The organism is Acinetobacter tianfuensis (assembly GCF_003611465.1).
Lineage (GTDB): Bacteria > Pseudomonadota > Gammaproteobacteria > Pseudomonadales > Moraxellaceae > Acinetobacter > Acinetobacter tianfuensis.
The window spans coordinates 57,672-102,063 of the sequence record NZ_RAXV01000007.1 but is presented as its reverse complement, the minus strand read 5'-3'; the positions used below and the strand labels follow the sequence as shown (position 1 = coordinate 102,063).

Below are 44,392 nucleotides of genomic sequence, written 5' to 3'. Positions count from 1 at the left end.
ATATAAAAAAACCGCCCGAAAGGGCGGTTTTTTTAGGTCGCGTATAACGCAGCTCAAATTAACGAGCGATGTCACGCTGAGTTTCGCCAGTGTAAAGCTGACGAGGACGACCGATTTTGTAAGGTGCGCTGTGCATTTCTAACCAGTGGCTGATCCAGCCAACTGTACGAGCAAGAGCGAAGATTACAGTAAACATTTCTGTTGGGATACCAATCGCTTTAAGGATGATACCTGAGTAGAAGTCTACGTTAGGGTATAGGTTGCGTTTGATGAAGTATTCGTCAGAAAGCGCAATACGTTCAAGTTCCATAGCAAGAGCAAGCTGAGGATCGTTGATGTTAAGTGCAGTTAACACTTCGTCACAAGTTTCTTTCATTACTTTAGCGCGTGGATCGAAGTTTTTGTAAACTCGGTGACCGAAGCCCATAAGTTTAACTTCTTTAGTTTTCACTTTTTCCATGAAGCCAGCAACGTTTTCTACAGAGCCAATTTCATCAAGCATTGTAAGAACAGCTTCGTTCGCGCCGCCGTGAGCAGGACCCCATAGGGCAGCGATACCAGCAGCGATACATGCATACGGGTTAGCGCCAGTAGAACCAGCTAAACGTACTGTAGACGTAGAAGCATTTTGTTCGTGGTCAGCATGAAGCGTGAAGATACGGTCCATTGCTTTCGCAAGAATAGGATCAACTTTGTAGTCACGGTCTGCTGGAGTAGCAAACATCATGTACAAGAAGTTTTCTGCATAGCTTAAGTCGTTACGCGGGTAAACGAACGGTTGGCCTACAGTGTATTTGTAAGTCCAAGCAGCTAGAGTAGGAACTTTAGCAATTAAGCGGATTGCAGTGATTTCACGGTGGTCAATGTTTTCAACATCGAAGCCGTTGTGATAGAACGCAGAAAGCGCGCCAACAACACCGCACATGATCGCCATTGGGTGAGCATCACGGCGGAAACCGTTGAAGAAACGGCTAACTTGGTCGTGAACCATAGTGTGGTTGCGAACTTTAGCGTCAAACTCTTCTTTTTGTTCAGCGTTTGGAAGTTCGCCGTTCAATAGAAGGTAGCAAGTTTCTAAGTAGTCTGCTTTAGTAGCAAGCTGGTCGATTGGGTAACCGCGGTGTAAAAGAACACCTTTACCGCCATCGATGAATGTGATTTTAGATTCACATGCAGCTGTAGACACAAAACCAGGATCAAAAGTAAAGTGACCTGCGGCCAATACATCTTTAACGTCGATTACATCTGGGCCTAATGTGCCGCTATAAATTGGTAATTCAATTTCTTTGCCATCAAGCTGTAATACTGCTTTCTTGCCAGTTGCTTCAGACATTCAATCGATCTCCTGTCCTGGTGAATGTTTATCTGACTCTTAATGCTAATATTTTAATGCGAGAATCAGACGTATCAAAAATTTGCTATAAGATTAGTTGGTACTGAAATTTTGTCAATTATACTTATGGATAAAAGTGACGCCCGCACAGAGGTTTAGTCAAAGCTTTAACACATTTAAAAAATGAATAAATCACAGTAACGACGCAGTATAATAAGTCATATTTAGGGGGAGGTGCAGATTAAAATGCGTCTGCTGCTTTAATAGTAGTCAATTTATAATTGCTAAAAGCTCTGACTGATTTTGATTATTCGTTGCACATAATTCGCTAAACCATTATAAATTTCACTACTTACAGGTTTGTGAAGCGTGAAAATGATGTTTTATTATTCATAAATAAAAGCGCTTAATCGCAGATGTAAAAAAGTTTGTTTGATCAAAAAATAACTGCTTAAAACGCAAAAAAAGATTAAAAAATAATCAAATTTAAAGGTTTTGAGCTGCATTTTTCCTATTATTTGGTATTTTTAGCCATAAAATAGAGAGTTATGCACAGACTAAGTTCTTATTAAGAAACGTGATATTTCTTTGGTATTTTTTAAATTAAATATTCATTATTTATTAATTAAATAATAGTCTTGGCGCAATTATGCAAAATCGCTAAAATATAGAAAACAATTAACAAAGTTTTTTTGGCCTTTAGTCTAAGGGTTTTTAGTGCATTGAATGCTTTGCTATTTTAAGTATTTAAATACATTTAATATTTGAAAACCAATAACATAGTGCCTTAAGGTGAAGTCGGGGCTGTTTTTTTGCGCAATAAACAGATGTTAATGATTCTTATTTAATGATTTTTTTAACTATTTCCTAAATGCCTCTGTTTGTATTTTGATAGTTCACGTTTTATAATTCAGTGTCGTTAAAAGTTTAGGTCTTATCATGTCTAACTTTTAGATAAAATAAGGCTTGAAAATGCCAGCTTTCCTTCGAATTAATTCCAACAAACTCCGGATGGAGTTTTTAACTACAGGATGCCCGCTGTGAAAAGCAACAGACCTGTCAATTTGTCCATGGGTCAAGTTTTAGATGTAAACTTAAAATCCCCTGTGGCTATTGCATCAATTCTACACCGTCTTTCAGGTGTCATCGTATTCTTACTTGTACCGGTACTTCTATGGATTCTAGACAAATCATTGTCTTCTCCAGAAGGTTTTGCTCAAGTTCAAGCTGTTTTTGACAGCTTTATTGTGCGTTTCATCGTATGGGTATTTGTAGCCGGCTTAATTTTCCACCTTATCGCGGGTATTAAGCACTTACTTGCAGACGTCGGCATTGCTGAAGAGCTGCAAAGCGGTCGTGTCGCAGCTACTATTTCATTGATCTTGTCTGCAATCGGTATCATTGCGGCATTTGTTTGGATTGTTATCTAATGAAAAGTGCTACTGGTTTAACGGGTTCAGGTTCTCGCGATTGGTTTATCCAGCGTGTAAGTGCTGTAGTTCTAGCTGTTTATACCTTTGTGGTATTGGGTTGGATTCTGTGTAATGGCGGATTCAGCTTTGAACAGTGGTACGGCTTTATGATGACTACGCCAATGAAGATTTTATCTTTATTGTCTGTCTTATCTCTTGTTGCGCATGCATGGATCGGCATGTGGCAAGTATTCACTGACTATGTGACTACTCGTCAAATGGGTCCTTCAGCATCAGGTTTACGCCTTGTACTGACTTCAGCAGTGATTATTGCTGTATTTGCATACGCAATCTGGGCGATCCAGATTTTTTGGGCGAATTGATAGGAAACAATCATGGGCGCTATAACCCCTAAAGAAGATTACACAAATATTCCGCACGAAACTTTCGATGCAGTCATCGTTGGCGGCGGCGGTTCTGGTATGCGCGCATCTTACCAGCTTGCTCAAGCAGGCTTAAAAGTTGCGGTTCTGACTAAAGTATTCCCAACACGTTCTCATACTGTAGCAGCACAGGGCGGTATCGGTGCATCTCTTGGCAACATGCAAGAAGATAACTGGCACTACCACTTCTACGATACAGTTAAAGGTTCTGACTGGTTAGGCGACCAAGACGCGATCGAATTCATGACGCGTGAAGCGCCTCAAGTTGTATATGAACTTGAACACCTGGGCATGCCGTTTGACCGTAACGCAGACGGCACAATTTACCAGCGTCCATTCGGCGGCCATTCTGCGAACTACGGCGAAAAAGCTGTACCTCGCGCATGTGCTGCAGCTGACCGTACAGGTCACGCGCTTCTTCACACGCTTTACCAAAGCAACGTGAAAATGGGTACTCAGTTCTTCGTTGAATGGATTGCATTAGACTTAATCCGTAACGAAGCTGGCGACGTTCTTGGTGTAACAGCAATTGACCAAGAAACAGGTAAAATCGCAGTATTCCAAGCGAAAGCGACATTGTTTGCTACAGGCGGCGCAGGCCGTGTGTACCGCGCTTCTACAAACGCATATATCAATACTGGTGACGGTCTTGGTATGGCTGCCCGTGCAGGTATTCCATTGCAAGACATGGAATTCTGGCAATTCCACCCTACGGGTGTTGCGGGTGCTGGCGTACTTCTTACTGAAGGCTGCCGCGGAGAGGGTGCAATCCTTCGTAACGATGCAGGCGAACCATTTATGGAGCGCTATGCACCGACTCTTAAAGACTTGGCGCCGCGTGACTTCGTATCACGTTCTATGGACCAGGAAATTAAAGAAGGCCGTGGCTGTGGTCCTAAGAAAGACTACATCTTGCTTGATATGACGCACTTGGGTGCTGAAACGATCATGAAGCGTCTTCCATCTGTATTTGAGATCGGTAAGAAATTCGCGAACGTTGACATCACTAAAGAGCCGATTCCTGTAGTGCCTACAATCCATTACCAAATGGGCGGTATTCCTACAAACATTCACGGTCAGGTGGTTGTTCCTGAATCTCGCGAAACTGAAGCGCTTGTTGCGCACTACAACAAAGATACTGATGTTTATTCTACAAATGCGGAAGGCCGTAATTTCACTAAACCAGTGAAAGGTTTCTATGCAATTGGCGAATGTTCATGTGTATCTGTACATGGCGCAAACCGTCTAGGTACAAACTCGCTTCTTGACTTGGTTGTATTTGGTAAAGCTGCCGGTGAACACATCATCGACTACGTGACTAAACACCACGGTGATGAATACCAGCCGCTTCCTACAACGGTACTTGAGCAAACTATTGCGCGTATTCGTCAGCTTGACGATTCGACTTCAGGTGAAAATGCTCAAGAAGTTGCTGATGCGATTCGTGACATCGTTCAAGATCATGCTGGTGTATTCCGTACATCTGCGCTTCTTGAAGAAGGTGTGAAGCAGATTCTTGCGATCGAACCGCGTGTACGCAATATCCACTTGAAAGACAAATCTAAAGTATTCAATACAGCGCGTATTGAAGCTCTAGAAGTTGAAAACTTGTACGAAGTAGCGAAAGCAACACTGATTTCTGCTGCTGCGCGTAAAGAATGCCGCGGTGCGCATACTGTGGTTGATTTCGAAGAATCTCCAGATCATGCGGAATACCCATACGGCCGTCGTGATGATGAGTGGATGAAGCACACATTATGGTTCTCTTCAGACAACCATCTTGAGTACAAGCCAGTGCGTTACAAACCATTATCGGTTGACGCAATTCCACCTAAACCGCGTACATTCTAATTGGGAGAATAAAGATGAGTAGAGGTATCCGTACATTTCATATCTACCGCTATGATCCTGATAAGGATAAAGCGCCGTACATGCAAACTTTCAAGCTTGAGCTGACTGAAAAGCACCGTATGCTGCTTGATGCGCTTCTTGCATTGAAAGTTCAAGATGAAACGTTAACATTCCGCCGTTCATGCCGTGAAGGTATTTGCGGTTCTGACGGTGTGAACATTAATGGTAAAAACGGTTTAGCGTGCCTATGGAACCTAAACGATTTGCCAAATGAAATCACAATCCGTCCGCTTCCAGGTCTTCCAGTTGTGAAAGACTTGGTTGTTGATATGAATCAGTTCTACGATCAGTACAACAAAATTCACCCGTTCTTGATCAATAACCAGCCTGCGCCTCCTAAAGAGCGTCTGCAGTCTCCAGAAGATCGTGAACACTTGGATGGTTTGTACGAATGTATTCTTTGTGCATGCTGTTCAACTTCATGTCCATCATTCTGGTGGAACCCAGACAAGTTCTTGGGTCCATCTGCATTGCTGAATGCTTACCGCTTCATCATCGACTCTCGTGATACAGCAACTCAAGAGCGTTTGGACCGTCTTGACGACCCATTCTCTTTGTTCCGCTGTAAAGGCATCATGAACTGTGTGTCTGTATGTCCTAAAGGTTTGAACCCTACTAAAGCAATCGGTCACATCCGTAACATGCTTTTAGATATGGCGGGCTAATGCGGCATTGACGCAAGTCTAAAAAACGCACCGCAAGGTGCGTTTTTTTATATTTTAAAAAGCTTAACTGTTTGCTTTATTGCGGTTTTGTTGTGTTTTTATAACGAAAGAAAGTGTATTTCTAATAACAGAAATCGTTTTTAAATATAGCGAAGTCAATGGGATAGGCTGCTGTCTGGCAAGTTTTGAAGTGAGGGCGGGCTATGGGTGGGTTATTGTGCTGGTTAATATTTGATGGTTTGGCCTATTAAGCCTGTAAAATTGAGCGGAAAATGTTATCATATAGCGGTTAAGGAGAGCCTCGGTAGAAATGTCGTGCTCTCTTTTGTTTTATGGAAAATTGATTGGCTATACTTTGGTCTAAATTGAAAGATTTTTGAAGATAAAGCACCATATCTTAGCTGGAAAATATTAAACTGTATTTCGCCAATTTATGGATGGTATGTGTCAAAAAAATCAATTCAAAATCTGGTTGCGTGATAGCATTTGACACACAGCTATATTTGAAAAACGGCGGCTATGGGTACATTTTTTCAACAATTTATGTGCTTGAAGCAGGATATAAATGTAAAAACATCCGCCTGTAAAGTCGGTTTAGAAAAGATAATCAGTGCGAATTATTTTTTCTAAGACGATTTGCAAAAAATTGCCTAGCTTTTGCTGGGTATTAACAATGAGTAATGATGCCGCTGAGGGGTGTTATTGTTCGTTAATCGCATTGGGTAATCCTGATGCAGTGATAACGCCTCATGGCTTAAGCCTAATGGGGACTAATGCTGTTTATCATATGGCATTTTTAATCATGGGTTCGCTTAAAAAGCATCCTGAAATGTTTTTGCAATAGGAAATGGGTCCACAAATGCAAGAAGTTGCTGACGCGCTGCGTCTTGACACTGAACTTTCCGCTGACAGTGCAGCGTATATTGAAGAGCTTTATGAGCAGTATTTGGTTGCTCCAGACTCAGTAGAAGCTGACTGGCGCGAATACTTCGATAAATTCCCTAAAGGTGATCAGCCGCACAGTAATGTACGTGAGCAATTCCTATTATTAGGCCGCAATTCAAGCCGTGTTCAGCCTGTTGTTCAAAGTGCAGTAAGTTCTGAGCATGAGCGTCGACAAATTGGTGTATTGCAGTTAATCGCTGCTTACCGCAACCGCGGTCACCAAAAAGCAAAACTCGATCCGCTTGGTTTAGCTAAACGTGAAATCGTGCCTGATTTAGATTTGGCAACGCATGGTTTGACTCAATCAGATCTAGATACGCCATTCAACACAGGCAACTTAGCAATCGGTAAAGATGAAGCTACGCTGGGTGAAATGGTTCAGGCAATGGAAGCAACATACTGTTCTTCTATTGGCGCAGAGTACATGCACATCGTGGACACAAAAGAAAAACGCTGGATTCAACAGCGCTTAGAAGGTGCACGCGGTCAATTCGGCTATAACGCAGAACAAAAGAAACACGTTCTTGAGCGCTTAACAGCAGCTGAAGGCTTAGAAAAATACCTAGGCAACAAATTCGTTGGCGCGAAACGTTTTGGTGTTGAGGGCGGCGAATCATTTATCCCTATGGTAAATGAATTGATCCAGCGCGCTGGTTCAGTTGGCTGTAAAGAAGTTGTTATCGGTATGCCTCACCGCGGCCGTTTAAACCTTCTTGTAAACATCATGGGTAAAAACCCAGCTGACCTATTTGGTGAGTTCGAAGGTAAATCTCTTCATAAGAAAGGTTCTGGTGACGTTAAGTACCACCAAGGCTTCTCTTCAAACGTAATGACTCCAGGCGGCGAAGTTCACTTGGCATTGGCGTTTAACCCATCACACTTGGAAATTGTTGGTCCTGTAGTTGAAGGTTCTGTACGCGCACGTCAAGTACGCCGTAAAGACATCGGCGGTGACGATGTATTGCCAGTAATCGTTCACGGTGACGCAGCATTTGCGGGTCAAGGTGTAAACCAAGAAACCTTCCAAATGTCGCAAACTCGCGGTTATACAGTGGGCGGTACAGTTCACATCGTGGTAAACAACCAAGTTGGTTTCACAACTTCAGATCCGCGTGATGCGCGTTCTACAGAATACTGTACTGACATCGCGAAAATGATCCAAGCGCCTATCTTCCATGTGAATGGCGATGATCCTGAATCTGTATTGTTTGTTGCTCAATTGGCGCATGATTTCCGTCATACATTCCGTAAAGATGTTGTGATTGACATGTTCTGCTACCGCCGCCGCGGCCATAACGAAGCGGACGAGCCGGCAGCAACTCAGCCAATGATGTATCAAGTCATCAACAAAAAAGCGACGACTCGTACTTTGTATGCAGACAAGCTGGTTCAAGAAGGTGTTCTTGACCGCGCTGCTGCTGATCAAATGGTTGAGCAGTACCGTTCTGATTTAGAAGCAGGCAAGCACGTTGCAAATGCGCTGGTGCTTGAGCCAAATACAAAAATGTTTGTAGATTGGGCGCCTTACCTAGGTCATGAGTATACAGACGAATGGGATACAACTTTCCCAATCGAGCGTTTGAAAGAACTTGGCAAGAAAATGCGCGAGCTTCCTGAAGGCTTCGTAATGCAGCGTCAGGTTTCGAAAGTCATCGACGACCGTCTGAAAATGCAAACTGGCGAAATGCCTTTGAACTGGGGTGCTGCCGAAACTCTAGCGTATGCATCACTTTTAGATGACGGTTTCCTTGTGCGCTTAACAGGTGAAGACGTTGGCCGCGGTACATTCTCACACCGCCATGCAAAACTTCATAACCAAGTGGACGGTTCAACTTACATTCCATTATGTAACTTGAAAGAGAACCAGCCGCGTACAGCAATCTATGACTCATTATTGTCAGAGATGGCGGTTCTTGCGTTTGAATACGGCTATGCAACGACTCTTCCAAAAAGCTTAGTGCTTTGGGAAGCTCAGTTCGGTGACTTCGCTAACTGTGCACAGGTTGTTATTGACCAGTTCATCGCTTCAGGCGAAACGAAGTGGGAGCGCGTATGCGGTCTGACTATGCTTCTTCCGCACGGCTTTGAAGGTCAAGGTCCAGAGCATTCATCTGCGCGTTTAGAACGTTTCTTACAGTTATGTGCTGAAGACAACATGCAGGTAATGACACCGACTACTCCAGCGCAGATTTATCATGCTTTACGCCGTCAGGCTCTTCGCCCGATCCGTAAGCCAATGATCATCATGTCGCCGAAGTCATTGCTTCGTCACAAGCTTGCTACATCTAACCTAGATGAGCTTGCAAACGGCACATTCCAAACTGTGATTGACGAAATCGACAGCATCAACAAGTCAGACGTTACCCGTATCGTGCTTTGCGGCGGTAAGGTTTACTACGACTTGCTTGAAAAACGCCGTGAAAAAGAATTGAACAACACTGCAATCGTTCGTATTGAACAATTGTATCCGTACCCAGAAGCTCGTCTTGCTGAAGTTCTTGCTCAATATCCAAATGCAACGGAAATTGTATGGACACAAGAAGAACCGAAGAACCAAGGCGCTTGGCTGTTCATCGCTCCGCGTTTATATGACGACATCATGAAGTCAGGTAAACAGGTACGTATTAGCTACGCAGGCCGTGAAGCATCTGCTGCACCGGCATGCGGTTCACCATATTTGCATGCAAAACAACAAGCTCAGCTCATTAATGACGCTCTAGCGATCGTAGCTGAATAATCAGGAGATTCTAAGTAATGGCAACCGAAATTAAAGCACCGGTATTCCCAGAGTCAGTTGCGGACGGTACGATCGCTGCTTGGCACAAACAACCAGGTGAAGCTGTATCACGTGACGAAGTGATCTGTGATATTGAGACTGACAAAGTTGTTCTAGAAGTTGTTGCTCCTGCAGACGGTACGATTTCTGAAATCATTAAAAACGAAGGCGATACAGTGCTTTCTTCAGAAGTAATTGCTGAATTTGTTGAAGGCGCAGCAGCTGCTGCGCCTGCAGCTCAGCCTGAAGCCGCTGCTCCAGCTGCGGCAGCTCCTGTAGTTGAGCGTGCTCCTGTTGCTGACCAAGCGCCAGCTGTTCGTAAAGCTTTGTCGGAAACTGGCATTGCTGCTGCTGACGTTGCAGGCACAGGCCGCGGCGGCCGCATCACTAAAGAAGATGTTGCAAATCATCAAGCGAAACCAGCAGCTCCTGCTGCTGCGCCATTAAGCGTTGCTGTAGGCGAGCGTATTGAAAAACGCGTTCCGATGACTCGTCTTCGTAAACGTGTTGCTGAACGTCTGCTTGCTGCAACTCAAGAAACAGCAATGTTGACCACGTTTAACGAAGTGAACATGAAACCAATCATGGAAATGCGCGCTCAATACAAAGACGCATTTGAAAAACGTCATGGCGCGCGTCTAGGCTTCATGTCATTCTTCGTTAAAGCTGCAACTGAAGCGCTTAAACGTTACCCAGCTGTAAATGCTTCAATTGACGGCAACGACATCGTTTACCACGGTTACTATGACATCGGTGTTGCTGTATCTTCTGACCGCGGTTTAGTGGTTCCAGTGCTTCGTGATACTGACCGCATGAACTATGCTGAAGTAGAAAACGGCATCCGTGCATATGCTGGCAAAGCGCGTGACGGTAAGCTTGGCATCGAAGATATGACTGGCGGTACGTTCACCATTACTAATGGCGGTACTTTCGGTTCATTGCTTTCTACGCCTATTTTAAACACGCCGCAAACTGCGATTCTTGGCATGCACAAAATCCAAGAGCGTCCTATGGCTGTGAATGGTCAAGTAGAAATTCTTCCAATGATGTACTTGGCGCTTTCTTATGACCACCGTCTAATCGATGGTAAAGAAGCGGTTGGTTTCCTTGTAACAATTAAAGAATTGTTAGAAGAGCCAGCTAAGCTGATCCTTGATCTTTAATTCTAAAGAATAAATCCATGGGCTTAGAGCGATCCTCTAGGCCCATTTTTGGAGAGAATAATGTCTCAACAATTTGATTTAGTTGTAATTGGCGGCGGTCCAGGTGGTTATGAAGCTGCGATCCGCGCTGCGCAATTAGGCTTTAAAGTTGCGTGTATCGAAAAACGCATCCATAAAGGCAAGCCGTCTCTAGGCGGTACTTGCTTGAACGTGGGCTGTATCCCGTCTAAAGCGCTTTTAGATTCTTCACACCGTTATGAAGATACTGTTCATCACCTAGATGACCACGGTATTACAACAGGTGAAGTGAAATTTGATCTTGCAAAACTTCTTGACCGTAAAGACAAAATCGTAAACCAATTGACGATGGGTATCGATGGCCTTCTTAAAGGTAACGGTATCGAATGGTTAAAAGGTACGGGTAAATTACTTGCTGGTAAAAAAGTTGAGTTTGTATCTCACGAAGGCGAAACTCAAGTTTTAGAACCTAAATACGTAATTCTTGCGACTGGTTCTGTTCCTGTAAATATTCCAGTAGCTCCTGTAGATCAAGACATCATCGTTGACTCTACTGGCGCATTAGAATTCCAAGAAGTACCTAAGCGTTTAGGCGTAATCGGTGCGGGCGTAATTGGTCTTGAGCTTGGTTCTGTATGGCGTCGTCTTGGTGCTGAAGTTGTTGTATTTGAAGCAATGGATGCATTCTTGCCAATGGCTGATAAAGCTTTGGCAAAAGACTACCAAAAACTATTGACTAAACAAGGTCTTGATATCCGTGTTGGCGCTAAAGTTGCCGGTACTGAAGTTAACGGCCGTGAAGTTACAGTTAAGTACACTCAAGGCGGCGAAGACAAAACTCAAACTTTCGATAAATTGATCGTTTGTGTAGGCCGTCGCGCTTATGCTGAAGGCTTATTGGCTGAAGATTGCGGTATCAAACTGACTGAACGCGGTTTAGTTGAAGTAAACGATTGGTGTGCAACTTCTGTTGAAGGCGTATACGCAATTGGTGACTTGGTGCGCGGTCCAATGCTTGCGCATAAAGCAATGGAAGAAGGCGTAATGGCTGTTGAACGTATTCACGGTCATGCAGCACAAGTAAACTACGACACCATTATTTCTGTAATTTACACACACCCAGAAGCGGCGTGGGTAGGTTTAACAGAAGAGCAAGCGAAAGAAAAAGGCCACGAAGTTAAGACTGGTCAATTTGGTTTTGCTGCGAACGGCCGTGCAATGGCTGCTGGTGAAAATGCTGGTTTCGTGAAGTTTGTAGCAGATGCTAAAACGGATCGTTTGCTTGGTATGCACGTGATTGGGCCTGCTGCGTCTGACATCGTACACCAAGGCATGATCGCGCTTGAGTTTGTATCTTCTGTTGAAGATCTTCAGTTAATGACTTTCGGTCACCCGACATTCTCTGAAGTTGTCCATGAAGCTGCGCTTGCAGTCGATGGACGTGCGATTCACGCGATTCAGCGTAAACGTAAATAAGATGAAGAAAAGAGCGGCCTAGGCCGCTCTTTTTGCATTTGGTGGTTGTTTTTATATGAACAATCATCTAAAAATAAAGATAAGAAATATTTTAAATTTTTAAAAAGGTTAAAGCTGCTTTGACGGATGTCTGGGCTTTAATGGGTCATAACAAAGCGAAAAATGAGTAAAAGGTTGTTCAATGAATCTACACGAATATCAAGCTAAAGCGTTATTAAAAAAATATGGTATGCCCGTCCAAGAAGGCGTATTTGTAACCACTGCTGAAGAAGCTGTAAAAGCTTTTGAGCAATTGGGCGGCAAGTTTGCAGTTTTAAAAGCCCAAGTGCATGCTGGCGGCCGCGGTAAGGCAGGCGGCGTGAAAGTAGTGAAGTCGGCTCAAGAAGCGACAGATTATGTCAACCAGATGGTCGGTTCACGCTTAGTCACTTATCAGACAGATGCATTAGGTCAGCCAGTCAGCGGTATTTTGGTTTCTGAAGATGTTTATCCTGTAGAGCGTGAGCTTTATTTGGGTGCTGTTGTAGACCGTTCAAGCCGCCGTGTGACGTTTATGGCATCGACTGAAGGCGGTGTTGAAATTGAAAAAGTCGCGGAAGAAACACCAGAAAAGATTATTAAAGTCGAAGTTGATCCTTTAGTGGGTTTATTGCCGTTCCAAGCGCGTGAAGTGGCCTTTGCGCTGAATTTGAAAGATAAGCAAGTTAGCCAGTTTGTCAAAATCATGTCAGCTGCTTATCAAGCATTCATTGAAAATGATTTTGCCTTATTTGAAATTAACCCGCTTTCTGTACGTGAAAATGGCGAGATTTTATGTGTGGATGCAAAAATTGGCATTGACTCAAATGCGCTATACCGTTTACCCGAAATTGCCGCGCTGCGTGATAAGTCGCAGGAAAATGAGCGTGAGCTGAAAGCGTCTGAGTTTGATCTGAACTATGTGGCCTTAGAAGGCAACATTGGCTGTATGGTCAATGGCGCAGGGCTTGCCATGGCAACCATGGACATCATTAAGCTATATGGCGGTCAGCCGGCAAACTTCCTTGATGTTGGAGGCGGCGCGACCAAAGAGCGCGTGATCGAAGCCTTTAAAATTATTTTGGCAGATACGTCTGTACAAGGTGTATTAATTAACATTTTTGGCGGAATTGTACGTTGTGACATGATTGCAGAAGCAATTATTGCAGCGGTTCAAGAAGTAAATGTCACTGTGCCTGTGGTTGTTCGTTTAGAAGGGAACAATGCAGAATTAGGTGCAAAATTACTTGATGAATCCGGTTTGAAATTGATTTCTGCAAGCGGACTAGCGGATGCTGCAGAAAAAATCGTTGCTGCGGTAAAAGGCTAAGGGAGCAGAAATCATGAGCGTATTAGTAAATAAAGACACAAAAGTATTGGTGCAAGGTTTTACCGGTAAAAACGGTACATTTCACTCTGAACAGTCAATCGCTTACGGCACAAAAGTTGTTGGCGGCGTAACACCGGGCAAAGGCGGCACACAGCACTTAAACCTGCCAGTCTTTAATACGATGAAAGAAGCGGTTCGTGAAACTGGTGCAACGGCAACCTCGATTTATGTACCTGCGCCGTTTGTATTAGATTCGATTATTGAATCTATTGATTCAGGTATTGAGCTGATTGTTGTGATTACAGAAGGCGTACCAACGCTGGATATGTTAAAAGCCAAGCGTTATTTGGAAACCTACGGCAATAATGCGCGTTTGATTGGACCTAACTGTCCGGGGATTATTACCCCAGGTGAATGTAAGATCGGCATTATGCCAGGTTATATTCACCAAGCAGGCAAGATTGGTATTATTTCGCGTTCAGGTACATTGACCTATGAAGCCGTCGCACAAACGACCAAGCTTGGTTTAGGGCAGTCAACCTGTATCGGTATTGGCGGTGACCCAATTCCGGGTATGAACCAAATTGACTGCTTAAAGCTGTTCCAGGAAGACCCGCAAACTGAAGCGATCATCATGATTGGTGAAATTGGCGGCACTGCAGAGGAAGAAGCGGCTGAATATATTCAGTCTCATGTGACCAAACCTGTGGTGGGTTATATTGCAGGTGTAACAGCGCCAAAAGGCAAGCGTATGGGGCATGCTGGCGCGATTATTTCTGGCGGTAAAGGCACTGCAGAAGAAAAATTTGCGGCTTTTGAAAAAGCTGGCATGGCATATACGCGCAGTCCGGCAGAGCTGGGTTCTACTATGTATGCTGTGCTTAAGGATAAAGGGCTGGTTTAAGTTAAGCCTGCTTGGCAGATCTCAGCTTTATATCAAGTTATAAATATTTTAAAAGCCTGATGCATGTCATTAGGCTTTTTGTGGTTTTTGTCTGTACGGCCGCAGCAGTTTAAAGCTGAACGTGTTGATGCTGAATCTGGAATGAATGTATTTCACAGATGATGGACTATGTTTTGATATGCGGATGGATTAAAAAATATTCAGCTGCGTATTCTTAGATTTCTCTTGCATATAAAAGGCTGCAGTGTGAGTTGATTCATCACGGCGATATGCTCACTTTCAGGTTTTAGCGGCTTTAAGGTCAGGACTGCACAGCTTTAAATACGAATCTAAATTTAAATAAAAAGCCGCAGAATGGGCTGCAGCTTTTTATTTAAAAATGCGGTTTACAGGAGAGTGCCTTGGAAACCATTTTTTGTTTTTTGCGTCAGTACAAGAGAACTGCCTGTACTGAGTGAAACTTCTTGGTCAGGCTCTACCATGACATAATGTGTAATGCCTTGCTGATCTTGTACTTTGGCCTTAGCGGGCATATTCATGCGCGCTTCGCCGTGAACAATGACTGCGGTACAGCCAATCAGCGCATCACTGTAAAGGATAGGCAGATTGTCATACGGTAAAAGTCTTGCCACAGTTTGCACGCAAAGACGTACCAATGGCATGCAGAGAAAAAAGCTTGCCAATGTGATCAGCAGTGCATTAAACAGCATGTCAGTAAAGTAGTGCATCATGCTTTGGATCATCAGGCCTGTGAAGCTGAATGCACTTAGAAAAATGATGAGCCAGATAAAGAGCGGTACGTGCCCTAAACATAGCCAATCTAAAATTTTTCGTATTAGGCTGCGCTTTTTAGGCGCGCCATTTATGGATTGTTTCTCTAGATCTTCCGGCAGGAATTGTTCGACTAAGCTTTGTGAGCCGCCTCCAATGACTGCTAAAAGAACTTCAAGTATCCCAAATAAAAACATCAGACACAGGCTAATGCTGAATGCAATATTCGATGGATGAGTGAGCAATTCCCACATAGCAATTTCTCTCATCTTAAAATATGAATAATTAAAAAAAATTATTTCTGGCAACATATTTTTTTATAATTCTAAGATAACACCGAATGATGAAGTTGTGTAATAAATGGCTGACAATTATTGTCAATTTGTTGAAATATTTTTCACAAATATGTCGTTTTATAGAGTTTTGTTAACTGCAAATAGGTATAGCACAGCGGCATTGCCGTCAATTTAGGCTTTAAATTCTATATTGCGGTTTAAAGTCTGTAAATTTTTGTATCCGACTGCATTGGCGTTCTAGATTGTTTATATGCATAGCCTCAATAAGAAATGCGCTGTGTAAAAATACACAGCGCATGAATCATTTCATAATCTTTAAATGTCTGGAGTTATGATTACAATAGTGCGGTTTGAATGCGGACTTTCATTTCTAAGGCGATTTGTAAAATGATACTGCTCATCCACGCAACCTGTTCACCCATTGGATTGATTTTTAGGGCTGTTTTTAAAAAGTCCATTTCTGGCAGTTCAAACAATTGCTGCTGAATCGCGGCTTCCAGCTGGCTGGCATTTGAAGCCAAAGGCATGCTCACCATATAAAAACCTTTGGGATAGTTATAAAAAGCATACAGCAAATTAAAAGCGCGCTGGTCGCCTTTCAAGCTGCCCGCGCCGATTTCATAATGATTATTTTGATTGCTGTGAGTAATGCCAATGACAAACTCCCACTTTTGCTCCGAAAGTCGTAGGCCAAATTGCAGGCCTAATTGGTCGGAACTGTGCTCATGCTGCACAAAATTGTTTAAGGCAGAGCCGTTCTCTGCTGCAGGTTCTTGCAAAATCAGCATATGCTGCTGATGCTGGTAGATATATCCGGCAAGTCTTGCCTGTTCTAAGCGTGCTTTGAGGGTTTCAATGTCAAAATGGCTATAAGGCATAGTCTGCAGGGTATAAAAGAGAACTGCTTTTACTCTAAGGTTTTTTTCTCTGTACACGACAAATTTCACAGAACCCTTATCCTATCAGGATTCTGCCTTCTTAAAATTGCCAAAATTTCCTTAAACTCTTCTTTTTTCCCAAAACCAATTAAACGCTGAATCGCCATTTGAACATAGTCTAAACCATAGCGAAATAAACTCATTGAGAGTCGTCCATGCTTCTTTATTTTTATCGCTTTTTTTTGATCATGTTGCCATTCACCCGTTAAGTAACACCAACAGAAGCTTATAGCTAACACCGCAATCAATTTTTTCACTCGTCTAGGGTCTGTCAAGCGCGTATTTTCAAGATTAAACCCGCGTCCTTTGAGACAACTGAATAAGGTTTCAATTTCCCAGCGTAATGCATAATCCTGAATAGCATTGGCATTAAACTGAGGAGAAACGACGAGTAAAAGCTCTCCATTTTCTAACTGTAGTGCACTTATATATAGTTTCACCCGACCAACCAAAATCCGTCGTTTACGACATTCAATTTGACCAACTTTAAGATGGCGAAATAAATCACTAATTTTATGATTCTTTCCTAAATGATTGGTGACAATGAAGTTTTTTTAACACGAATGCAGAAGTTGATGTCTTGTTCAATTAACCATGTAAACCACTGCTCACCGATAAACTCTCTGTCTGCGAACACATTCACAATACGGTCTTTACCAAAAATGGCTATAAAGCGTTGAATCAAAGCAATGCGCTCTTTCGTATCTGAATTTCCACTTTTATTAAGCAATGTCCAAAGGATAGGTATCGCTATTCCACGATAAACGATTGCGAGCATCAGGATATTAATATTTCGTTTTCCCCATTTCCAATTGGTTCTATCTAAAGTCAGTTGCACTTGGTCGAATGAAAACATATTGAAAATCAACTGAGAAATTTGACGATAATCAAAATACTGACCTGCAAAGAAGCGCTGCATACGTCGATAAAATGATTGTGGTAAGCACTTGATGGGCAAGGCTTTAGATGCAGAAGAAAGATTACATGTTTGCTTTAAAATAATCACAAGCATGATGAGCGCAAAGCACTTTAAATGTGACTTGTTCCATTTTAGAGATTTGTTTAAGATAAGATATAACTCATTGAGATGTGTCATAGTATTCGTCGTTAGAAAACAATTATTATGACATTATTTCAATGAGTTATCTATTTTTGTCGTGTACAGAGGGTTTTTTTATAAATTTGAAAATAAAAGCATTAGAGTATTTAACTATGACTTCATCGTTTAGACTTTTAATAAATATACGGAAATTATGGCATAATTGGTTAGATTTATAAGTCGGTGTTGTTTTGCTCAGTAAAATTGATTAAAAATATCAGCAAAGTTTTATATGACGAATTTGCATATCAATATAATAAAACAAGCAATAGTTGGGATAAGTAAATCACTATAATGAATAACAAATTTCAAAAGTGTCATAAGTACACGATTTTCTAAGCTGGTGTTGTCCATGTCGTTAAATGAGGAAAGACTTACTCATCTTAAGCAGCTAGAAGCTGAGAGTATTCATATCATCCGTGAAGTTGCCGCTGAGTTTGAAAACCCAGTGATGCTTTATTCTATTGGTAAAGATTCTGCGGTTATGCTGCATCTTGCATTGAAAGCCTTCTATCCTGCCAAACTTCCATTCCCGCTGCTGCATGTCGATACGGGCTGGAAGTTTAAAGACATGATTACTTTCCGTGACAACATGGCGAAAGAGCATGGCTTTGATTTGATCGTGCATCAAAATAAAGAAGGCCTAGATGCGAATGTAAACCCATTTGACTATGGCAGTTCAAAATATACAGACATCATGAAAACTCAAGGCTTAAAACAAGCGCTTGATAAATACCAGTTTGATGCTGCTTTTGGCGGTGCGCGCCGTGACGAAGAAAAATCACGTGCTAAAGAGCGTGTTTATTCTTTCCGTGATACGAAGCACCGTTGGGACCCGAAAAACCAGCGTCCTGAACTTTGGAATCTTTACAACGGTAAAGTGAACAAGGGTGAAAGCATTCGTGTGTTCCCATTGTCTAACTGGACTGAGTTGGATATTTGGCAATACATCTATCTGGAAAATATTAAGCTTGTTCCTTTGTATTTAGCTGCTGAACGTCCAGTGGTTGAGCGCAGCGGTACACTCATTATGGTAGATGATGAGCGCATGCGTTTGAACGAAGGTGAAGTGCCGCAAATGAAATCGGTACGTTTCCGTACACTTGGCTGTTATCCGTTAACAGGTGCAGTTGAATCGACTGCAAGCACCTTGCCGGAAATCATTCAAGAAATGCTTTTAGCGACCAGCTCAGAACGTCAAGGCCGTATGATTGACCATGATGAAGCTGGCTCGATGGAAAAGAAAAAGCAGGAAGGTTACTTCTAGAAATCTCTCCCGGCCTCTCTTTATAAAAGAGAGGAGAATTTCCCCCTTTTTTAAAGGGGGGATACAGGGGGATTTAAGAAACCGATTTCAAAAGAATATGTGGAGCTTTGAGCAATGTCTCATCAATCAGATTTAATTAGCCAAGACATCTTGGCATATTTAAAACAGCACGAAAATAAAGACTTATTGCGTTTCCTGACTTGCGGTAATGTGGATGACGGTAAATCGACGTTAATCGGCCGTTTGCTTTATGATTCAAAATTGATTTATGAAGATCAATTGCAAGCGGTAACACGTGACTCGAAAAAAGTCGGCACGACGGGCGATGCGCCTGACTTGGCTTTACTCGTAGATGGTCTGCAAGCAGAACGTGAGCAGGGCATTACCATTGATGTAGCTTACCGTTATTTCTCTACTGAAAAACGTAAGTTCATCATTGCCGACACCCCGGGACATGAGCAGTATACCCGCAACATGGCAACAGGCGCATCGACTGCAGATTTAGCAATCATTTTGATTGATGCGCGTTACGGTGTGCAAACTCAGACTCGCCGTCACTCATTTATTGCAAGCCTTTTGGGTATTCGCAACATTGTTGTTGCAATTAACAAAATGGATTTAGTTGAATTTTCTGAAGCTCGTTTCAATGAAATTCAAGCAGAGTACAACGAATTTGTGAACCAATTGGGTGAGCGTAAACCTGCGAATATTATCTTTACGCCTATTTCTGCGTTAAATGGTGACAACGTTGTAAACAAATCTCCAAATACACCTTGGTACCAAGGCCAGACCTTAATGGAGACTTTGGAAACTGTTGAAATTACACGTGACAGCAGTACGCATGAATTCCGTTTCCCTGTTCAATATGTGAACCGTCCAAACCTAGACTTCCGCGGTTTCTGCGGCACGATTGCACTGGGTGAAGTTGCTGTTGGCGATGAAATTGTTGCGCTTCCATCTGGCAAGAAATCAACAGTTAAAGAAATTGTTACTTTTGACGGCAACCTTGAAAATGCCATAGCTGGTCAAGCAGTAACACTTACATTAAATGATGAAATTGATATTTCACGAGGCAACGTACTGGTAAAAGCGGGTGAGCAGCCCTTAACTTCACGTTCTGCACGTGCATCTGTGGTGTGGATGACAGATCAGCCTTTAGTGGTTGGCAAACTGTATAACGTGAAGTTTGGTACGCAAACGATTCCTGCCAAAGTTGCGAAAATTAACTACCGTACCAATGTCAACACACTGGAAAAAACGGAAGTTGAACAGCTTGAACTGAATGCGATTGCAGACGTAACGATTGAATTTGATGCTCCTGTTGTATTTGATCGTTACCATGACAGCCGTTACACAGGCTCTTTCATCTTTATTGACCGTTTAAGCAACGTGACTGTCGGCGCGGGTATGGTTGAATCTGCGGTGGAATGGACTGCACACAACGAACCTGTAACTGCGGAAGCGCGTGCTGCGCGTTTGGGGCAAAAACCAGCTGCGGTGACTGTTAGTGCTAAAGCCCTTGAAAATGCGCAAGCGATTGAAAGCTTGCTGATTCAGCAAGGCGTGGTTGCAATTGCGAAAGCTGGTTTAGATGCTGCTCAAGTTGCGCTGCTTCGTGAAACTGGTGTAGTGGTTGTTACAGACCTCGCTGAAGGTACGGATGTGGCTTATGCCGTAGAGGCTGCTGAAGAAGTGGCTGAAAAAATTGTTGAGTTAGTTCGTTTGTAATAGATTGAATTGATTTAAAAAAACCCGCCGAAAGGCGGGGTTTTTTGTTCAAAATGGAGGTGCGCTATTCAAGTTAATCATTCTTAATATGTGTTTAGGGGGGATGGTTTAGATGGTATTGGATTGAAAAGTAATTTATTAAAGAGGTCTAATAAATATAGGGGATTCTGCGGAGTAAATAATAAATTTTATTAATTTTTTGATTTGTGAATAAATATATTACATTTCATGTTTCCTTGACTTTGTTCTAAAGACATTACATAAATAATCAAAAAATATTATTAAATTCATTATAAGTAATTTGGGTGAGTTATGTCAGAGCTCGAAAGTAAATTAATTGGCATGATTTATGATGCTGCTTTAGATAGAGCGCAATGGCCAGATGTGCTCGAAGAAGTTGTTAGATATACGGGCAGCAAAACGGCGATTTTTGTATTTCTTGATCAGCTTAATCCCGAACACGATTTTATTTATAGTCATCAGATTCCAGATGTGAGTATGGCTGCATATCAAGAAGAGTGTATAAAAATCATTGATATGCGATTGCATGCTCCATTATGGCAGCAAGCAGGAGTGGGCGGGGTTGTTCATATGAATCTGAGTGATTATGCCTTAAAGCCGCCAGATTCAGATGAATTTATTTTTTACGATAGATGTTTAAAGCCTACAGGCGTTTTCTATATTTCAGCTGTTTTACTTGATACAGGGCAGTATCGTTGGGGGGTGTTAGGTTTACATCGGGCATCGTGTAAATATGAACAGAGAGAATTAGATATATTGAGGCGTATCGGTACGCATTTACGCCGTGCTTTGCAAATCTATCGTCAACTATCTTTAGTTCAACAGCATAATCAAGATTTATATAGATTATTAGATTGCTTAAAATTAGGGGTGATGCTAATTGATCAGGATTCTCGGCTTATTTATACAAATCAAAGTGCACAGAACGTTATTGAAAAATCAAAGCTAATTAAGATTGATCAATCTAACCGAATTAAAATATCTAAAGAACATCAGATAAAATTAAATCAATATATACAGAGCGCATTATTTTTTGATCAAGCTAAATCTAATTTAAATCAGACCGATAGTTCATCTGTAGGGGGTGTTATGGCATTGATTGATCAAACATCTGAACAAAAACTGATGTTGAGTATTGTTCCGTGCGCAAAAATTTTACAGCAAAATAAAATGGGTGAACCAGCCTCTCAGAGAGTGGTTATTTTTATGACCGAAACAAATCAGTATAGTGAGCTGGCAACAGTATTTTTAAAAAACTCCTATATGCTGTCGAGCAGAGAAATACAGGTTTGTGAGCTCTTTGTTAATGGTTTAAATCTGGAAGAAATTGCGGAACAAAAAGGATTGGCTTTGAGTTCGGTTAGAACTTATTTAAAACAAATTTATGCAAAAACTAAATGTAATTCACAGGCTGATTTAATGAAATTACTTATGTCCGCAACGATTAATTTCGAGCATATTGCATAGGGGGTATTCAGTTCATCATCAAGACCGACAATGAACTGAATGAGTAGATGGCTATTTTGAAACCTATTGAATCGTTACAGTGACAGGCTTTGCATAAATGGTATAGGTGTAATTTGGCGCCATCGTATATTGATAGCTTGGCATGACATAGGCAGTGCCTTTTTCGGTAAATGTCAGCCCTTGACCATTTTGTGTATATTTAACTGAATTTGGCAAAACCAGCATATTTTTCACAATGTAATTTGATTTCGCTCCAATCTGAGTTTGGATTTCTGCATTGATTTCTAGAGGTTTACCTACAGCGGCTGTGATTTGGCTGGCTGTATTTAGCTTTACGGCCAGATTGGATGAATCATGCGCATAATCTGTAGTTAAACCATGCGTGCCTTGAACATACATGCGGTTGAAATCATCTTTGTTCATGCGGAACGTCCACGGCCAGAAGGTCACGCCGCGCTGGCTCGCCATAACCATCAGTTCTTTATTTAAACCAGAAAAAGACGGGTTAAAAGTTGAGGAATATTTTTGCGTTGCATCTAAAATGCGGCGCGTGTTGACAATATTGCTTTGCGCTGTCGGTGTGCTGGTTAAAAAACCAGTCGATACGCCCGGCAATTCATTCTTCATATGCAGCATTTGATCACCAAGAAAACTAATCACAATCGCTTGGTCATAAGCATCATACTTATCTAGCAAAGCTTTAATTTTTGGAACAATTTCAGGTTTTGAACTTTTGATTTCAATGAAATGGGTCACATTTGGATATTTTTTCACAGCCGCAAGAATCTCATCCATTGTCGGCACTTTACGTCCATTTGGAATGGTGCGTAAGTGCTGAATTTCTGCAAGCGTCAAATCTTCAATTTTGGCATTTACACCTGTGGTGCGTGTTGTGGTTGAATCATGCATGACCACGACATGATTGTCTTTAGAAAGATATACATCGTACTCAACCGCATCTGCGCCGACTTCGATGGCCTTTAATGTGCCTTCTAAAGTATTTTCATCTTCAAGTGCAGGAATGCCGCGATGTCCTGTAATAAGCGGTTTGCGCAGCAGCGTGTTAGGCGCCATCAATTTCATAATGGATTGAACCGTCTCTGGCTGAGACGTATAAATACCATTGACACCTGTGCTTATCGCTTCGGCAGCCGTTAACGCATTATTGGTCTCAATATTTGCCCAAGGTGTAATCAGCAGGCGCTGTAAATGCGAAACAGCTTCTGTCTGTACAAGATGCTTGGGCAGAATGACAATTTTAGAAAGCGATAAATTGGTATTGTGCGCAATGGTGACTATATCTTTACGTGAATTTGTTAATCCCGTTTGTTTGGAATAATCCAGCGCTGTTCGAAGGGCAGGAATGGCAATCCGGGCTTTGCGCAAAAGTTCAGGCTGATCTGAAAGCAAGGTGATATCTGACAGGTCATGGCTTTCGTTCAGCGCTTTTAATTTTTCAATGGTTTGTTCATTTTTGATATGAAGGAGCGGCAGCGTGCGGCGCGTTGCGTCATTTAGATAATCACGCAAAGGCATGACTTTTTTCTGTTCAGCATTCAGCAGATTTAACTGTTCATCCAGCTGATAGGCAATGTGTGTTGCAGCAGCAGAGGAAATGCCGTTCACAGGTGCAGGCTGGGCAATGGTTGGCGCCATAGAAACAGGCAGGTTTTGGTCAATAATTTCTGTAACGCGGTTGGATTCAGGCAGCGGATCAAGCTGTTCAGTAATCTTGATTGAATCCACTTTCATTAATAAGCCGGCAGTAGATAAGCCGACTGCGCCTTGGTCTAGATTATAAGGCAGTGTGGTATCCAGCACTAAATTGTCATCAATATAGTGGCGCACACGCTGACCATGCACAATCACCGTCGCTTTATGCGGCGTGTTGATGTCCATATTTTCTTTATAAGCAGATTTATGCAGGACATTCCACGCATTGGTAGGCTGGCGCAGCGCCAGTTCTAAACCGCTTGCGCCAGTTGCATCAGCGCGAATTGCAAATTGATAATAAGGGGTGAAGGCAGGTTCAGCATAGCTGTCCGCAGCGCGGTAAATAATACTGCCCCAGCGGCCGCCATTATTTCTTTCTAAATAGGTAAATTCGACATCTATGCGATAGTTTCTGAGTTTTTGATATTCAGGTGACAGCATTAACGTGGTCATTTGTGTGTCATTGGCGCGTCCGTCAATGAACAGGCTGCCGTCTTTGACTTCAACCGTGCCTGCATTGGAGCGCAGTGCAGTCCATGAGGCTGGAAGCGCGCTAAGCTGATCGAAGTTTTCGTCTAAATAGCTTTTAGGTACAGGAACTTCTTCTTCTGGCGTTTCTGGCTCTGGAGCTGGTGTAGTTGGTGTTTCAGGCAGGGCGGATGATCCGTCATTATCATCATTGTCGTTACAGGCAGTTAAATTGAATGCCAATAATACCGCTAAGCTTAATGAAGTCAGTTTAGTCATTATGTTGTCTCAGGTTTGATTTTTTAAAAAGCGATTCAAACTTAATAGTTGAAAATGACACTTTTATTGATTTGTCATATATCTAAACTTTGCTTACATATTGATGTTTTATGAATTCATAAAAATTTAATAAAAAGTATATTTCATCCAAAGAAAATAGTTTAAGATATATCTTAATTGATCTTAAGGTGTATCTTGGTTATGCCAAATTCAGACCTTCTTACTGCTAGCGATAGTCCTGTTAAAACACGTAAACGCCTATTTGAAGCAGGGCATATGAAACTGCTGGTGCTGTATCTCATCTCTCAAGCGCCCAAATACTGCTACGACATTATTAAAGATGTAGGCGCAATCGTGGGCGGCGGTTACAGCCCAAGTACAGGGACGATTTACCCAACGCTGAACTATCTTGAAGAACAGCAGTACATTCATGCAGAACTGAATGCTGAAGAGCGTAAACAGTACAGTATTAGCCCACTTGGCATGCAGCATCTAGAAGCGGAACAAGCGACTGTAGAGAAAATCCTGTGCCGTTTTGATACCCGCAAGCAAATCCATAACAATGAACAATATGCTGATATCAAACGTGCGATGGAAAACTTGAAAGCATCACTGCGCATTAAAATTCAGCACTGTGAACTGACACCCGAACAGGTGTATGCCATCGCAGAAAAAATAGATCAGGCGGCAGTTGAAATCAGCCGTATGGAGGTGTCTCAATGAAACAGCATCAATATGAAATTACCGTAAAACATATGGCCGATGCGCAGGGCAATCCAGCGGCGTATACGGAAGTTTTGCAGTTCAATGCCTACAACCATGATGACATCTTTCAAGTATTGGAGGTGATAGGAAATGCACAGCTGTTGGATGATGAAAAAACCAAAGCCTTTGGGATAGGTTTAAAGCTGTTTGGCGAAACCTTGCTGGAAAATAAAGATATGCCTTTATTTCAAGATTTTTTGCCGCATTTTGTCCAGTTTATGAAAACACTGAAACAAACAGTCAAAGCGAAGAACGCAGCGCAGGCGGTTCTAGCGCAAGGGGAAACGTATGAATAAGCTTCCAAAATTTCATCCCAAGCATCTAACATGGTTAATGCCTCTGATCCTATCTGGCATTATGAGCGGCGCGATCTCATGTTTTAACGTCTTTTTAAAAATTGGAGCTGCAGACGGCTTTTTAGGGATTTGGCTGCATGCTTGGATGCTGTCTTGGATGATGGCGTTCCCATTGATTTTGATTGTGTTGCCATTGGTGCGTAAATTTTTAATGAAATTTGTGCACATGCCAAATGAGTCAGCGAAATAACATTAGTCATCCGCGGGGTATGCCTGCATGGCTTGCTCAATGAGAGTTTGCAGCTCATGCAGGGTTTTCACCCCAGCAATACGCTTTATGATCTGACCTTGATAGAACATTAAAGTTGAAGGCAGGCCATAAACGTTATAGCGCAAAGTCAGAATGGGTGATTGATCGACATTCACTTTGCCGAATTTAATATTGTCATGCTGTGCTGACATTTGCTGCGCGCATTGTTCAAAGACTGGAAAGTTTTGCAGGCAAGGCGCGCACCAATCGGCATAGAAACGAATCACGGCAAAACCGTCAAACCATTCATAGTCACTATGGTTATTTTCATTGTATTCAATGAGCTGAGACATGCGGTGCCTATGATGAATTTGCTGAATAATGCTTTAATTATACATAAGTTCATGGCTGTTCATTCTGCGGCATTTCTATGTTCAAATAGTGCCGAGATAGAAGAATAGCCAATTATTGAAAAGGAAATACAATGTCACAGGAAACCATGCAGCAGGTCATTATTACAGAACCAGGCGGTGTTGATAAACTGGCTTATGAAACTGTAGCAGTACCTACAGCAAAAGCAGATGAAGTTTTGGTTAAAGTGCATGCCTTTGGCATTAACCGTCCAGATATTTTGCAGCGCCAAGGCTTATATCCAATGCCTAAAGGTGTAACACCAGTACCGGGTTTGGAAGTTGCAGGTGAAGTGGTTGCTGTCGGCGCTGAAGTCACTTTATTTCAAGTGGGTGATCTGGTTTGCGGTTTAACCAATGGCGGCGGTTATGCAGAATATTGTGCAGTGCCTGAAAGTCAAACCATTGCTATTCCCAAAGGTGTGAGCTTTACCCAAGCTGCTGCGATTCCTGAAACCTTCTTTACGGTCTGGGCGAATGTGTTCCAAATGGCGTATGCTAAAGCAGGCGAGACCGTCTTAGTCCACGGCGGCGCAAGCGGTATTGGTACTACAGCGCTGATGCTGTGCAAATCATTGGGCTTAAAATCTTTTGCAACGGTTGGTTCAGATGAAAAAGTAGACGCCATTTCAGACTTAACGATAGCAATTAACTACAAAACGCAAGACTTCGAACAAGTCATTAATGAAGCAACCGACAATAGCGGTGTAGATGTGGTGCTGGATATGGTGGGTGCGCCATATTTAGAAAAAAACCTCAATTTGCTGCGCCGTGATGGCCGTTTGGTCTATATCGCATTTTTAGGTGGGGCGAAAGCGAAGGATGTGAAACTTGGTCAGATTATGATGAAGCGCTTGACCATTACTGGTTCAACCATGCGCGCGCGCAATACTGCAGAAAAAGCAGAAATTGCCCAAGGTTTGCAAGAGCACGTTGCTCCGCTGTGGGCGAAAGGTGAATGTCTGCCAATGATTTATAAAACTTTCAACTTTGACCAAATTCAAGACGCGCATGCGTGTATGGATACGGGTGAGCATATTGGTAAAGTTGTGGTGAATGTTATTTCCTGAATGAAATAACACACATTAAAGGATAAATAGACGAAAAGCCAGTTTTTTGAACTGGCTTTTATTTTGATGTAAAAATGTGATTTGATTCAAATTAAAATCATAAAAATATTAAATTATTTTTCCATATGTTAAAAAATGCAGATTGCTCGACACAACCTGTCAAAATTGTCGTGTAGATTAAGCCTTAAATGAAACCAACTGTTTTGGTTGGTATTGTGTGATTAATCACACTTAGGAGGGGTTATGAAAATTATGCCATCAGCTTATACCGATATGCATAGCGGACGGGCGTTGAAGCGTTTGCATCGAGCTGTGATTTGTCAGCAAGTGCTGCGTCATGATTTGCATAAAATGTATAAGGCCATGCTGCATCTAGAGCGTTATATAGACCGCTTAAAAGCGAATTAATGTCGCTAAATGCACAATTTAGGCATCATTTGTCGATGAATAGAAAACAAGTAATTGTAATATTTCATTTAAAGCGGTTAATAATTTAAGTGTATAATTTTATTAATAAAAGTGATGTCTTAGTTGAGTGTTAAGGGTGCGTATGAAAGAAAACCCCTCCATGCATGAACGCCTTGCAGAGCGGCTGGCTTGTATTTTGACGAAGTTAAATATGGGAATGAAGCTGTCAGTAAAAGATCTTGCGCTGGAGTTTTCAGTCAGTACCCGCACTGTCAGCCGTGATTTTGACAGAATGAGCGGCCACTTGCCGCTGCTGCAAGATGAAAAAACAAAAAAGTTTTATTTAGATCCCGCTTATCTCACAAAAATAAAAGCGCAAGAGACGCCGCAGCTTTCGGGCATGAGTCATTTTTATACCTCAGCAGATATTCCATTCTTGCATAATATGCTGGATCAGCAGACGGCACAGTTTTACGGTTTAAAAGGCTTTGCTTATGAGCGGGCTGAACAGTATGAAGCGTTATTTCAGGCGGTTGGCTCAGCCATTCAGCAATGTCAGCAAATTGCCTTTTTATTTAAAGGTGAATTGCAGCTGGCGCAGCCATATCGACTTATTCAGCTGCAGGGCTGCTGGTATTTGGCGGCAGTCTGTGAAGGGAATTTAAAAAGTTATCCATTAAGTCATATTGTTTTACAGCAAAAAACAGAAGCCGGCGCTGTATTTGAACCTGATCCAATGATTTTGGCCCAATTGCAAACAGGGGATTATGATTGGCTGTATCAGGACACGTTTGAGGTGGAAATAAAGGTGTCTGCTGAACTGGCGGCCTATTTTAAGCAGAGCAGTGTGCTGCCTAAGCAAAGTATTAAAGCAGAGCTGAATGATGGCTGCTTACTGCTGACCAGTGAAGTTGGTCATGCGATGCAAATCTTGCCTTTGGTGCAGTTTTGGATGCCAGCGCTGAGTATTGTTCAGCCTGAGAGTTTAAGGCAGGAATTAAAAGGAAATTTGGAACGTTGTCTGCAGCAGATGAGCTAGTATTTGATTTTGCAGTTTTAAATGAAAGGAAAACATCCCGCAGCGGGTGTTTTTTTCTGTTTGAAGAAGTTAAAAAAAGAAAAAAGATGGTTTTGGAGGAGTTTGCTAAATAAATTTCAGGCATAAAAAAACCAGCTTTACGCTGGGTCTTTTATTGCACCATCACACTGTAGCAGTAAGATGGTGCCCGAGGCCAGACTCGAACTGGCACGACTTGAAGGTCGGGGGATTTTAAATCCCCTGTGTCTACCGATTTCACCACTCGGGCTTAACAAGATGGAGGCGGAGGTCGGAATCGAACCGGCGTACACGGAGTTGCAGTCCGCTGCATGACCACTCTGCCACCCCGCCATGTCTTGTTGATGCGTATATTAGCAAGCTCTGAAAAAAAAACAATAGCAGATTCATCTGTATGAGCATAAAAACAGCACACAAGATAAAATATTTAAAATTATCATGTAGAATGTGCGAAATTGATTCATATCAACACTTGGAGATGTGCCGTGGCATTAGTTTTAGATGGTCGTGCATTGGCAAAACAAATTGAAGCTGACTTGTTAACTCGCGTAGAAGCGCTGAAAGAGAAAACAGGCCGTACCCCAATTCTTGCGACTATTTTGGTAGGTGACGATGGCGCATCTGCAACTTATGTGCGTATGAAGGGAAATGCTTGCCGCCGTGTCGGTATGGATTCATTAAAAGTTGAGCTAGGTTCAGAAACGACAACTGAGCAGCTGCTTGCAGAAATTGAGAAACTGAATGCAAACCCGGATGTACACGGTATTTTGCTGCAGCACCCAGTGCCTGCTCAAATTGATGAGCGTGCATGTTTTGATGCAATCTCGCTTGCTAAAGACGTAGATGGCGTAACTTGCTTGGGTTATGGCCGCATGGCGATGGGTGAGGCTGCTTATGGTTCAGCGACTCCTGCAGGGATCATGACGATTCTAAAAGAATACAACATTGAAATTGCGGGTAAACACGCAGTTGTTGTGGGCCGTTCTGCAATTTTGGGCAAACCAATGGCTGCAATGCTGCTTGAAGCGAATGCAACAGTGACAACTTGCCACTCACGCACTCAAGACTTAGCAAGCTTTGTCAAACAAGCTGACATTATTGTTGGTGCTGTAGGTAAAGCTGAATTGATTCAAAAAGATTGGATCAAGCCGGGTGCAGTGGTTGTGGATGCTGGTTTCCACCCGCGTGATGGCGGCGGTGTAGGTGATATTCAATTGGTGGGTATTGAAGAAGTTGCTTCTGCTTATACGCCAGTTCCAGGCGGTGTAGGCCCAATGACGATTACCACGTTGATTCGTCAAACTGTTGAAGCTGCTGAAAAAGCGTTAGGTTAATTGTATTGGGATGTTCCTTCTCCCTTTGGGATGAGGAGCATGCTCCGCAAGGGGATAAGGGTGCTTTTTTATAAATAATCCTCTCCCTAACCCTCTCCTTTAAAAGGAGAGGGAGCTTCCGACATTAATTTAGGCTTTTATGATATTAAAACTCTGCGTATTCGAAAAATAAAATTCTAATGAGCTGCACTTTCCAATTCCCCAAAGCCCCAGAACATTTAGTCAATGCCTTGCATGAGGTGATACCCAGCTGCGAACTGCTTGCACAGCAATTGCCTGAAACGCCAATTTCGTTGTGGTTGATTCCACCTGTGTTTCCAACTGATAAGCTAGATGATGAAGTCATTCGTCGTATTTGGAATGATACACCGTATTGGATTTTTTGCTGGGCATCAGGTTTAGCAATGGCACAGTGGCTATTGGCTGAGCCACATCATGTGAAAGATAAAGTGGTGTTAGATTTTGGTGCAGGTTCGGGCGTGGTGGCGATTGCCGCGAAAATGGCCGGAGCAAAACGGGTGATTTGCTGTGACATTGATCAAGTCAGTTTGGATGCTTGCCGCGCCAATGCAGAGCTGAATGATGTTGAATTGGAATATTTGGATGATCTGTATAAAGCTGAGCAAGTTGATATCTTGCTGGCTGCTGATGTGCTGTATGACCAATGCAACCGCTTTTTCTTAGATGAGTTTTTAAAGTTTGCACCAGAAGTGTGGGTTGCAGATAGCCGTGTGAAAAATTTCAGCCACCCCAAATATATTAAGCTGGATGAGCGCAGCGCAACGACGTGGCCTGATTTGGATGAGTCGCCTGAATTCCGAAATGTCAGTTTCTATAAAACGCTTTAAATATTAGATAAAAAATAAGACGCTATATGCGTCTTATTTTGTTTTTACTTGTTAAGAACAAGTGTAGCGCACAATGTGCAGTGTTGAAGGCCGCGCTTCTAAAGCATTCATCGCGCCAAGATTATCTGAATTTCTTAGATCCGGTGTGTTTGACAGGCCAAAGTTGGTGCGGGTATTGCCAATTTGACGGCCATATTGCACAGACTCTGCTGCTGGATTGGCAATTTCATTGATGCTCAGAATTTGCAGTTTAAATGTGCGGTTTTGACCTAACACTTTTTGACATGCGCGCTGCAGTTTATTTTCATCCAGCTGCTGATTTTGACGGCCTGCAAGGGTATAAGCCAAAGTTGCCGAATTCGCATCCTGTTTTTCAATTCGATAGCCGGACTGGCCATTATAAGCGCTCGGTGCACTTTGACATGCTGCTAAGCTTGCTGCCGTTAGACCCAAAGCCAATAATTTATAAACTATTTTCATGTATGTCATTTCCAGTCTTGTTATATCTATTTTTAAGTATGACATAAACGCATCGCAGACTCGATGGCTAATCTGATGCTGCTTCCATAAAAAAAGCTTTCCAGTTTTTGGGCTGGAAAGCGCTGAAAATCGTAAATTCTGAGCAATATTTTGATTGCAATTTAAACTTTTAAGGCCGCCTTTTGTATTATTGAGGCTTATTTTTCTATTTATTGGATACGCTGTTTGCGGGAGCATTACCGTTTTATGTGTGCTTATCAGTGAACCTCATTTGTGCATCATGTCAGTGTTTCTTTGTGCAATATAGACAATACAGTTTATTTTTGCGTGGGCGGTATTGTAAATAAAAATAGGCTGTTATGCTTTTGACTTTAGTATGATTTCAGTTTTTTATTTGAACATTTGTTAAAAAATAAAAAGTATAGGTCTGGAGTCTTTTATTATGAAATTCAGCGTGCTTCGGCCAGCTGCCATTGCAAAATCAGCAGCCGATAAAATGTTGTCAGCTGATCTGTAATTAAGGCGGCGTATTGGAAGCTGTAAAAAATTGCAGCAGATTTTTGGGTATTTTACTTCAGTAGGCGGAGCTGCTTAACAATGGGTTTTATTCGGGTTCTGCTTTTCAATACTGGATGGAATGCGTTATGTTCTGATCGTTTAAAGTCTATTTTTATTGTGTAATCTTTATCTTATTTCTTTAATTTTGCTTAAAATGTAGTCGGCAGCAAGTAAATTGTATGTGAAGTGTTTATTTGTGCGTGAAAACGTAAATTAACAGGCACTCTATAGCTATAAAGTAGCAGATAAGCAAGACAGCTGAAAAAGAACAATGATCAGCCTGCAGCTTAAATATGAAAATATAAGGTGTTTGCGTTATTTCACCCAATATGGATGGGTAATGAGAGGGTTTATGCGGGATCAGAAACTGTATGACATTGCGGTTATTGGCGGCGGCATTAATGGCGCAGGCATTGCTGCAGATGCGGCTGGGCGCGGTTTAAGCGTGTTTTTGTGTGAGAAGGATGATTTGGCTTCACATACATCTTCTGCCAGTTCTAAGCTTATTCATGGCGGACTGCGCTATTTAGAGCACAGGGAATTCCGTTTAGTGCGTGAGGCTTTGGCCGAGCGGGAAGTGCTGTTGAAGAAAGCGCCGCATATTGTGCATCCTATGCGCTTTATCATGCCGCATCAGCCGCATTTGAGGCCCGCATGGCTGATAAGAGCCGGCCTGTTTTTTTATGATTATTTGGGTAAGCGTGAACGGCTGCTAGGTTCGGCTGCGGTTAGGTTTGACTCGTGTGACAGTCCATTAAAAGCAAATTTTACCCGCGGTTTTGAATATTCTGACTGTGCTGTAGATGATGCGCGCTTAACGGTTTTAAATGCAGTGCAGGCGCGTCAGCACGGCGCAAAAATAGCGGTACGTACCAAATGCATTTCTGCACAGCACATGGCGGGTCTCTGGCTGCTGGAGATGCAAAGCGCTCAAGGCAATTATGTTATTCAAGCCAAAATGCTGGTGAATGCTGCAGGGCCATGGGTTGCATCTTTTATACAGAATACGCTGAAGGCTCAGCCGTCTTATGGTATTCGTTTGGTACAGGGCAGTCATATTATTGTGCCTAAAATGTATGAGCAAGATAAGGCATTTATTTTGCAAAATCATGACCAAAGAATTGTTTTTGTTATTCCTTATTTGCAGCGCTTTACTTTAATTGGCACCACAGACCGGGAGTATCAGGCAGATCCGAACAATGTTCAGATCAGTTCCGATGAAATAAATTATCTATTAGATGTATGCAATGCGCACTTTAAAACACAGCTGAGCGCTGCTGATATTGTCGCTGATTATTCTGGTGTTCGGCCTTTATGTGATGATGAGTCTGATAATCTATCCGCAGTCACGCGAGATTATACTTTGGCCCTGAGTTCCAATACCGAGGGTGAGCCGCCGCTGCTGTCAGTATTTGGCGGCAAACTGACGACTTACCGTAAGCTGGCGGAGTCTGCACTGGCCTATATGCAGGCTTATTTTCCCGACATGAAACAGCCGTGGACGAAAAATTCACTGCTTCCTGGCGCTGAAAATTTTAGCTCTGCAGAAGATGCTGTTCATACGCTTATGCAGAAGGTGCAGGGCTTATCTGCTGAAACGGCAGAGCGCTGGGCAAATGCTTATGGCACACTGGCTTTTACATGGATTGGCCATATATCGAGTGTGCATGAATTAGGCGAAGATTTGGGGCATGGCTTATATGCGCTAGAGGTTGAGTATTTGGTGGATCAGGAGTGGGCAGTCACTGCTGAAGATATTTTAAAGCGCCGGACTAAGCTGTATTTGCAGTTTAGTGAAGCTGAAGTGAAAGCTTTGGATGTGTATTTAACAGCATTGCATGAGCGCCGCTTGCAAAAAGATGTAGCTTAAATTCTTTGGGCTTGGATGCAGAATTGCTTTAGATAAAAAAAGACCGCACAAGGCGGTCTTTTAAATCTCCCTTAATCCCTCTTCTAAAAGAGGGAAATTAAAGGTTGATTAAGCAGATTTTTTCACAGCTTCTAAAAGCTCGTCTTGACGTGCTTTAAGTGCTTTTGGTAAACGATCACCAAGTTTGTTGAACAATTCAGTGTGGCTTTCAAGTTCTTTGATCCACTGCTCTTTGTCTTGTGAAGTTACAAGATCAAATTGTTCTTTAGTGAAGTCTGAACCAGTCCAGTTCAATTGTTCATAAGTTGGTACGCGGCCAATTGGAGTTTCAACAGCAGTTGCACGACCTTCACAACGGTCAATGATCCACTCAAGAACACGCATGTTTTGACCGAAACCAGGCCATACGAAGTTGCCTTCAGCGTCACGGCGGAACCAGTTTACGTTGTAGATGCCAGGAAGTTTGTTGCCGGCAGCTTCAGCTTTCGCTGCAACCTCTTCACCAAGCTCTAGCCAGTGAGAGAAGTAGTCAGCCATGTTGTAGCCAGCAAATGGAAGCATCGCAAATGGGTCACGGCGTACAACACCTTGTTGACCAACAGCAGCAGCAGTTGTTTCAGAGCCCATAGTCGCAGCTTTATAAACACCGTCAACCCAGTCAAATGCTTCTGAAATTAGAGGCACTGTGTCTGCACGGCGGCCGCCGAAGATGAATGCTGAAATTGGAACGCCTGCTGGATTTTCCCAGTCAGCATCAATAGAAGGGCATTGACCTGCAGATACTGTGAAACGAGCGTTAGGATGCGCAGCTTTTTCTTCGCCAGTGTGCGGTTGACCTTTCCAGTTAGTCAGGTTAGCAGGCGCTTCTTTAGAAAGGCCTTCCCACCATACTTCACCGTTGTCAGTTACAGCAACGTTTGTATAGATTACGTCTTTGTGAAGCGTAGCCATACAGTTCGGGTTAGTCTTGGTGTTTGTACCAGGCGCTACACCGAAGAAACCAGCTTCAGGGTTGATCGCGTATAGACGGCCGTCTTCACCTGGTTTGATCCAAGCAATGTCGTCACCTACAGTTTCAATTTTCCAGCCTTCGTAACCTGCTGGCGGAATCAGCATAGCGAAGTTTGTTTTACCGCATGCAGAAGGGAAAGCCGCTGCGATGTAGTGTTTTTCGCCTTGCGGGTTTGTTACGCCAAGAATTAGCATGTGTTCTGCTAACCAGCCTTGCTGACGGCCCATAGAAGATGCAATACGTAACGCTAGGCATTTTTTACCAAGCAAAGCGTTGCCGCCGTAACCAGAACCGTAAGACCAGATTTCACGAGTTTCTGGGTAATGAACGATGTATTTTTCAGGGTTGCAAGGCCATGCAACGTCTTTTTGACCTTCCTCAAGCGGTGCGCCTACAGTGTGTACGCAAGGAACGTATTCACCGTCAGTGCCAAGTACGTCATACACAGCTTTACCCATGCGGGCCATTTTGCGCATGCTTACAGCAACGTAAGGAGAGTCAGTGAGTTCGATACCGATATGAGCAATATGAGAACCTAAAGGACCCATAGAGAAAGGAACAACGTACAAAGTACGGCCTTTCATTGCACCGTCAAATAAACCGTTCAGGCGCGCGCGCATTTCAGCTGGAGCTTCCCAGTTATTTGTTGCGCCAGCATCTTCTTGATTTTCTGAACAGATGTAAGTACGGCCTTCAACACGAGCAACGTCAGAAGGATCAGAATTAGCAAGATATGAACCAGGGTGCTTTTCTTGGTTAAGCGCTTGCATAGTGCCGTTAGCGATCATCAAGTCGATATAACGTTGATTTTCTTCGTCGCTGCCGTCACACCATTCAATTTTTGCTGGTTTTGTTAATTTTGCAATCTCTTCCACCCAAGCAATAAGCTTAGGGTGACGAACAAATTCTGGTGCGTTCACTTGGGTCATGGTGAGGCCTATCTCAAATGTGTACAAGCTGTACAAAGTCTAATCCGCCCAATGGGTGCATTGAGCAGATGAAATATGAAAAAAAGTGGCGCTATTAAAGCATAATTTCATAAAAAAAATAAGACTAAAGAAGCGGTAGATTTTTTTTGGCAGATAATGTTAATTATTTAAAAATTGATTAAAAACAATATCTTAATTAAATATACAGGGGGTTTTGCTAATATTTAATTTTTTTATGGATATTATTTACTTAAATTATCTTATTTATTATCAATAGGTTATTGATAATTTTTAATTAAGTATTATTATTGATTAAATAAATGGTGGTAATTTGATTTTTACATAAAGGTGCTTTTAATTGTTGATAATTTCTACAAAATGTTAATTTCAGCAGCCTGAAAGCATAAAAAATGTCTAATCGCACTAGGCCATTATCTATTATCTATAACCAAAAGTCAGGGTTTCATGCAGCGCAAAAAGATGAAATCTATGAAGAGCTCATTCGTTATTTATCATCCAGCGGCTTTGAAATACAGTCATTTGAAATGAGTAATTTTTTAAATTTTGATATGTTAATGCAGCAGGTTTTGAAGCGTCATCAAGATGTTGATAATAAAGGTGTTGTTGCAGCTGCTGGCGGTGACGGGACTTTAAATGCAGTGGCGCAGTATTTATTGATGACAGATATTCCAATGGGAATATTGCCGCTGGGAACATTTAATTATGTGGCTCGAGTTTTAAATATTCCTTTAGATTTAATGCAGGCGGCGGCCGTTATTGCTGAGGGAGAAATCCGAGCTTCGCATGTGGCAAGTATTAATGAGCGGATTTATTTAAATAATGCAAGTCTGGGTTTATACCCTTTATTTATAAAAAAACGTGAATTATATAATCGGCGCTTAGGCAGATTTCCGCTGCATGCCTATACCTCAGGTTTAGATGTACTGCTCAGAGACCGTAAAGAACTGAAGCTGCAGATTGAAGTTGATGGTAAAAAATACCCCGTAAAAACACCGCTGATCTTTTTTGGCAATAATCAGCTGCAGCTGTCTGAGCTGAATTTGAAAATTGCTGAGTCTGCAGCCCAAGGCAAAGTGGCAGGCGTGGTGGTTGCTAAAAGTGACAAAATCAGCCTGTTTAAAATGCTGTGGCAATTAATCCGCGGCAATTTGGAAAAAACACCGGATGTATATAGTTTTGCTGCAGATGAAGTCGCTATACATGCGGCGCGCAAAAAATTGACTGTTGCTTTGGATGGCGAGATTGTTGAAATGCAGTCACCGCTGAAAATTTCAGTGCTTAAGTCTGCTTTAAATATTATGGTGCCGCATGCTGCTGCATCTGTCTGATTTGCATTTTGGCACCGAAAAAATAGCCTGCGTTCAAGCGCTGCAGCAATTTTGTCTTGAGCACCGTCCTGAAGCGGTTGCAGTCAGCGGAGATTTGACTCAGCGCGCTAAATTTCAGCAGTTCTATGCATGCAAGCAATTTTTAGACAGTTTGAATATTCCTTATTTGGCTGTGCCCGGCAATCATGATATTCCGCTGCTTCATTTGTGGCATCGATTTATTAACCCTTTTACACGTTATCGGCTGTTTTTTGGCAATATGGAAAGTACGCTGGAAACGGCACACTTTTTTGTGGCTGGGGTGAACAGCATCCGCAGGCGGTATCACACACGCGGGCATATTTCTTTGGAGCAAATTGCAACAGTTGATCAGGTTTTGCGGCATGCGCCAGCAAATAAAATTAAATTGATTGCGGCTCATCAGCCGTTTTATACACCGCCTGATCACGAACATGGTGTAAAAGACTGTCCTGTGCTGGGGAAAATAGCGCTGGAAGCGTGGAGTCAAAGCGGCCTGAATGGTTTGCTGCATGGGCATTTGCATCATGCGGGGGCTTATGATTTGAATCAAATATATATGCTTGGAGCAGGCCAGCCGGTTTTGGATATTCATGCAGGGACAGCAACTTCTTACCGGCTGCATCATGGGTTGCCAAACAGCTTTAATGTGATTCATACCGATGGCGCTGTTGAGCAATATATTTTTCATGAGATAGACAAAAGATTTCACTCGGCTGGAGAAATTACTGTTCAGTCCTAGAAAAGATTAAAATCTGCAGAAAAAAAATACAAAAAAGCATATTTTTTTAAATTTTGCCCTTGAAGCGTTTTTTTCCATCCCCACAAAAGTATCATATCAAAAATTTGTCGATGACCTAGGAATAAGAAGTCATCTTCACATCGTAATCAATGGCATTTTTAAATGCCTATGGAGTTAGAAATGAGCAAGATTCGTCCTTTACATGACAACGTTGTTATCCGCCGTGTTGAGAAAGAAACTAAAACTGCTGGCGGTTTAATCTTGAGCACATCTGCTGCTGAACAGCCAGCTCAAGGTGAAATTATTGCGGTAGGTAACGGCAAAGTAACTGACAATGGCGTACGCGCATTGGACGTGAAAGTTGGCGACAACGTACTTTTTGGCGCTTATGCAGGCACTAAAGTAAAAGTTGACGGCGAAGAGCTTCTTGTCATGAAAGAGTCTGACATTTTAGCTGTACTTGAAGGCTAAGCTCAGATTTTTCTATCCCAATCTGATTTGAAAATATATTAAAAATTTTGGAGTAAACCATGTCAGCTAAAGACGTAAAATTTGGTGATTCAGCGCGTTCAAAAATGATCGCTGGTGTAAACGTACTTGCAGATGCAGTAAAAGTAACTTTAGGCCCTAAAGGCCGTAACGTTGTAATTGACCGTTCTTTCGGCGCACCGCACATCACTAAAGATGGTGTTTCTGTAGCGAAAGAAATTACGCTAAAAGACAAGTTTGAAAACATGGGTGCTCAGCTTGTACGTGAAGTATCTTCAAAAACCAATGACATCGCGGGTGACGGTACAACAACTGCAACTGTACTTGCTCAAGCAATCCTAAACGAAGGGATCAAATCAGTAACTGCTGGTATGAACCCAATGGATCTTAAACGCGGTATCGACATCGCTGTTCGAGCAGTGGTTGCTGAAATTAAAGCGACTGCAAAACCTGCTTCTGATTCTAAAGCCATTGAACAAGTCGGTTCGATCTCTGCAAACTCTGATACCACTGTCGGCGCTTTAATTGCGCAAGCAATGGAAAAAGTGGGCAAAGAAGGCGTAATTACAGTTGAAGAAGGTTCAGGCTTCGAAGACTCGCTTGATGTTGTTGAAGGTATGCAGTTTGACCGCGGTTACATCAGCCCGTACTTTGCAAACAAACAAGAAACATTAACTGCAGAACTTGAAAACCCATTCATTCTTCTTGTAGACAAAAAAATCAGCAACATCCGTGAATTGATTGCTGTACTTGAAGCTGTTGCTAAAACAGGTAAACCGCTTCTTATTATTGCTGAAGATGTTGAAGGCGAAGCGTTGGCTACACTTGTAGTGAACAACATGCGCGGCATTATCAAAGTATGTGCAGTTAAAGCGCCTGGTTTTGGTGACCGCCGTAAAGCAATGCTTCAAGACATCGCGATCTTAACTGGCGCGACTGTAATTTCTGAAGAAGTTGGCATGTCACTTGAACAAGCTTCTCTTCAAGATTTGGGTACTGCGCATAAAGTAACTGTATCTAAAGAAAACACAGTGATTGTTGACGGTGCGGGCAATGCGGCTCAAATCGCTGAGCGTGTAACTCAAATTCGTGCGCAAATTGAAGAATCTACTTCAGAATACGACAAAGAAAAACTTCAAGAACGCGTTGCTAAATTGGCAGGCGGTGTAGCTGTAATCAAAATTGGTGCAGCAACTGAAGTTGAAATGAAAGAGAAGAAAGACCGTGTTGACGATGCGCTTCACGCGACTCGCGCTGCGGTTGAAGAAGGTGTTGTAGCGGGCGGCGGTGTTGCGCTTGTACGTGCTGCGAAAGCACTTGAAGGTGTTTCAGGCGCGAATGATGACCAAAATGTAGGTATCAACATTTTACGCCGTGCGATTGAAGCGCCGCTACGTCAAATCGTTGCGAACTCTGGTGATGAGCCATCAGTTGTAATTAATGCTGTGAAACAAGGTGAAGGCAACTTCGGTTATAACGCTGCAACTTCTGAGTATGGCGATATGTTGGAAATGGGTATTCTTGACCCTGCTAAAGTAACGCGTTCTGCGCTTGAGCATGCCGCTTCTGTTGCGGGCTTGATGCTTACAACAGAATGTATGATTACTGAAATCCCAGAAGACAAACCAGCAATGCCTGACATGGGCGGTATGGGTGGTATGGGCGGTATGATGTAATCTGCTTATGCTGTGATTAATGCTTTGTTGCCTATAAATTTATGAGTTATAAGTTATACATGGTGTTAGTCATAAAAATTATGTGTTGTAAAAAGGCCGCTGTTTAGCGGCCTTTTTATTTTGTGTAATGTGCTGTGACGCTTTTCTCCCTCTCCCTTGGGGGGAGGGGTAGAATTCATGAGAAATATTAACTTCATTACCTCTCCCTTGCGCAGCAGTGCTGCTCATCTCCTAAAAGGAGAGGGAACTTCTTTGTGTATCGTATAATTGAATAAAATTTAAAATTGGAATAATAAGAAAAATGATCGACCCCCAACTTTTAATATTCGCCAAAACTATGCGCCACACTGCTACTGATGCAGAACAGATGATATGGCAAATCCTTCGTGCTAAATGATTTATGAGTCTTTAGCTATTGGGGACTCAGATACTAATCGTTTTTGAATCATTTTGAAAAAATTTAGATATTTTTTTACGACATCCTTATTTAATTTATGTTCATTAAGTCCATGAGCTATGTTATTTCTCAAGTTTCGAGCTTCAATCAATATCTCGGCTTCGGCGAAAGAAATAATTTCATCCTTAATGAGTCTGTCCGAGAGTTTATAAGATGAGAAACGAGAGTCTTTATAAAAATTTCTTAATGATTTCTCAAAAGTAATATAACCCATCAATAATGCGATATCATATTGTTTACTTTTAAATAAATTTTCTATTTCATTATCGAATTGATCATACACTCGATCAGATATAGATTTTAAGATATCTTCAAGTTGATTGAAATCTAGTTGATTTAATCCTTTATTAAAGTTTATGAAGTGGACTCTAGCTTTTATCTTTTCAAAACTTTCTTCATTTAAATTGTTTAATGAATTGTAAAATTTATTTTTACTAAATAAGTTGTTGGTATCTACTGCAATAATTAAATGAAAGTCACTTTTTGATGTGATAACTTTTTCTATCAGGAATTCAGTTTCTTGTAATCGGTCATTAGATGAGGAGGTAAAATCTGCTAAACATAAATTAGATACATTAATTAATGATTGAACTCTTGCAATATAATTATCGTTTGAATCCAAAAAATCATCAGGTGTAACTGGTGTAAATCCATATTTATAAAATATAGGGAAAAAATTACTTTTAAAGTAAGGTAAGTCTTCATTCCCAACTGAGAAAAAAGATAGTCGACTGACATTTTTAGAGTGGATTTTAGCAAGCTTTAGATCAATGTTTGAGTCTTCTTCAGTTGCATTATTAGGTATGTTATTAGTCCAGTAATTATGAAGCTCATCAAATATTTCAGAGAAAGTTTTATTATAATCTATTTTTTCAGATATAATGGGAATGTTGATTACTTTAATCCCCCTTCTCGTAAATCTATTTATTTCTTGTGTAGATGCATTAATTCTAATGGTATAGGCTCTTCGCTTTAATTTTCCTAGTCTATCTTTTATCATCTGGAAAATTTGTCGTATGTCATTATCATCTACACTATAACCTATAAATAATACTGTTTTAGATATAAATTGGTTGGTGATATATGTTGCAATCATTGGGAATTTAGTTAAAAAACTATCATAGTCCTCTTCAGTAGCAATTAACCTGGATGGATGACTTAAATCTCCATGTATTTTTAATAAGTTTAGATGTTTAATATCTTTATTGATAATTGGTAGTTGCTCTTCATCAATTATTGTTCTGCAAAATCGGTTTCCTAAATGTGTATAAGATTCTTCAAGTAAATAATCAAAGTTGGTAGTTGCTACTAATTGGAAAGGTAGTTTTGCAAATGATTTATGTGCTAAATCAGGATGTATAGAACCAATTTTTAAGGCAGAATACATTTTTTCTACCAGCTTTGATCTTGAGTATTCGTATTCAAATGCTGAAATAGCATCAATAGCACCATTATATTTATAATCAACAATATCTTCTGCAAAATAACGGCCTAACTCATCCCAGTCGCGGCTTGGCTTATTATCATCACTTTTGGCATTCCTTGAAAATCCTGCACCGACAATAGGAAAAACATGACCTTCTATGAGATCTTCTAAAAATGGTTTAGGGAAATATTTAATATATTGATTTGTCATTATAAAAGTATAAAGGGCTGAATAATCAGCCCTTTATACACAAATTAGATCAAGTTAACAACACATTAAAGCGCTGCAATTTGCTCCATATTCGCTTTAATCTTCGCTAATTGGTCAGAAAATTCAGCAAGTTTCACTTTCTCACCTTCAACTACCGCAGCAGGCGCTTTCGCCACAAAACCTTCATTACCCAATTTAGTGGCAATTTGGTCGTGCTGTTTTTGAACCTTGTCTAAGTCTTTTTGCAAACGACCCAATTCCGCTTTAGGGTCAATTAAGCCCTTCATTGGAACGAATACAGACACATGACCCACTACAGAAGAAGAAGACAATGGTGGTTGTTCACCATCAGCCAAGAACGTAATGCTCTCAACTTTTGCCAATGCAGTGAATAACGCTTCAATACGTGTGATCTGTGCTTTTTCAGCATCAGTGGTATTTTGCAGAAGAACAGGTAATAAACGTGCATTACCTAGACCCATCTCACCACGGATGTTACGTACCGCACCAATTAAACCTTGCAGCCATTGCATATCTGCTTCAGCTTGTTCGTTGATTTTTGCTTCATCAGCAACAGGGTACTGCGCCAACATAATGGTTTCGCCAGAAATGTTGAGTTTTGGCGCAAGTGTTTGCCAGATTTCTTCTGTTAAGTAAGGCATCAATGGGTGAGCCAAACGTAAAGATGCTTCCATCACAGCAAGTAGAACACGACGTACTTCAGCTTTACGTTCAACCGATACGTTTTCGTCATTCAGAACAGGCTTCGTCAGCTCAACATACCAGTCACAGTATTCATTCCAAATGAACTCGTAAATCGCTTGTGCAGCTAAGTCTAAACGGTAAGTCGCAAATGCAGTTTGCACCGCTTGTTCCGCTTTTTGCAGACGGCTTACAATCCATTGTTCAGGCAATTCCCAAAGGTCTTGACGAACTTCTTGACCAATCACTTGCTCTTCGCAGTTCATCATCACGAAACGGGTAGCGTTCCAGATTTTGTTGGCAAAGTTACGGTAACCTTCAACACGCTTCATGTCGAACTTAATGTCACGGCCAGTGTTCGCAAGCGCACAGAAAGTGAAACGAACGGCATCTGTACCGTAAGATTGAATTCCTTCAGGGAATTCTTTACGGGTAGATTTTTCAATCTTCGCCGCTTGTTTCGGGTTCATCAAACCTGTTGTACGTTTTTGTACTAAAGTTTCAAGGTCAATACCGTCAATCAAGTCTAATGGGTCAAGCACGTTACCCTTAGATTTAGACATTTTCTGACCTTCGCCATCACGTACCAAACCGTGTACATACACAGTTTTGAACGGAACTTGCGGTGTGCCGTCTTCATTTTTCATGAAGTGCATGGTCATCATGATCATGCGGGCAACCCAGAAGAAGATGATGTCGAAACCTGTTACCAGTACATCAGTTGGGTGGAAAGTATTTAAGAAATAGTTTTCCGCATCTTTCTTCGCATCGCCTGTCCAACCTAAAGTTGAGAATGTCCAAAGACCCGAAGAGAACCATGTATCTAACACGTCTTCGTCTTGATCTAATTGAACATCGGCAGGGATGCCATTTTTCTCACGGACTTCAGCTTCAGAACGACCTACATATACATTGCCTTCAGCATCGTACCAAGCAGGGATACGGTGACCCCACCACAATTGACGAGAAATACACCAGTCTTGAATGTTATTCATCCATGCCATGTACATGTTGCTGTATTGCTCAGGCACAAACTTAATTTGACCGTCTTGAACCGCTTTAATCGCAGGCTCAGCAAGCGGCGCAATTTTCACATACCATTGGTCTGTGAGTAATGGCTCAACGATTACGCCTGAACGGTCACCGCGAGGTGGCTTCAAGGTATACGGTTGAATTTGGTCTAACCAGCCTTCGCTTTCAGCTTGTTCGACTAACTTTTTACGCGCTTCAAAACGCTCTAAGCCAATGTAGTCCGCAGGGGCAGGAATCGTCTTAGAAATTTGCTCGCCCGCTTTCGCGATGTATTCAAACTCAGCCAATACTTCCGCATTTTTGTTGAAGATGTTGATGATTGGAAGTTCACAGCGTTTGCCTACTTCATAGTCATTGAAGTCATGTGCAGGGGTAATTTTTACGCAGCCTGTACCGAATTCTTTGTCTACATATTCATCTTTAACAATTGGAACCGCACGACCTGTAATTGGCAAAATAATGTTTTTGCCAACAAGCGCCGCATAGCGTTCATCATCCAGCGCAACTGCAACTGCTGTATCACCTAATAATGTTTCAGGGCGAGTTGTCGCAACTACAATGTG

General features: G+C 42.0%; 35 protein-coding genes, 2 tRNA genes and 1 pseudogene (1 of these 38 running past the window's edge). 26 read left to right on the top strand and 12 right to left on the bottom strand.

Features of this window, described 5'->3' with window-relative positions:
* Positions 1–58: 58 nt before the first annotated feature.
* Positions 59–1,333 carry a citrate synthase gene (gltA, locus tag D7V32_RS05105; RefSeq protein WP_120401825.1) on the bottom strand — a complete coding sequence of 425 codons (1,275 nt, stop codon included), beginning with the start codon at positions 1,331–1,333 and terminating at the stop codon, positions 59–61.
* 1,031 nt (positions 1,334–2,364) lie between these two features.
* On the opposite strand from gltA, the gene sdhC reads away from it, so the two are divergent.
* The 9 genes from sdhC (at position 2,365) to sucD (ending at position 14,394) form a co-directional block, all read left to right on the top strand.
* Positions 2,365–2,763 (top strand): succinate dehydrogenase, cytochrome b556 subunit, encoded by a 399-nt coding sequence (sdhC, locus tag D7V32_RS05100; protein ID WP_120401824.1) that lies wholly within the window; start codon positions 2,365–2,367, stop codon positions 2,761–2,763.
* A complete protein-coding gene (sdhD, locus tag D7V32_RS05095; RefSeq protein ID WP_120401823.1) occupies positions 2,763–3,128 on the top strand; it encodes a succinate dehydrogenase, hydrophobic membrane anchor protein in 366 nt (121 codons plus the stop codon). Before sdhC ends, sdhD begins: the two co-directional genes overlap by 1 nt.
* A 12-nt stretch (positions 3,129–3,140) precedes the next feature.
* Positions 3,141–5,039 carry an FAD-binding protein gene (locus tag D7V32_RS05090; RefSeq protein ID WP_120401822.1) on the top strand — a complete coding sequence of 633 codons (1,899 nt, stop codon included), beginning with the start codon at positions 3,141–3,143 and terminating at the stop codon, positions 5,037–5,039.
* A 14-nt stretch (positions 5,040–5,053) separates the two neighbouring features.
* Complete coding sequence (locus D7V32_RS05085) at positions 5,054–5,764, top strand: succinate dehydrogenase iron-sulfur subunit (RefSeq protein WP_120401821.1); 711 nt, start codon at positions 5,054–5,056, stop codon at positions 5,762–5,764.
* An 859-nt stretch (positions 5,765–6,623) separates the two neighbouring features.
* Positions 6,624–9,446 carry a 2-oxoglutarate dehydrogenase E1 component gene (locus tag D7V32_RS05080; protein WP_120401834.1) on the top strand — a complete coding sequence of 941 codons (2,823 nt, stop codon included), beginning with the start codon at positions 6,624–6,626 and terminating at the stop codon, positions 9,444–9,446.
* 17 nt (positions 9,447–9,463) lie between these two features.
* Positions 9,464–10,648 carry a 2-oxoglutarate dehydrogenase complex dihydrolipoyllysine-residue succinyltransferase gene (gene odhB, locus D7V32_RS05075; RefSeq protein WP_120401820.1) on the top strand — a complete coding sequence of 395 codons (1,185 nt, stop codon included), beginning with the start codon at positions 9,464–9,466 and terminating at the stop codon, positions 10,646–10,648.
* Between the two features lie 60 nt (positions 10,649–10,708).
* Positions 10,709–12,142 carry a dihydrolipoyl dehydrogenase gene (gene lpdA / locus D7V32_RS05070; RefSeq protein WP_120401819.1) on the top strand — a complete coding sequence of 478 codons (1,434 nt, stop codon included), beginning with the start codon at positions 10,709–10,711 and terminating at the stop codon, positions 12,140–12,142.
* A 181-nt stretch (positions 12,143–12,323) separates the two neighbouring features.
* Positions 12,324–13,490, top strand: a complete 1,167-nt coding sequence (gene sucC, locus D7V32_RS05065) for an ADP-forming succinate--CoA ligase subunit beta (protein ID WP_120401818.1) — start codon at positions 12,324–12,326, stop codon at positions 13,488–13,490.
* Positions 13,491–13,503: 13 nt separating this feature from the next.
* On the top strand, positions 13,504–14,394 hold the full coding sequence (gene sucD / locus D7V32_RS05060) for a succinate--CoA ligase subunit alpha (RefSeq protein WP_120401817.1): 891 nt from the start codon (positions 13,504–13,506) through the stop codon (positions 14,392–14,394).
* Positions 14,395–14,780: 386 nt separating this feature from the next.
* Here sucD and D7V32_RS05055 read toward each other — a convergent pair whose 3' ends face one another.
* The 3 genes from D7V32_RS05055 to D7V32_RS05045 form a co-directional block, all read right to left on the bottom strand.
* Positions 14,781–15,419, bottom strand: a complete 639-nt coding sequence (locus D7V32_RS05055; RefSeq protein ID WP_120401833.1) for an OB-fold-containig protein — start codon at positions 15,417–15,419, stop codon at positions 14,781–14,783.
* 377 nt (positions 15,420–15,796) lie between these two features.
* On the bottom strand, positions 15,797–16,339 hold the full coding sequence (locus D7V32_RS05050) for a hypothetical protein (RefSeq protein ID WP_120401816.1): 543 nt from the start codon (positions 16,337–16,339) through the stop codon (positions 15,797–15,799).
* Positions 16,340–16,404: 65 nt separating this feature from the next.
* A protein-coding gene (locus D7V32_RS05045) for an IS4-like element ISAba1 family transposase (protein ID WP_120401815.1) occupies positions 16,405–17,495 on the bottom strand; the annotation gives its coding sequence in 2 pieces (ribosomal slippage) (positions 16,405–16,955 and positions 16,955–17,495; 1,092 coding nt in all).
* Positions 17,496–17,850: 355 nt separating this feature from the next.
* On the opposite strand from D7V32_RS05045, the gene cysD reads away from it, so the two are divergent.
* From cysD to D7V32_RS05030, 3 genes are all read left to right on the top strand, one after another.
* Positions 17,851–18,765 carry a sulfate adenylyltransferase subunit CysD gene (gene cysD, locus D7V32_RS05040; protein ID WP_120401814.1) on the top strand — a complete coding sequence of 305 codons (915 nt, stop codon included), beginning with the start codon at positions 17,851–17,853 and terminating at the stop codon, positions 18,763–18,765.
* 114 nt (positions 18,766–18,879) lie between these two features.
* Complete coding sequence (gene cysN / locus D7V32_RS05035) at positions 18,880–20,493, top strand: sulfate adenylyltransferase subunit CysN (RefSeq protein ID WP_120401813.1); 1,614 nt, start codon at positions 18,880–18,882, stop codon at positions 20,491–20,493.
* 312 nt (positions 20,494–20,805) lie between these two features.
* Complete coding sequence (locus tag D7V32_RS05030) at positions 20,806–21,981, top strand: helix-turn-helix transcriptional regulator (RefSeq protein ID WP_120401812.1); 1,176 nt, start codon at positions 20,806–20,808, stop codon at positions 21,979–21,981.
* A gap of 63 nt (positions 21,982–22,044) precedes the next feature.
* Here the strand turns inward: D7V32_RS05030 and D7V32_RS05025 are convergent, their stop codons facing one another.
* The gene (locus D7V32_RS05025) at positions 22,045–24,441 is read right to left on the bottom strand and encodes a glycerophosphodiester phosphodiesterase family protein (protein ID WP_120401811.1); all 2,397 of its coding nucleotides are present in this window, start codon (positions 24,439–24,441) and stop codon (positions 22,045–22,047) included.
* A gap of 201 nt (positions 24,442–24,642) precedes the next feature.
* Here D7V32_RS05025 and D7V32_RS05020 point away from each other — a divergent pair, with 201 nt between their 5' ends.
* The 3 genes from D7V32_RS05020 to D7V32_RS05010 are packed head-to-tail and all read left to right on the top strand — an operon-like array spanning position 24,643 to position 25,752.
* Complete coding sequence (locus D7V32_RS05020; RefSeq protein ID WP_120401810.1) at positions 24,643–25,164, top strand: PadR family transcriptional regulator; 522 nt, start codon at positions 24,643–24,645, stop codon at positions 25,162–25,164.
* On the top strand, positions 25,161–25,502 hold the full coding sequence (locus D7V32_RS05015) for a DUF3861 domain-containing protein (RefSeq protein ID WP_120401809.1): 342 nt from the start codon (positions 25,161–25,163) through the stop codon (positions 25,500–25,502). The genes D7V32_RS05020 and D7V32_RS05015 overlap by 4 nt, the downstream gene beginning before the upstream one ends.
* Entirely contained in the window at positions 25,495–25,752 is a 258-nt protein-coding gene (locus D7V32_RS05010) for a DUF2798 domain-containing protein (protein WP_120401808.1), read from the top strand. The genes D7V32_RS05015 and D7V32_RS05010 overlap by 8 nt, the downstream gene beginning before the upstream one ends.
* Before the next feature lie 2 nt (positions 25,753–25,754).
* On the opposite strand, the gene D7V32_RS05005 is transcribed toward D7V32_RS05010, so the two are convergent.
* Positions 25,755–26,105 carry a thioredoxin family protein gene (locus tag D7V32_RS05005; RefSeq protein ID WP_120401807.1) on the bottom strand — a complete coding sequence of 117 codons (351 nt, stop codon included), beginning with the start codon at positions 26,103–26,105 and terminating at the stop codon, positions 25,755–25,757.
* A 131-nt stretch (positions 26,106–26,236) separates the two neighbouring features.
* Between D7V32_RS05005 and D7V32_RS05000 the strand changes: the two genes are divergently transcribed.
* The 3 genes from D7V32_RS05000 to D7V32_RS04995 all read left to right on the top strand — a co-directional run bounded on the left by D7V32_RS05000 (position 26,237) and on the right by D7V32_RS04995 (position 28,679).
* Positions 26,237–27,232: an NAD(P)H-quinone oxidoreductase gene (locus D7V32_RS05000; protein WP_120401806.1), complete on the top strand. Its 996-nt coding sequence runs from the start codon at positions 26,237–26,239 to the stop codon at positions 27,230–27,232.
* Between the two features lie 243 nt (positions 27,233–27,475).
* Positions 27,476–27,640 carry a hypothetical protein gene (locus tag D7V32_RS17240; RefSeq protein ID WP_171407583.1) on the top strand — a complete coding sequence of 55 codons (165 nt, stop codon included), beginning with the start codon at positions 27,476–27,478 and terminating at the stop codon, positions 27,638–27,640.
* A gap of 142 nt (positions 27,641–27,782) precedes the next feature.
* Positions 27,783–28,679 (top strand): helix-turn-helix transcriptional regulator, encoded by an 897-nt coding sequence (locus tag D7V32_RS04995; protein ID WP_120401805.1) that lies wholly within the window; start codon positions 27,783–27,785, stop codon positions 28,677–28,679.
* A gap of 181 nt (positions 28,680–28,860) precedes the next feature.
* Here the strand turns inward: D7V32_RS04995 and D7V32_RS04990 are convergent.
* Together D7V32_RS04990 and D7V32_RS04985 are read right to left on the bottom strand one after the other, a co-directional pair.
* Positions 28,861–28,947: transfer RNA gene (locus D7V32_RS04990), tRNA-Leu, on the bottom strand.
* A gap of 9 nt (positions 28,948–28,956) precedes the next feature.
* A tRNA-Cys gene (locus D7V32_RS04985) sits at positions 28,957–29,030 on the bottom strand.
* Positions 29,031–29,182: 152 nt separating this feature from the next.
* Here D7V32_RS04985 and folD point away from each other — a divergent pair.
* The gene (folD, locus tag D7V32_RS04980) at positions 29,183–30,031 is read left to right on the top strand and encodes a bifunctional methylenetetrahydrofolate dehydrogenase/methenyltetrahydrofolate cyclohydrolase FolD (RefSeq protein ID WP_120401804.1); all 849 of its coding nucleotides are present in this window, start codon (positions 29,183–29,185) and stop codon (positions 30,029–30,031) included.
* Positions 30,032–30,210: 179 nt separating this feature from the next.
* Positions 30,211–30,879, top strand: a complete 669-nt coding sequence (locus D7V32_RS04975) for a class I SAM-dependent methyltransferase (RefSeq protein WP_120401803.1) — start codon at positions 30,211–30,213, stop codon at positions 30,877–30,879.
* Between the two features lie 51 nt (positions 30,880–30,930).
* Here the strand turns inward: D7V32_RS04975 and D7V32_RS04970 are convergent, their stop codons facing one another.
* Positions 30,931–31,359: a hypothetical protein gene (locus tag D7V32_RS04970; protein WP_120401802.1), complete on the bottom strand. Its 429-nt coding sequence runs from the start codon at positions 31,357–31,359 to the stop codon at positions 30,931–30,933.
* Positions 31,360–32,269: 910 nt separating this feature from the next.
* On the opposite strand from D7V32_RS04970, the gene glpD reads away from it, so the two are divergent.
* Positions 32,270–33,787, top strand: coding sequence for a glycerol-3-phosphate dehydrogenase (gene glpD, locus D7V32_RS04965; RefSeq protein ID WP_120401801.1), 1,518 nt, complete (start codon positions 32,270–32,272; stop codon positions 33,785–33,787).
* Between the two features lie 108 nt (positions 33,788–33,895).
* Here the strand turns inward: glpD and D7V32_RS04960 are convergent, their stop codons facing one another.
* Complete coding sequence (locus D7V32_RS04960) at positions 33,896–35,728, bottom strand: phosphoenolpyruvate carboxykinase (GTP) (RefSeq protein WP_120401800.1); 1,833 nt, start codon at positions 35,726–35,728, stop codon at positions 33,896–33,898.
* Between the two features lie 410 nt (positions 35,729–36,138).
* Here D7V32_RS04960 and D7V32_RS04955 point away from each other — a divergent pair, with 410 nt between their 5' ends.
* The 5 genes and pseudogenes from D7V32_RS04955 to D7V32_RS17870 form a co-directional block, all read left to right on the top strand.
* Positions 36,139–37,077 carry a diacylglycerol/lipid kinase family protein gene (locus D7V32_RS04955; protein ID WP_120401799.1) on the top strand — a complete coding sequence of 313 codons (939 nt, stop codon included), beginning with the start codon at positions 36,139–36,141 and terminating at the stop codon, positions 37,075–37,077.
* On the top strand, positions 37,058–37,837 hold the full coding sequence (locus D7V32_RS04950) for a metallophosphoesterase family protein (RefSeq protein WP_120401798.1): 780 nt from the start codon (positions 37,058–37,060) through the stop codon (positions 37,835–37,837). The genes D7V32_RS04955 and D7V32_RS04950 overlap by 20 nt, the downstream gene beginning before the upstream one ends.
* Positions 37,838–38,017: 180 nt before the next feature.
* Positions 38,018–38,308, top strand: a complete 291-nt coding sequence (locus tag D7V32_RS04945) for a co-chaperone GroES (protein ID WP_078189876.1) — start codon at positions 38,018–38,020, stop codon at positions 38,306–38,308.
* Between the two features lie 59 nt (positions 38,309–38,367).
* Positions 38,368–40,002: a chaperonin GroEL gene (gene groL / locus D7V32_RS04940; RefSeq protein ID WP_120401797.1), complete on the top strand. Its 1,635-nt coding sequence runs from the start codon at positions 38,368–38,370 to the stop codon at positions 40,000–40,002.
* Positions 40,003–40,303: 301 nt separating this feature from the next.
* Positions 40,304–40,396 (top strand): annotated as a pseudogene (locus tag D7V32_RS17870) (endonuclease domain-containing protein); the annotation flags it as partial.
* A gap of 4 nt (positions 40,397–40,400) precedes the next feature.
* On the opposite strand, the gene D7V32_RS04935 reads toward D7V32_RS17870, so the two are convergent.
* Together D7V32_RS04935 and D7V32_RS04930 are read right to left on the bottom strand one after the other, a co-directional pair.
* Positions 40,401–42,095 (bottom strand): SIR2 family NAD-dependent protein deacylase, encoded by a 1,695-nt coding sequence (locus D7V32_RS04935; protein WP_120401796.1) that lies wholly within the window; start codon positions 42,093–42,095, stop codon positions 40,401–40,403.
* 65 nt (positions 42,096–42,160) lie between these two features.
* On the bottom strand, positions 42,161–44,392 hold the 3' portion of the coding sequence (locus D7V32_RS04930) for a valine--tRNA ligase (protein ID WP_120401795.1). It continues 663 nt past the right edge of the window; 2,232 of the gene's 2,895 nt are visible here — the last part of the coding sequence; the start codon falls outside the window, past its right edge — the gene reads right to left on this strand; its stop codon occupies positions 42,161–42,163.

Coding starts and splice junctions, on each gene's coding strand:
- gltA (WP_120401825.1), bottom strand. CDS start 1,333: ATGTCTGAAGCAACTGGCAAGAAAGCAGTATTACAGCTTGATGGCAAA.
- sdhC (WP_120401824.1), top strand. CDS start 2,365: ATGCCCGCTGTGAAAAGCAACAGACCTGTCAATTTGTCCATGGGTCAA.
- sdhD (WP_120401823.1), top strand. CDS start 2,763: ATGAAAAGTGCTACTGGTTTAACGGGTTCAGGTTCTCGCGATTGGTTT.
- D7V32_RS05090 (WP_120401822.1), top strand. CDS start 3,141: ATGGGCGCTATAACCCCTAAAGAAGATTACACAAATATTCCGCACGAA.
- D7V32_RS05085 (WP_120401821.1), top strand. CDS start 5,054: ATGAGTAGAGGTATCCGTACATTTCATATCTACCGCTATGATCCTGAT.
- D7V32_RS05080 (WP_120401834.1), top strand. CDS start 6,624: ATGCAAGAAGTTGCTGACGCGCTGCGTCTTGACACTGAACTTTCCGCT.
- odhB (WP_120401820.1), top strand. CDS start 9,464: ATGGCAACCGAAATTAAAGCACCGGTATTCCCAGAGTCAGTTGCGGAC.
- lpdA (WP_120401819.1), top strand. CDS start 10,709: ATGTCTCAACAATTTGATTTAGTTGTAATTGGCGGCGGTCCAGGTGGT.
- sucC (WP_120401818.1), top strand. CDS start 12,324: ATGAATCTACACGAATATCAAGCTAAAGCGTTATTAAAAAAATATGGT.
- sucD (WP_120401817.1), top strand. CDS start 13,504: ATGAGCGTATTAGTAAATAAAGACACAAAAGTATTGGTGCAAGGTTTT.
- D7V32_RS05055 (WP_120401833.1), bottom strand. CDS start 15,419: ATGTGGGAATTGCTCACTCATCCATCGAATATTGCATTCAGCATTAGC.
- D7V32_RS05050 (WP_120401816.1), bottom strand. CDS start 16,339: ATGCCTTATAGCCATTTTGACATTGAAACCCTCAAAGCACGCTTAGAA.
- cysD (WP_120401814.1), top strand. CDS start 17,851: ATGTCGTTAAATGAGGAAAGACTTACTCATCTTAAGCAGCTAGAAGCT.
- cysN (WP_120401813.1), top strand. CDS start 18,880: ATGTCTCATCAATCAGATTTAATTAGCCAAGACATCTTGGCATATTTA.
- D7V32_RS05030 (WP_120401812.1), top strand. CDS start 20,806: ATGTCAGAGCTCGAAAGTAAATTAATTGGCATGATTTATGATGCTGCT.
- D7V32_RS05025 (WP_120401811.1), bottom strand. CDS start 24,441: ATGACTAAACTGACTTCATTAAGCTTAGCGGTATTATTGGCATTCAAT.
- D7V32_RS05020 (WP_120401810.1), top strand. CDS start 24,643: ATGCCAAATTCAGACCTTCTTACTGCTAGCGATAGTCCTGTTAAAACA.
- D7V32_RS05015 (WP_120401809.1), top strand. CDS start 25,161: ATGAAACAGCATCAATATGAAATTACCGTAAAACATATGGCCGATGCG.
- D7V32_RS05010 (WP_120401808.1), top strand. CDS start 25,495: ATGAATAAGCTTCCAAAATTTCATCCCAAGCATCTAACATGGTTAATG.
- D7V32_RS05005 (WP_120401807.1), bottom strand. CDS start 26,105: ATGTCTCAGCTCATTGAATACAATGAAAATAACCATAGTGACTATGAA.
- D7V32_RS05000 (WP_120401806.1), top strand. CDS start 26,237: ATGTCACAGGAAACCATGCAGCAGGTCATTATTACAGAACCAGGCGGT.
- D7V32_RS17240 (WP_171407583.1), top strand. CDS start 27,476: ATGAAAATTATGCCATCAGCTTATACCGATATGCATAGCGGACGGGCG.
- D7V32_RS04995 (WP_120401805.1), top strand. CDS start 27,783: ATGAAAGAAAACCCCTCCATGCATGAACGCCTTGCAGAGCGGCTGGCT.
- D7V32_RS04975 (WP_120401803.1), top strand. CDS start 30,211: ATGAGCTGCACTTTCCAATTCCCCAAAGCCCCAGAACATTTAGTCAAT.
- D7V32_RS04970 (WP_120401802.1), bottom strand. CDS start 31,359: ATGAAAATAGTTTATAAATTATTGGCTTTGGGTCTAACGGCAGCAAGC.
- glpD (WP_120401801.1), top strand. CDS start 32,270: ATGCGGGATCAGAAACTGTATGACATTGCGGTTATTGGCGGCGGCATT.
- D7V32_RS04960 (WP_120401800.1), bottom strand. CDS start 35,728: ATGACCCAAGTGAACGCACCAGAATTTGTTCGTCACCCTAAGCTTATT.
- D7V32_RS04955 (WP_120401799.1), top strand. CDS start 36,139: ATGTCTAATCGCACTAGGCCATTATCTATTATCTATAACCAAAAGTCA.
- D7V32_RS04950 (WP_120401798.1), top strand. CDS start 37,058: ATGCTGCTGCATCTGTCTGATTTGCATTTTGGCACCGAAAAAATAGCC.
- D7V32_RS04945 (WP_078189876.1), top strand. CDS start 38,018: ATGAGCAAGATTCGTCCTTTACATGACAACGTTGTTATCCGCCGTGTT.
- groL (WP_120401797.1), top strand. CDS start 38,368: ATGTCAGCTAAAGACGTAAAATTTGGTGATTCAGCGCGTTCAAAAATG.
- D7V32_RS04935 (WP_120401796.1), bottom strand. CDS start 42,095: ATGACAAATCAATATATTAAATATTTCCCTAAACCATTTTTAGAAGAT.